This is a genomic window from Marinobacter sp. 1-4A (assembly GCF_016597725.1).
In the GTDB taxonomy this organism is placed as follows: Bacteria; Pseudomonadota; Gammaproteobacteria; order Pseudomonadales; family Oleiphilaceae; genus Marinobacter.
On record NZ_VCGY01000004.1, the window covers coordinates 288,026 to 344,761 of the forward strand.

Genomic DNA, 56,736 nt, shown 5'->3' on the forward strand with positions numbered 1-56,736 from the left:
AAAAGGGCAATATCGAGTTTGCCTGCAACGTGCCAGGGCACTATCAGGCAGGCATGTACGGCGAAGTAAATTTCAACTGAATACTTTCGAACAAGTAACAGTTTATCGCGCCCGCTCAATAGCCGGCGCGTTGGGATCTTTGAATACGACGAAGTATTTCGGGAGCAGTTGATCATGAAGAGGACTCTTGTCGCAGGCACTTTAAGCCTGCTTTTACCCGCTATTGGCTTAGCGGGTGAATACAACCTGACCGTGGACCGAGTGACAATCGATACCGGGGAATTTGTGAAAGAGGGGGTAGGTTACAACGGCAAATCTCCCGGCCCCACTTTACGCTTCAAAGAGGGAGAAGAGGTTTCCATCAACGTTACCAACAACCTTGACGAGATGACCTCTATTCACTGGCACGGTTTGATTCTTCCCTTTGAGCAGGATGGTGTTCCGGGGATCAGCTTTCCTGGCATCAAACCCGGGGAGACGTTCACTTACAAGTTTCCCATTACACAATCGGGAACTTACTGGTTCCACAGCCACTCGGGCTTTCAGGAGCCGGAGGGGGCCTTTGGTTCCATTATCATCGAACCAGAAGGGCGAGAGCCGTTTCGCTACGATCGCGAATACGTGGTTCAGTTGACGGATAAGCACCCGCACGCCAGCGAACGGGTTATGCGCAACCTCAAGATAACGCCGGATTACTACAACCGTAAACAGCAAACCGTGGGTGAGTTCTTTTCAGACGCTTCAGAAAACGGCTTCCTGAACACTGTGAAAGAACGCTTGGCATGGGGCGACATGCGCATGATGCAGGCCGATGTTGAGGATCTGCAGGGTTTTACCGGCATGATTAATGGCAAAGGTCCGGAACAGAACTGGACAGGTCTCTTTGAGCCCGGCGAGCGAGTTCGGCTGCGTTTTATCAACTCATCCGCAATGACCTATTTCGACATCCGGATTCCGGGCCTGGAAATGACCGTCGTGCAGGCCGATGGCAATAACGTACAGCCGGTCAATGTGGATGAATTCCGTATCGGCGTCGCGGAAACCTACGACGTGATCGTTCGGCCCAAGGACGAGCAGGCCTATACGATTTTTGCCGAGTCCATGGGACGCTCCGGCTATGCGCGAGCAACGCTGGCGCCAGAGGAGGGGATGGAAGCGCCTGTTCCCGGATTACGTGAGCCCGCACGATTGACCATGGCGGACATGGGCGGCATGCCGGGAATGGATCACGGGGATATGCCCGGCATGGATCACGGCGACATGGGCGATCACGGTGACATGGTCGGCGAAAACGAGATGGCCGATATGTCTGATATGGATCATTCCCGGATGGAGGGTATGGATCATAGCTCGATGACGATGCCCGAGGGTGGTGCAAGTGATCCCTTTTACGCCAAAGGCAGCGGGCTGGTTCCGACCGCAGCCAATGGCGGCAAATTCCTCTCCTACGCCGACCTCAAAGCACAGAAGCCACTTTACGAAGAACGGGAGCCTGCACGGGAAATCGAGTTGCGCCTCACAGGCAACATGGAACGCTATACCTGGAGCATCAATGGCGTTAAATACGAGGACGCTGAGCCCATACGCCTGAAATATGGCGAACGAGTTCGCTTCAAATTTGTAAACGAAACCATGATGACGCACCCCATGCACCTGCACGGTATGTGGTCGATTCTCGATGTTGGCGCGGGCCAATGGAATCCGATCAAACACACCGTCAGTGTGCAGCCTGGTACCACGGTTTACATGGAAACCGAAGTGGATGCGCCTGGGCAGTGGGCCTTCCATTGCCACCTGACTTACCACATGGCGGCTGGCATGTTCCGAAAAGTGATTGTTGAGGGTGGGCCGGAATCGACACAGGCCGCATCCAGTGAGCAGCTGAGCGAAGTTGGGGGTGACGTATGAAGCTTTGGATACCGGTGATTGCAAGCGCGGTTGTGAGCCTGAGTGTCATACCGGTGTTGGCATCCGCTCAAGAACGGATGCCGGACACCACCCAGCGCAAGCAACCGCTGAAGGTGTGGGGTGCGCAGTTCGAAGAGCTTGAATACCGTTACAGTGACGACGATGAGGAAGCAGGCGTCTGGGACGCGGATTTCTTCTACGGCACTGACAATTTCAAAGCTCGCTGGCTTACTAGTGGCGAGTATTCCTTCGAAGAGCGAGCCTACGAAAAACTCGAAAATCAGTTGGTCGGGCAAATTCCCATATCCAAGTTTTTCGACGCAAAAGCCGGGGTACGATTCGACACACCGGAAGGGCCGGATCGAACCTATGCGGTTCTTGGCGTCGCGGGTCTGGCGCCGCAGTGGTTGGAAATCGATGCGAACCTTTACGTGAGCAAGGACGGCGACACTTCTGCTGATCTGGATGCAGAGTATGAATTGCTGCTCACCAATTACTGGATACTCACAGCTACTTTCGATGCAACGGTGGCATTCAGCGAGGATCGAGAAATTGGAGTCGGCAAGGGCCTGGTATCCACAGAAAGCGGATTACGGTTGAGCTACGACCTGATTGACCGCGCCTTCTCGCCTTACGTGGGTGTTGTTCACGAACGTAAATACGGTGACACGGCGGATTACGCCAGAGCCGGTGTCGGAAGCACAGAGGATTGGTTTGCGGTTATTGGGGCTCGGCTCTCCTTCTGAGGTGACAAACAGGCCAGGGCAGCAGCCCCTGGCCTGTTTCTTCATACATTGATGTAACGCAAATTACGGTATGCGTGGGTCTTTTGCGCTCCGATTTTCAGTTGTAATTCAGTTGGACATGTTCTGATGGAGACTGGGACACGGGTTGAGAGGTGCAACATCATGACTAAAGTCCACAAAGCAACAAATCAGGAGCAGTTTCTGCTTCGGCGCAAACTGACGGTTGAAGGCCTTTCTGAGGTTCAATGGAGCGACTTGATCCAGGAGCTGAACCATCATCCATGTGTGGATTTTGCGGAGGCTAAACCGGAAGGAAAGCTGATTGCTGTGTTTGATGGAACACATTGGTCCACTGACGAGTTGGTTGCTCTTGTTGAAGCTAACGGGGGGCGTTTAAAAAGCGGTTGGTGGCACCGACAAAAGCTCGCGTGGTATCGGTTCACCGATGACAACGTCCGTGCAAACGCAAAGCATGAGCCGTTTTGCTGTTCGAAAATCCCACCCATGAAAAAATAACAGGAGTTTCAATGAGCAGGGAGCAAGACAGAACCACTCGCTACAAGGAAGGTAGCCTGAGCCTATCAGGGACCGTCATGCTGGGCACCGGCGTCATGATTGGCGCCGGTATCTTTGCGCTGACCGGACAAATGGCCCAGATGGCCGGGGCTCTTTTTCCACTGGCCTTTCTCGCGGCAGCAATCGTTGTGTCGTTCAGCGCCTACTCCTATATCAAGATTTCCAATGCCTACCCATCGGCGGGTGGTATTGGCATGTATCTTCATAAGGCTTATGGGGACAAGCTGGCAACGGCATTTAACGCGCTATTGATGTATTTCTCCATGGTGATTGCCCAGAGCTTCCTGGCTCGAACATTCGGGTCATACACCATGCAATTGTTCGGCGGCGATGAAAGCGGGCGCATGGTTTCCATCCTGGGTGTGTCGCTGATTGTTGCGGCATTCCTGATCAACTTGCTTGGTAACCGCTGGATTCAGGGCACAGCGTCGTTGATCGGGATCCTCAAGATTGGCGGTATTCTGGTGTTTGGTTTGGTGGGTGTCTGGCTGGCGGACAGCCTTGCGGTCGATTTTTCCAGAAGTGGTGAGGCTGGCACTGCCGGCAACTTTCTGGGTGCAACGGCACTGGGCATCTTGGCCTTCAAGGGGTTCACCACCATTACCAACAGCGGCTCCGAGGTGAAAAACCCGCATCGCAATGTCGGTCGCGCGATTGTCATCTCCATTGCCGTCTGCGTTGTGCTCTACACACTGGTGGGATTCGCTGTTTCAAGCAATCTCTCCCTCTCTGAAATTATTGAAACTCAGGACTATTCTTTGGCAGCGGCAGCGCGCCCGGCACTGGGTGATTACGGCCTGTGGTTCACAGTTGTGCTCGCCATGATGGCAACGGCCGGAGGCATTCTCGCAAGTATTTTTGCAGTCTCTCGCATGCTGGCCATGCTGACCGAGATGAAGCTGGTGCCCCATAGCCACTTTGGAATGCCTGGCAGCATCCAGAAACACACTCTTGTATACACCGTGGTGCTCGGCCTGGTTCTGACCGCTTTCTTCGATCTATCAAGAATTGCAGCACTGGGCATTGTGTTTTATCTGATCATGGATATATCCATTCATTGGGGCGTGCTGCGCTACCTGCATCAGGATGTGAAGGCTGCGAGATGGGTACCAGCGGTGGCGATCATCCTGGATTTAATGATTCTGGGCGGCTTTGTGTGGGTCAAGCTGAACACCGACCCCTTTGTAATAGGCGTGGCGGTGGCCACAATGGTTGTAATAGCGGTTGCCGAGCAGATATTCCTGAAGTCGTCCGCTAGAAGAAAGTCGCTAAACAGTGATGAATCTCATGAACACCATCACTGACATTCAACACGCAAATCGGAGGGTAACCCCATGATGGAAGGGGATATGTTTGGGAATACAATGTGGGCAGGGCATTGGCTATGGATGCTGGTCATCGCCATTGTTGTGGTCATACCCGCGTGGCGGATCTGTCAGCGTACCGGTTACCCCGGTTGGATGGGAATATTGATCCTTATACCGATGGTAAACCTGGTTCTTCTATATTTCGTTGCGTTTGCGGATTGGCCGGCAGATAAAGCAGGAGCGCGTAATGAGTGAGCATCACGATGAACACGCTGTTAAAGACCCGGTTTGCGGAATGTCTGTAGACCCCCATGCCGCGGAGCATCGCAGCCGGCATGCTGGCAAAAACTGGTATTTCTGTTCTTCCCGATGTCAGACGAAGTTTGATGAAAGCCCGGATAAATACCTCGGGGAGAAACAGGAGCCTGCGGAGCCGGCAGCCCCCGGAACCATGTTTACCTGCCCGATGCACCCGGAGATTCGTCAGCAAGGGCCTGGAGATTGCCCGATTTGCGGCATGGGTCTGGAGCCGGAACAAGTGAGCCTCGACGACGGGCCTTCGGCAGAGCTTACGGATATGACTCGTCGATTCTGGATTGGACTGCTTCTCGCATTTCCGGTGTTTTTGCTTGAAATGGGCGGCCACCTCACAGGCCTCGATCACATCCTGTCGCCGCAAACTTCTAACTGGATTCAGTTGGTGCTGGCAACGCCTGTTGTTGTCTGGAGTGGTTGGCCGTTCTTTGTTCGGGGCTGGAAATCAGTTCTCAGCCGCAACCTGAACATGTTCACGTTGATTGCTATGGGTACTGGCGTTGCGCTGATCTATAGCCTTGTGGCGACCTTGGTTCCACAGATTTTCCCCGATGCTTTCCGTCAGGTGGACGGCTCGGTCGCCGTTTATTTCGAAGCGGCTGCGGTTATTGTGGTGCTTGTGTTGCTTGGGCAAGTGCTGGAACTCCGTGCTAGAGAGAAAACCTCGGGTGCGATAAAAGCGCTTCTGGATCTGGCCCCGGCCACGGCAAGAAAGCTGGATGACGACGGGGGCGAGTCCGACGTTTCTCTTGATCAGGTGAAGGTTGGTGACCGTTTGCGAGTGCGCCCCGGCGATAAAGTGCCCTTGGATGGAGAGATTCTTGAGGGGCGCTCGAATGTCGACGAATCCCTGGTGACGGGTGAACCCCTGGCTGTGAGCAAGCAGGCGGGTGACCAGGTGATTGGTGGCAGCATGAACCAGCAAGGCGGGTTCATCATGCGAGCTGACAAAGTCGGGCGCGACACCATGCTGTCGCAGATTGTGCAGATGGTAGCAAACGCACAGCGCAGCCGTGCGCCGATTCAGGCTCTGGTAGACAAAGTGTCCGGTTGGTTTGTTCCAGTAGTCATCGTGATCGCCGTTATTGCCTTTATTGTCTGGTCCGTCGTCGGGCCGACACCACCAATGGCCTATGGCCTTATTGCAGCGGTGAGCGTGCTGATTATTGCGTGCCCATGCGCTCTTGGCCTGGCTACGCCTATGTCAATCATGGTTGGCGTAGGGCGAGGCGCACAAAATGGCGTGTTGATCCGTGATGCCGAAGCGCTTGAGCGTATGGAGAAGGTCGATACGGTGGTGGTCGATAAAACCGGCACACTCACCGAAGGTAAGCCCAAGGTGACGAAACTGGTTCCGGCTAACGACTTCAGTGAAGAAGATCTGATGCGATATGCCGGTGGCCTGGAGAAGGGCAGTGAGCACCCGCTTGCGCATGCGATTCTTGATAAAGCCAAAGCCATGGAACTTGCCTTGCCGGATGCAGAGGAGTTCGACTCGCCCAATGGTAAAGGTGTAACCGGCAAGATTGATGGGAAAAGCGTTCTGATTGGTAACCGGTTGTTGATGGAGTCACAAGGTGTCGACACCTCTGCCTTTGAAGAAAAGGCGGATCAGCTTCGTGTGGATGGAGCGACGGTGATATTCACCGCAGTGGATGGTCAGGTTTGTGGGTTGATTGCCATTGCAGATCCCATAAAACCAACCACCGAAGCAGCTATAACCTCGTTGCAGAAGGACGGCATCCGCGTGGTTATGCTGACAGGTGATAACCAGACCTCTGCCGAAGCCGTTGCCCGCAAGCTCCATATCGATGAAGTCAAAGCAGAAGTGCTGCCAGAGGACAAAGCGAAGATCGTCCAGCAATTCAAGGATCAGGGCCGTATCGTGGTCATGGCCGGAGACGGTGTGAACGATGCTCCGGCGCTGGCTACGGCCGATGTGGGCGTAGCTATGGGTACCGGCACAGATGTTGCGATTGAAAGCGCGGGCGTAACCCTTTTGCGTGGAGATCTGATGGGTATTGTGGAAGCGCGTCATTTATCAATCGCGACCATGCGCAACATACGGCAAAACCTGTTTTTTGCCTTTATCTATAACGCGGCGGGTATACCGATTGCGGCCGGTGTGCTTTACCCGCTCGCAGGGATTCTCTTATCACCAATTTTTGCAGCTGCAGCGATGTCACTGTCTTCGGTGAGCGTCATTGCCAATGCGCTGCGATTGCGGGTGGTTAAGTTGAAATAAACAAGGTTTGAGGAGTTCTTGAACAGAGGTACAAAGATATGATCGGTAGGTTAAAACTGACCTTGGGCATTCTTACGATCGGAGTGATCAGCGGCTGCAGTGACGGGACGGTAGATGGCCGCTGGTACACCCAAACCCAGGTCGAGCGTGGCGCAACCGTGTTCGACAGCAACTGCGCAAGCTGTCACGGCTCAAACGCACAGGGGGCCTTTAATTGGAGAAAGCGACTTGAGGATGGCTCCTATCCGCCGCCGCCACTTAACGGAACGGGGCACGCCTGGCACCATCCATTCGACATGCTGATGGGTACGATCAATCAAGGTGGTGCTCCCATGGGTGGCCAAATGCCCGCCTTCGGAGATGAGCTCTCCAAGGACGATCAAAAAGCCGCCATCGCGTTCTTCCAAAATAAATGGGACAAACAGATCTATGATGCCTGGGCTAAACGGAGTGGGCTCTGATCATAATGTGCTGTACTACAATGAGGGTTGAAATGCATCCGCTGGAATAGAGGAGAATGGGTATGTCCTCAAACAGTCAAAAACACGCAACCATCTACCGCATGGTGATGAAAAACCATTTATGTCCTTTCGGTCTTAAATCGATAGACCTGCTTGAGCGTAAAGGTTTTGAGGTTGAGGATCATCATCTGGAAACCCGTCAACAAACCGATGCGTTCCAGAAGAAGCACAATGTTGATACTACACCTCAAACTTGGATTAACGGCCAGCTGATTGGTGGGTACGATGAACTACGGGAGTATTTCGGGAAAGAGGTAAAAGGCAGCGACGAAACCAGCTACACACCGGTCATTGCAATATTCGGGTTGTCCTTTCTTATGGCGCTCTCCATGAGCTGGGCGGCCTACGGTAGCATCCTGACGGTGCGCGCGGTTGAATGGTTTATCTCCGTTGCCATGTGTTTACTCGCCGTACAAAAACTGCAGGACATTGAAAGCTTCTCAACAATGTTTCTCAACTACGACCTGCTGGCCCAAAGGTGGGTGCGATACGGCTATCTGTATCCGTTTGGAGAAGCGTTGGCGGGGGTATTGATGATATCAGGCGCGCTCATCTGGCTTTCTGCACCGATCGCACTGTTCATCGGCACCATAGGCGCATTCTCGGTATTCAAAGCGGTCTATGTGGATAAGCGCGAGCTGAAATGTGCATGTGTGGGTGGAAATAGTAACGTGCCTTTGGGGTTCGTATCCTTGACCGAGAATTTGATGATGATCGCCATGGGTTTGTGGATGTGGGTCAGATAATGAATGCCCGTTTTGACGGCCTAGTTTTTCAGTATGAATTCAGATTAACATGGAACGTACGGCGATATGCTTTCAAGGGAGATGCAATGATTTTTTGAATCCTGCCCGTGTTGATGATCTATTCCGCAAGAAGGGCGCTCTCAAGATAAAACCATAAGCCGCGCCTCTCTGAGCGCGACTTATTTTTTTGTACGATATTAATTGCATTTAATAGCGCAGGTTTTAAATGTCTTTAAATCTATTACTTGTGGTGATTCTCTAATTCGGACGTGTTCATTTTCATGTGCATCTGCTTATGCTGATGACTTAACATTCTCGCATCGATTACGTTATCCGCAGTTTTGTTTGGGTAGCTTCGCTCTTCGTTTACCCGATCAGCTAAACCAGAATTGGCATTTGCCATAGTGGAGAACAAAGCTGTGATAGCAGCAGCGATAATGATATTTTTCATGTTGGACTCCTCGCTCTGAATTACCGATAATTGCACTGTAATTCAGCTTGGTTTCAGGTTTGTGTGTTGTACTTCTCGATATTCAAGGTGCCGCTAGCGCGAGATAGTAGTGCCAACGGCTCTTGAACTTTTGCGAGTTGATTTAGCCGCAAGGGTTACCTTGCGGTATTTTTTTGCTGTTGTTCCAACGCTCGATGGTAGGCTCTACCTTTTTCTCCCATCATATCAAGCCGAGCCTCCATACCGCCTTCGGACATTCCATCAAGTGTCATTCTTTTGTGAAGTCGTTGCATGTCCTCATTTTTAAGGACTCCTGATTGCGTCACTTCTTTTTCCATACTGTTATGCATTGATTTCATCTTACTATGCATTGAATTCATATCTCCTTTCATTGTTACGCCACCATTGCTTTCATGTATGTTGCCAGCGAAAATACCGGAAGATAAAGTAATTGCAGCTAAGAATATAATTTGCTTTTTCATAATTCACCTACTGGTTGGTTTATTGATGGAGTCATTTAAACACCCCTTCCTGAACTGAAACTGAAATAAATAATAAAATAAACGCAATTATTTTTTTGATATTCATCAGTAATTAAGAATAATTGACTCAGATCAAAATCACATAATTGGTTGTGAAATTTCAGTCTGAGTTCAGATAACACTTCTATGATTCTTCGCTGCGTACCAATTTAGTGGAGAATGCAACTTGAATAATCTGCTTCATGTTTATAAGACAGCTATAATAGGTGCCCTTTTTTTTACGAGTCTCGGTCTTTCTGCGGAACCGAGACTTGCCCTTGAAGAGGCTATTGATATTGCGGTTCGTGGGGACCCCTGGTCGGCCCAAAGCATCCAACTGCAGAAGGCGCTTCTTGATGAATCTGTTGCGGCAGCAGCGTTACCGGATCCGCGAATTACCCTGAGTGCCGCAAACCTTCCCACCGATACCTTCGATACCCGCCAAGAGGGCATGACACAAGCCACTATTGGTCTCAGTCAGCGATTTCCCCGTGGTGATAGTCGGTATCTCGCCCGCGACAAGAAGAAAGAGCTTGCAGAATCCCAGTCGTTCCAACGGGAGAATCGACAGGAATTAGTGATCAGGTCGGTAACTTACCTGTGGCTTGAGTTATGGAAAACGCAAGAAAGTGTTCGATTGATTGAAAGCAATCGAGGCCTGTTTGAGCAGTTGGCAGATGTTGCGGAGGCTGGGTACACCTCAACGATGAACGGTTCACGGCAGCAGGATATTATCCGAGCGTCTCTGGAGTTAACCCGTCTTGATGACCGCTTAACGGCGCTTCACTCGCGGATGGAAACAGCCCGGGAAGAGTTGGGAGAGTGGGTAGGTAGTGACACCTTCCGTTTGCGGGTAAGCGAGCGTATTCCACCGAATCTGTTAGCCAGGCTTCCGAGCACAGCGTTTGATTTCAGTGATAACACCCTGATCAGCCATTCTTCAATTCGCGCCACAGACCAGTTGATTGATGCCGGGGCTATTGATATTGAGCTGGCTCGTCAGGCTTACAAGCCGGAGTGGACAGTATCCGCAAAGTATGGGTTTCGGGATCGGGCACCGAACGGCCAGGACCGGGCGGATCTGTTTTCAGTCGGGATCGGTTTTGATCTGCCTATCTTCACGGGCAATCGCCAGGATCGTACCGTGAGCGCGGCAGTCGCCCGTGTGGAAGCGGCGAAGTCTGACCGAATGCTGCAGGTTCGGCGAATTAAAGCCGAAGCCCGAGCAGCGGCCGCCCGAATTAAACGGCTCGATGACCGCATCAGGCTTTATGAGCAGGCGCTGCTTCCGCAAACAGCGGAGCAGGCCAATGCTGCGCTCTCAGCTTACAACAACGATGATGGCGATTTTGCCGAAGCTGTGCGTGCGCGTATCGCTGAGCTTAATGCGCAGGTTGAGCTTATTCAGATGACGGCTGAACGAGCCAAAAACCTGACGAGCTTCCGCTATCTCACTGCCGGTGCGTCTGGTAGACCCTCATTCTCACTGAAAAACTCCCAGGAATAACAATCATGGCAAATGTTATACGCCCATTGGGCTTTTTGTTGTTAGGTGGCGTGGCCGGGGCGGCAGCGACCTATTGGCTTACCCCTGAATCTCCAGAGGTTGTTGTGGCTGAGGCGACCAGCAATGCCAGTAAAGAGCCCTTGCATTGGGTGGCACCCATGGATCCCAATTACAAGAGCGACAAACCGGGTAAATCGCCCATGGGGATGGACCTCATACCGATCTATGCAGATAGCGGATCGGGTAAAGATGCCCCTGGTACTGTTCGTATTTCTCCGAATGTCGTTAACAATCTGGGCGTGTTGACGGAGCCGGTCATTCAGGGACGGCTACCGAACAAAATAACAACAGTGGGGTACGTTCAATATAGTGAAGACGACATAGCCCATGTCCATCCACGGGTTGAGGGGTGGATCGAGAAACTCTATGTGAAGGCAGAGGGCGAACCGGTGGCGAAGGGCAAGCCGCTCTACACACTGTATTCGCCCACGCTGGTCAATGCCCAGGATGAACTGATTCTGGCGTTAAACCGGAGCAATGAGCGTTTGGTCAATGCTGCCAAGGAGCGCTTGGCTGCGCTCAATGTGCCAGTAAGTTTGATCCGCCAGATCACGAAAACCCGCGAATTGCAGCGTACCTTAACGGTGTATGCGCCCACCTCTGGTGTTATCGACAACCTTAATGTTCGCGAAGGTATGTTTATCAGGCCAGGGGATCGAGTCCTATCCATTGCTGCGCTGGGTGAGGTGTGGGTCATTGGTGAAGTATTTGAACGTCAGTTGTCCGCAGTGGCATCCGACAATCGCGTGGTGATGACCCTCGACTATTTACCCGGTCGTCAATGGACCGGAAAAGTGGATTATGTGTATCCCGAGGTTAACCCCAAGACCCGTACCGCCCGGGTAAGAATGCGTTTTGACAACGCCGATGGCACCTTGTTGCCCGGCATGTTTGCAGAGCTAAACATTCAGGGCGCCCGCACCAGCCGACAGCTTCTGGTACCTCGTGAATCGGTTATTCGAACCGGCCAGACCGACCGACTGGTGCTGGCTCTGGATGGCGGGGCGTTCAAATCCGTCACGGTGAAGGTCGGACGTGTTGGTGAGAAGTACGCTGAAATCCTTGAGGGTGTCATGCCAGGTGATGAGGTAGTGACATCCGCCCAATTCCTGATTGATTCCGAATCCAGCAAGACCTCGGATTTTCTGCGTATGTCGGCCATGCCCGCTGATTCGATGGATCACGCAGAAATGGATCATGGAAACATGAACCATGAGGGGGCCAACTGATGATTCAGTCGATTATCTATTGGTCCATTCGAAACCGCTTTCTGGTTCTGCTGGCGAGTTTGTTAATAACAGGGCTGGGTCTGTACTCACTCAGTAAAACCCCGGTCGATGCTCTTCCAGATCTGTCTGATGTGCAAGTTATCATTAAAACCAGCTTTCCCGGACAAGCTCCACAAGTGGTAGAAGACCAGGTTACCTATCCCTTAACGACCGCCATGCTGTCGGTTCCCGGTGCGGAAACCGTGCGTGGCTATTCGTTTTTCGGGGACTCCTACGTTTACGTGATTTTCGATGAAGATACCGATATGTATTGGGCTCGCTCCAGAGTTCTGGAGTATCTCTCGCAAGTGGCACCCAACCTGCCTGATTCGGCACGTCCTCAGTTGGGGCCGGACGCTACCGGTGTTGGCTGGGTGTATCTCTACGCGCTGGTTGATCGCACAGGGCAGAACGACCTGAGCCAGTTGCGTAGTCTTCAGGATTGGTTTCTCAAGTACGAACTGCAAACCGTGCCAGGTGTTTCAGAGGTTGCTGCGCTCGGCGGCATGGTGAAGCAATATCAGGTCAAGGTCAGCCCCGAGAAGCTCCGTGCGCTGGGGATTCCACTTTCTCTTATCCAGACAGCGATCAAGCAGGGCAATCAGGAGGTCGGGGCATCGGTTATTGAAATGGCGGAGGCGGAATACATGGTTCGCACCTCAGGTTATATTCAATCCCGCGAGGACCTGATGGCAATTCCGCTAGGCCTGGATGTGAACGGCACACCGGTTCTGCTCCAGGATGTGGCCAGTGTCGAAGTGGGGCCACAGATGAGGCGCGGTATTGCCGAGCTGAACGGGGAAGGGGAGGCCGTTGGTGGCATAGTGGTGATGCGCTTCGGCGAAAATGCTCAGGAAACCATCAATGGCGTTAAGGCTAAGCTGGGCGAACTGCAATCGAGCCTGCCTGATGGCGTTGAAGTGGTCACGGTTTACGATCGCTCGGGCCTGATTGAACGAGCCGTCAACAACCTCTGGTTCAAGCTGCTGGAAGAGTTTTTTGTGGTGGCTCTGGTCTGTATCGTGTTTTTGTTCCACGTGCGGTCTTCGCTGGTGGCGATCCTCAGCTTGCCTGTGGGTATTTTGACGGCGGTTATCATCATGTACTGGCAAGGCATCAACGCCAACATTATGTCCCTCGGCGGTATCGCCATTGCTATCGGCGCCATGATTGATGGGGCCATAGTCATGATAGAGAACATGCATAAGCATATGGAGCGAACGCCGCTCACGCCGGAGAATCGATGGGAGATTGTCGCCAAGTCTGCCTCTGAAGTCGGCCCGGCGCTGTTTTTCTCGCTGCTGATCATTACCGTCAGTTTTGTGCCTGTGTTTGCGCTTGAGGCGCAGGAAGGGCGAATGTTTGCGCCCCTGGCGTTCACCAAAACCTACGCTATGGCAGCCAGTGCCGCGCTTGCGGTGACGCTGGTTCCGGTTCTGATGGGGTATTTTATCCGGGGTAAGGTGTTACCCGAGCATAAGAACCCCGTAAACCGCCTGCTGGTCGGGGGCTATATGCCGGTGTTGAAACTGGTGCTCAGGTTTCCCATGTTGACCGTGCTCGGTGCAGTGCTGGTGTTGGCTGTAGGCCTATGGCCAGCAACAAAAATCGGTAGTGAGTTCATCCCCCCGCTGGACGAAGGGGATTTGATGTACATGCCCACAACGTATCCGGGAATTTCGATCGGCAAAGCCCGTCAGTTGCTTCAGCAAACGGACAAACTGATTGCGACGGTGCCGGAAGTGAAAACCGTGTTTGGCAAAGTAGGGCGCGCCGATACAGCAACAGACCCTGCACCTTTGACCATGATTGAGACTTTTATCCAACTCAAGCCCCGGGATCAGTGGCGCGAGGGCATGACCACAGACAAACTCAAACAGGAACTCAACACACTGATTCGCTTTCCTGGTGTGACCAACGCCTGGGTTATGCCGATCATCACCCGCATCGACATGTTGGCGACGGGTATCAAAACCCCCGTAGGCATCAAAATCGCCGGGCCAGATTTGGCTACTATTCAAAATGTCGGAAAACGTCTGGAAGAAATTCTGGCTGACGTGCCCGGCACCGCTTCGGTTTACTCAGAGCGAGTAGCAGGTGGGCGATACATCAAGGTGGATATCAATCGTGAACGCGCTGCGCGCTATGGCTTGAACATCGCAGATGTACAACAAGTGGTTGCCTCTGCGATTGGCGGGATCAATGTCTCCAGAACCATCGAGGGCCTTGAGCGTTACCCCATTAACCTTCGCTATCCGGAGGACTACCGGGACTCACCCGAAAAACTGGAACAGCTCCCCATCGTCACGGCCTCGGGCCAGAGGATCGCGCTGGCTGATGTCGCGGATATCCGGATAGAAGATGGGCCACCGGCGATCAAAAGCGAAAATGCCCGTCTGAACGGCTGGTCTTTTGTGGATATCGAAGGTGTGGATGTGGGCACCTACGTGGAGCAGGCAATGACGACCGTGCAAGCAGAGCTGGATCTGCCAGCGGGTTACTCCATCGCCTGGTCGGGCCAGTATGAGTACATGCTTCGCGCGAAAGAAAAGCTGTCTTACGTGGTGCCGTTAACTCTGGCCATTATCATCATCCTGCTGTTCCTGAATTTCAGAAACTTTACAGAAGTGGGCATCATAATGGGCACGCTTCCGTTCGCAATGGTTGGAGCTGTGTGGCTGATGTATTTACTAGGCTACAACTTCTCGGTAGCGGTGGGGGTTGGTTTTATTGCGCTGGCCGGTGTCGCCGTAGAGATAGGTGTCATCATGCTGGTGTACCTCAACCAGTCCTACCGGGCAATGCTTGAAACCTGCGAGAAGAAAGGCCTGACGCCGAGGCGGGAAACACTGCGCCATGCGGTACTTCACGGCGCCGGTATGCGGGTGCGACCGGTGATGATGACTGCCGCCGCGATCATCGGTGGGCTGGTTCCCATTATGATTGGCACCGGAACAGGCTCTGAGGTTATGGGCCGTATTGCAGCGCCGATGGTAGGTGGTATGGTGACGGCGGTGATTTTGGCTTTATTGGTAATCCCGGTGTTGTTTTATCTGTGGAGGCGCAGGGCGCTATCCTAACCGACTCTTGAGGAACCCCTATGATCGAAACCCTCGACGATCTTGCAGTGTTGACCAACTATTCGCTGATGGACTCGCTCAACTGCGATCCGGATGCGACGCCAGATGGGCAGGATCACGCACCACGGCAAGTATTCAGTGGCCATTATGTACCGGTTGTTCCTACGCCCATGGAAAACCCCGAGTACGTGGCCCACAGCTACAACCTGTTTCGCGATCTGGGTCTTGCTGACGATTTCGTGCAGTCTGACGACTTCGTGCGCATCTTCTCCGGAGACCTTTCGTTTGCACCCGCGCCTATGCGCAAGGTGGGTTGGGCCTGTGGCTACGCATTGTCCATTATGGGCACCGAATATGTTCAACAATGCCCGTTTCAGACCGGCAACGGATATGGCGACGGCCGTGCGATTTCGGTGCTGGAAGCGGTAATCAACGGTCACCGCTGGGAAATGCAGCTAAAAGGCGGTGGCCGCACACCCTATTGTCGCGGTGGCGATGGCCGAGCGGTTTTACGTTCCAGCGTACGGGAGTTTCTGGCACAGGAGCACATGCATGCGCTGGGTGTGCCCACGTCACGATCACTAAGCCTGTATGTGTCAAAAACCGAGAAAGTCAGGCGCCCCTGGTATTCCGAAGGTTCACGGTCGAGGGATCCGGATATTCTGGTATCCGAGCCTGTGGCCATCACAACTCGAGTGACTTCTTCGTTTATTCGTGTCGGGCAGCTTGAGTTGTTTGGTCGTCGCGCTCGCAAAAATGAGCACCCGCAAGCGCTGGAAGAACTCGAAAAGATTGTGTTGCACCTGATTAACCGCGACTACAGTAACGTGATTGACCCCACCTTGGCCATGCAGGACAAGGTAGTGGCGCTTGCGCAGGAATTTCGCAGCCGGCTCACATCGCTGGTGGCCAACTGGATCCGCGTTGGCTACTGCCAAGGCAACTTCAACAGCGATAACTGCGCCGCAGGCGGCTATACTCTGGACTACGGCCCCTTCGGCTTCTGCGACGTATTCAATCCGCGCTTCCAGCCTTGGACGGGTGGGGGAGATCACTACGCATTTCTAAACCAACCGGTGGCTGCAGAGGCAAACTTCCACATGTTTTGCGTGGCATTGCGACCGTTATTGGCTGAACACCCGCACTGCTTACAAAAACTCAACGAGATTAGCGAAGGCTTTGCAGCAGCAATGCAGGCCGAGATGGAAAAAATTTGGGCAGCGAAACTTGGGCTGGATAAATTTGACCCACCATTGTTTCGTGCTCTGGCAGAGCTGATGATGCAAACGCCGGTGGATTACACTCTTTTTTTCCGTGAGCTTTCAGCGCTTCCGGATGATATAGGCCCGCTGAAAAAGAGCTTCTATAATAACCCAGACGGCCTGAACGAACGCTGGTCCGCCTGGCTAAATCAGTGGCGAGCGCTGGTGGGCATCACCAATTCAGAAAACATGAAGTCGGCACGCTCTGGTGAAGCTCTGTCGCGCCAAATGAAGCAGGTGAACCCGAAATACAGCCTTCGCGAATGGCATTTGGTACCGGCATATCAACAGGCGGCAGCGGGAGATTATGAGGCGCTGCGAGAACTGCAGAATGTTATGACGCTGCCATACGCGGAGCAGTCACAGCACATAGAAGATAAATACTACCGGTTAAAGCCGCCAGAGCTCTTCGGTGTTGGTGGTGCATCCCATTACAGTTGCTCGTCATAATTCAGAACCGTTATTCGGGAATTGCGCGAACACTCATCTTGCCGAGTAGGGCGCGATCTTTACGAGTGATGGAAGTATTTTCCGGTAGCAACTACACTGCGCGCCATAGATTTCTCTCCAGCGCACAATGTCTGCCCACCCCAGTAGGATTCCAATGAAGAAGACGTTTAAATTAGACCACCCAAAAATCAAAGTGCCGCGCCTTGTCGATTCGATGAAGCACGACATCAAGAAATTCCTGAAGAATGAGCGTAAGAAGCCCTTGCCAGCTGGCGCGAAATACTGGGGCTTCGACTGCAAGTTTGGGCAATCGGAAGAGACTGCAGTTGAGATAGAGCTTTCATCCCTGATGCAGCACATTGACGACCTTGTTGAGAACAAGATCATGACGGTTTATGTTGAGATTACACCAAAAGCCATGTCTGCTGGCTAGTTGACCGCAATGCCGCGCTCTATAAGGCGGCTTCTCAACAACTCAACCCTTTCTCTGTTCACACCCATATCGTAAAACCCTAGAAGTGATTGCGACCTGACATCAAGTTGCTGCCTGATAGTATCGACCAGCAGCTCGAAATAATCCGGAAAGCCAACTCCATCGCTGTAGCAGGTGATATCCGCATAGCCGTAGCGGGCACTGTTCAATGAAGCTCCGGACAGCTTCAGAGCTTCGGCCTTGATAAGCTCCCATGAGGAGGAATCCAGTGGCTCTGCTAAGCGAATAGGCTCTACCGAATAGAGACTCTTTGTGGATGTGCTCGATACACAGTTTAAAAACGGTGTACAACCGTCGAGACTGAATTCGAGCCCTGATGGTGGCACATTGCTGGTGGATGCGCATCCTGAAAGCAAGAGTAGTGGTAGGGCGAAATAACGCATAGTTGTGGGTGGTTCCTTAGTTGAAGGCTAAACATGGTGAACATTGCCATGTCGTTAGGTGGCCATTATTATTCCGGTCAAGAATAGGGTAAATTTCATACTAAGAACGAAAATAGAACCATTAACCTCGGCTGCACATTGCCAATGCCCTCTACAGAAAGTGTATACGAGCGTCTTGCACAGAACATGAGTGATCTGGTTGCGCTCCACTCGCCGGATGGGCGCTATCTATGGGTCAGCCCATCGGTAGAGAGAATTCTCGGCTTTACGCCGAATGAACTTGTTGGCACCGATCCCTATGCGCTCTTTCACCCAAACGACAAACAGCTAATCCGAAACAAAACCCATCAGCCAGCGGTAGACGGGGATGGAAATATCCGTATCCGTTACCGCATACGCCGCTCGATGGACGACTATATCTGGTTCGAAACGCTTACCCAGCCAATCACAAATGAGATTGGAAAAGTCGTTGAACTTCAGACGATTTCCAGAGATGTGACTGAACAGGTTAACCTCGAAAACGAGTTGGCCGAAAGTGAAACCCTTTACCGAGTTGCCATGGACAGCCTGCAAGAGGGTGTTGTTGTCCACGATGGCAGTGGCCGTATAATCGCACACAACCCCAGAGCCTGCGACATTCTTGGTTTGACAGGTGATGAGTTAACCGGGAGCGTGCCTAAAGACCCCCACTGGCGCACTGTTTACTCTGATGGCACTCCTTTCCCGGCACAGGCTCATCCGGTAATGGTTACACTGCATTCAGGAGAGCCTTGCAGCAACGTATTAATGGGCGTACACAACCCCCGATGGAACGCATATCGATGGATCTCTATCAACTCCCGATTAATTGAAATTGGAGGTTGTGCTGAGTCTGGGCAGGCTAGGGTGGTAGCCTCATTCAGTGATGTAACTGAGCAAGTAGAACGGGAAAGCCAGTTGAAGCGCTGGTCGACTGTTTATCGTTTTAGTGGCGAAGCCATTGTTATCGCTGACGAAAATGGTGTGATTAGAGACGCCAACGAATCATTTTTACGAATCACTCAGAACACGCGAGCAACCTGGATTGGTCGCAGCCTTGATGACATCTCGCTGGATGGTCGTTCGGCGGGGTTATTTTCATCAACGATCTGGCCAGCTTTGGCCGAAAATGGGAATTGGCGAGGCGAACTTTGGCTGCGCGACGCCGGGGGTGGCATTCAGGCAACTTGGGCCGCGATAACCAAAGTCCAACAAACAACAACTGCGGAAGCTCACTACACGTTGATTTTAAGTGACTTCTCCGAGCGCGGCATAAAGGACGAGACGCTGCGCTTCCGCGCTGGCAACGATCCACTCACCAGTTTGCCAAACCGACTTCTTTTGAGTGATCGATTTGAAGTTGCGTTGAACACATCCATTCGTCAAGGAACTACTTTTGCTTGCCTTTATCTTGATTTGGACAAGTTTAAGCCGATTAACGACCTTTATGGGCACGCTGTTGGCGATACAGTTCTTCAGTCTGTCGCCCTTAAAATATCGAAGCTGGTGCGTTCCGTAGATACTATGGCACGAATCGGTGGCGACGAATTCTTTGGCATTATTGTTGGTTTGGAACACGAAAGCGAATATTGCGCAGTAGCTGAGCGGATAGCCAGAGCTATAAACGAACCCTTAGAGGTTTGCGGCCATAATGTTAGCCTTGGGGTCAGTATTGGTATAGCAATGTATCCCGACCATGGGCAAACCCAAAAAGCTTTAATGGAAGCGAGTGATGTGGCTATGTTCGCGGCCAAGCGGCAAGGGCTTTCTTATGCGTTGGCGGAGAAGCTGGACAGGCAGGGTTGAGCATATGGAACCTAACGTAAAGCTTTTCAAACCACACACCGTACTGCGCATAATGTATATTATGTTAAATCACAAAGTTGCTACACTCAGAGCAAACTCAATGTTGAGCCTGCTCACCTCGTTAATGAAAATGAAAGGCTATACAAAGCGCTTAGGACGCCTCGAGGGATACGTATAGGTCGGTGATTTTGTCCATTTTCTTAAGCATAGATTCAGTTGTCACCTGAATTACGAACGGTACATAGTGTCCACTCTGGCCAAGATCAAACCCCGATCGTGAGAACTCCCATTGGGCGGTTACTTCTTTTAAAGCTTGGCTTATCTCGCTGGTGTTAAATGGCGAGGTACTCAAACGCTGCAGCGCATGATCGAATTCACTGAGCGCTTGTTGAAATGCCTTGTCTAGCGCTTCATCAGTAATTTTCCAGCTCTTTGCAACATATAGCATGCCGATCCGCTGTGACAGCATACGCTGGCGCCCCGAGATATTGATAAGCTCACCCTTGCCCTTGCTCGAATGTGCTTCAAGTAGCTGGACATTTTTTTCACACAACTCCAATAAACGCGAACCACCTGTGATCAAAGAAAGTGCTTGGCTATGCTCTGGACCTCCAATCGCCAACTGACGAAATTTATTCCATTCACGGCGTATGCTCTGCAAAGAGTCCGTAACTGCAGGCGCAGGCGAAAACTCTTCTAGCTCGCCGAGATGCTCCTCAAAAAGAGCCAAACTGGAATCTAGCTGTTTTTGGGCTTTATCAGCGGCGACGTCCTGACCAAAAAGCAAATAAGATTTGGTGATCCGTTGAGTCAACATTCGCTGCATACCAGCCTTGTTGATCGCCGTATCAATAGTCATAACTTCTGCGTGAGCGCTCGTCGAAAGAAGAGATGAGAGTATGACCAAACCCATTGCAATCATTGCCAATAGCGGAGTCACTGCGCTTAAGAGGTGCTGAGAAAACCGATCACTTCTGTACACCCTAAAACTGCATCGCATCAGAGACTCCTCCGCCAATGGCGTAACCTAAAAGCCCAAAGAGGCTCTTAAGTACCAGATTATGAGGAACTAAAATTACTCCCCATAACAGAAAACATCGTTGACCATAGTCAGTTACCCTTCCGGCATCGGGATAAATTCATCTTCGTCCCCGGTCACTTTGGGGAAAGTCTGTGCTTTCCATTCGGATTTGGCTTGCTCAATGCGCTCACGGCGACTGGATACGAAGTTCCATTCCATATAGCGTTTGCCAAGATGTTCCCCGCCTACGATCGCAATGCGAGAGTCCCGCGTTGCTGTCAGCTCAATGTCTGGCTTATCTGATAGGACGGCCATCGCATATTCTGGAATTTTAGTGTCGCCCGCGCTTAATTCGCCCTCGGCCACGTAGACGGCTCGCTCATCCGCAACCGGCACACGGATTGATTGTCCTACCCGTAAGTGTGCCTCCACATAAAGTGTGTCGGCGAATACCTTCACCGGTGAGTTGGCTCCATAAGCGCTGCCCATAATCACTCGGGTCGGCACGCCGTTTACTTCAACTCGTGGAATGTCGTCGTCTGGGTAGTGATAAAAGGCCGGATCAATCTCTTCGTCGGCTTCCGGCAGTGCTAGCCAAAGTTGTAGCCCGTGGAGCCGATGTGCTGCTTTGGTAACTTCCGGGCGCTCACGCTCGGAGTGTGTAATGCCCTTACCTGCAACCATAAGGTTGACGTCACCCGGGCGAATCGGTTGAAGGCTGCCTAGTGAATCTCTGTGTAAGATCTCGCCCTCGAACAGATAGGTAACCGTCGCCAGATTAATATGGGGATGCGGCCGAACATTGATGCCATCACCGGCTGCAAACTCAGCCGGGCCCATATGGTCGAAGAAAATCCACGGCCCGACCATGCGGCGCTGTGTAGTCGGTAAAACGCGCCTAACCGAAAAGCCACCAAGATCTCGATCTCTGGGCTCAATCAACAGCTCGACTGACTTACAGCCAGCCGGCTTCACACAGTCTTGCTTAAAGGCTTCTTCCGGATTACGTGCCTGCGTGCTCATTGTTGCTCTCCCGCTTGTAGCCTTCGAGTCCAGTCACCCAATGCCGACACCAATTTGCCGATGAACTCCCGTGTGGTGTCATCCGTGAGCCTGCCTTCAGCATCGAAGCGCTCATGTGCAGTAGAAATCATGACTTCAGGCTTGTTGATGCAGTGCATGTCCAGAAAAACCATGGCGCGTCGAAGGTCATATTGAGCGCGCACACCGCCAAGCAAACTCATGCTGGCGCTCATAATCGCAGCAGGCTTGCCCGCAAACGGTTGGGGCTGCTCCCGGGAGACCCAATCAATGGCATTTTTCAAAACACCAGACATAGCGATGCTTCCTAGCTTTATCGTAGGAGACGCATTGAAAACCGGGCATTTGCGGCCAATCCTCGTAGACCACCCACCTACAGATATCGCTCTCAGCGTACTCTACCCTCGCCACAGGCACCTCTCAACCAAGGTTCGGCTCTTGGTTGATTTGTTATCCAAGCGATTTGGGGGCAGCCTTACTGGGAAGGGATATCTATGTCATAGATTACTGCCCCTCAATGCTATTAAAGGTTTCGAACACAAAGCATTCCGTATGTTTCGTTTCTAAATGCAACTAATAGGACTATATTACTTTTAGCAGAACGATCAATTCGCTCAGTTTCTCGGTGCGTTTTCAACGCTAGCGCCTTGTCTGGGTTCATCAGCAAGGAGAAAAGATAATGTCGATAACACCCGAAGAACAACTCAGCGATGTGTCAGGATGGCTGGATCCGACTATGGACTCGGTTAAGGGAACCGAGACCCCAAAGGATCCTAACAAAGGCTACATCGCCCTCCTCGGCTGGAGCGTGAACGCCATAAAAGCGGCGCAGAAGTTTGATCGCCGCTACATTGTGGTTGCTCCGGAATGGGCGGCAGACTTTTGTACTGCTAACAAAATACCCTTCATTCCATGGGATTTTCTTCGCTTGAATGACCGTTCCTTCGAGATTGCTCAAAAGCTAAAGTCGGAAGGTGTGGATGTTGCGATACCGCTATTTGAAGAAACGGTAGAGTGGTCCGGCGCAATTAACTCTGTGTTGCTCGATAGCCCTCGCATGTTCGGCCAGTCCATTTTGTTCCGAGACAAATCGTTAATGAAGCGTCGGGCTCAGCTTGGAGGTATTCGCGTAGGCATCTTCGAGGAAGCCCACGAGAAAGATGACATCGTGCGTTTTATGAAGCGTGTTAACCAGACGCTGCTGAAGCTAGATGGCGATCCAGATGATCCCATTCACGTAAAAGCCTTCGACAAAGCCGGTTGCCTTGGCCACCGGATGATCCGAAAGATAGAAGAAATTGACTCCATTCCAGCAGAAGAGTATCCCCTGCTTATGGAAAGTCACTTGGATGGCTGGGAGTTTGCCGTTGAGGCCTGGATTCACGATGGTAAGATTAAGTTCCTGAATATTTCCGAATACGTAACGTTGGGCTACTCGGTGTTCGTGCCCGCAACTGAGCAACTTGAGAGCTGGCGCAACGCGATCACCAAGCAAATTGAGTTGCTGATCAAAACCTTCGAAATAAAATTTGGGTTGATTCACCCTGAGTATTTTGTGACGGCCGACGGCGAAATGTACTTTGGCGAGGTTGCCTTTCGCCCGCCAGGTTTCAAGGCTTTCGAGCTTATTGAAAGAGCCTACGGATTCAGTGCGTATCAAGCGTCTATGTTGGTGTTCGATCCTAAAAGCACCAAAGAGGAGGTGGACGCCTTCTTCCCAAGGGAGGTGGTTGACGCCAAAGGCTATGCAGGGTGCTTCGGCGTATACCCAAGACGCCGCGTAGTGAGTAAGCTGGAAATGCCCAAAGAAACCATTGAGCACCCCTACTTCGAGTCCCACGAGTTAGTCGCCCCGACAGAAGAAACGGTTCCAGACCGGTCTGCCTTCGGAACCCATTGGGGCCTGATTTTCTTCTACGGTGACGACCCCATTAAGATGCGGGACTTACTGAAGGCTCAGGAAGAGCTGGACTTCTACGTTTAAACCAGTGACTCAGCGCCTCTGGCTTCCAAACAGGAAATCAGGGGCGTTGCCTTTCTCTTTTACGGCCATCATTTTCCGTGTCTGAAGTTTTAATAGCATTGGATAACGCCATAATGTCAGATAATGTGTAACGTACTGACAGGAATGGAATACCAATGCATTCGACCTACAAACAAGAACACTTCGTTTCCACCCCTACCGGTGACATCTACGTAAAGAGCTGGGCACCTGCCGCAAGCTCCCAAGCGTCAACGACGGCGCCTGTTGTGATGTTTCATGATTCGCTTGGAAGCGTGGAGCTTTGGCGCGAATTTCCAGAACAGCTTGCTCTGTCTCTTGGCCGCAAAGTGATTGCGTACGACCGGCCCGGTTTCGGGCGCTCGTATATCCGAACGGAAAAACTGGAAACTGATTTCATTCTTAATGAAGCCAGCGGCCCATTTGCAGCAATTCGCTCAGAGCTAGGTATAGAAAAGTTCATTGCCTTGGGGCATAGCGTGGGTGGCGCGATGGCTGCGGTGTGTGCAGCCTCCTTTACGGATCAATGCATTGCGCTTATTACCGAAGCGGCTCAAGCATTTGTTGAGGATCGAACTGTCGAAGGCATCCGAGACGCAAAACAGGTTTTTGCGCAAGATGGCCAGATAGATAGATTAAGAAAGTATCACGGCGAAAAAGCAGAGTGGGTACTGCGCGCATGGACGGACACGTGGCTCTCTGAGGAGTTCCAACACTGGACTCTGAAAGAAATCCTAACAAAGGTGCGCTGCCCTGTTCTTGCCATCCACGGCGAAGATGACGAATTCGGCTCAGGCGCACACCCTGAACTTTACACGTCACTGCCTTCAGGGCCTTGTTTTTTGGAGCTTTTAAAGGACTGCGGCCATGTTCCGCACAGGGAGAAGCCGGACGTTGTGACTGCAGCGATTGAGAGGTTTTGTCGAGAGCATGTGGGCTGAGAAAGTTCTCAACCAGGTTCTATAAATTACAAAGGCCCGCGCACGCGGGCCTTTGCATTAATGCAGCTTATTACTTACTGCGCTTCGCTATAATATTTACGCTTAGCTGCTGTTGTAGCCGGATTGGTTATGGAGTTCAGGCTGAACCCTGAAACGGAGTATCTTTCCCCCTCATCTTCACGCCATTGCTGTACTGGATCAAGACGAACGCTGCCTGCTTCATCCACAACGAGATCTGCAACCGCCCACCATCTTGAAATACTGCCTTGGGCATTTTGCGGAGAGAAAATCTGTGTTTGGCCACCTATTGAAAACTCAACGCGCGCAGGTGAGCTGGCTATCGTGCCACTGCCACTGTACAAGTGCACAAGGTAACGATAGCGACCAGCGTTCGGGAAACTTGGAATTGTTACAACTTCAGGGCCGAAGCTTGTAATGTCATCCACATCTAGTTCTATTGTGGTGTCACCAATAGTTTCACGCTTGTTGTAGAATGCAACATGAAAGTCACTGGTGTCCGACTCGTCTGCTGGTCCAAGCAAATGGGAGTCCAAGTCACTCGGATTTTCTCCCCAAGTGAGCGTGATTGAAACCGCCGAGTCAGACAGAACTAGATCGTTTTCCAAATCTGTATTCCCGGAACCAACCTCCACTTCACGAGTGTTCGATGTGGTATTTCGGTAGGCTGAAATCAGTATCTCCGAGTTTGCCCGGACAGGTAGCGAGAAAGTACCATCAGCCCGCGTAAGCACGGTATTCATTCCAATGTAGTCGTATCCCTGAGCCCGAACCTCAGCGCCAGCCACTGGGTTTCCTGCGCCATCAACGACGCGCCCTGTGACATCCACGGGCGTATACACATCAACCGTATTCCACGTTGTGAAATGCGTTACAGTGCCCTCGTAATAGCTGCCGACCAACGATGCTTCACCTTCTTGAACCCAATCGCCGGTTGTTTCATCAAACCATGCCAGAGGAACAGAGGCTGGCGCGTTACTTGAATTGATGCCGTCGGCCAACGGGATCCTAATCGTTACAGGGGTGCCACTGTTAAGCTGCAGTGGATTTCCATTTTCATCGGTAAAATCAAAGGTAACAGCACCAAACGTGGTCAGAAGGCCTGGTTGGCCATTCTCATCCAAAATGGTGTAAGCCCCCGGGATAATAGACGGGTCACTCGCCGGGTTCAGGATAGTGACTTGACCATTTACGTTGCCGGTGTACGGCGTACCGTTAGTTCCGAATGCATTTGGTGGTAGAACAGCAATATCTGGACGACCTTCTACGTCCAATGAAGCTCCGGTATCACCTGAGAATGTGGTAGTGAGCTGAGCCGGGAGCAATGAGAGCTCTAGGCTGTCATTATCGGCATCCGCCGCAGTGGAGGTAACAAGCGAGCTGGAGCCGAACCCTGTAGCCCGGCCAGATACTGTGGCTCTTCCGGCCTGTTCAGGTGCCTCAAAGCTAAATGCCCCCCCGTCTCCCGAGGTTACACGCAGAGGCTCATCGAGCCCAGAGGCGTTCAGGGTGACCAAAGCCCCCGAAATGGGCTCACCTGTGTAGTAGTTACGTACGACACCTGAAAGGCCAGATTCCTGACCACCGGGGTCGGAAGCTTCGGGGGACGAGCTAGACGAAGACGAACCGCCGCAACCAACTAGAGCTGATGACAGCAGGACAGCAGAAACCATATATAACGTTTTGTATTTTTTCATAATTCCTTTCCTTTGGAATATCTACGCGCCAATGTTATACGTCATGCTAGAAATAACCGTGCACTTGTCAGTATAAATTGGCTTACCGCATTTTCAATAAATCAATTACGTCAGCTTCAAACAGGTATAACTCCGAAGGAAACACGGCCCAGCTATTCAGAGAACCACTAGCTTTTTTTATCCACTTCAACAATCCTGGCTCGCTGTTTGTCCACAAGCTCCTCCAAACTCATATACTCGCACTCTTTATTTGCAATAAAGCTGTCTGCGGAGGCAATTAATATGTTGTCGTCCCGCATAAACCGGCGGCCCAACAGAACCGGATAAGAGAAGTTACCGCGGTCCGTCAGCGAAAATTGGGTTTGGTGATTGGTTCCGGCAATGCAGAAGTCCATCATCACCACGTAACGTCGCTGAGAAGGCGCGCCTTTACGCTTTATGAGTACGGTTCGCTCTACCGGCCGCTCTAGCTCAAGAATAATCTCTTCGTGATTAATGTTGCTTTCGTCGTCCACAGGGTGATCTTTGTGGTCCGCCAAAGGGATTTGAAACTTCACCCATTTCTGGTCGTCTTGCTGAAACTCTTCCACGTTCACCGCATGCAATGACGAGGTTTTGGCGCCGGTATCCAGCCGGGCTTTAAGCCGCAGGCCGGTATCATTCATCACAACCCACTCAACAAACCCTAAGGTTTCGGGAACCGGAGGTTCGTCTTTGGGTGCCGGTTCGGCCAAACCCGCCGCTGGCATAGCAAGCGCCGTTGCGAGTGAGAAGGCTGCGGCGCGCGTAAAAGGGGCCAGAAACTTCATTCAATTCCTCCTGCAAATTCCTGTAAATCAGGGAAAAATGATAAAAAATGCTTTTCCAATTGCGAATGTAAAGGCCGTATTTCCTCAATCATGCCAGCAAACGAATTCTGGAATCGAATGCGTGCCGCCACCCTATCCAAGGCGTAACCGATGTTGTCGAGGTTGCGATACGATCCGAACCAATCGTGGGATACCAAGTGTCGGGTTATTTTGCTCATGCTGGGTGACATCAAGCTCTCATTGCTCTGAAGTTCCGCATACACCGCGCTTATAAAGGCATTCTGATCCGTGTCTGTAAATTTACTCCAATGTCGTAATAGAAAGTGATCGTACAAAACATCCAGAGCAACGCCCGCAAACCGGCGGCGTTGAGCAGAGAACAGCCGCTTGCTGGCGAGCACATCGGGGTGTCTGTCAGTAAAGCTGTCCACGGCCAGATGATGGCGCACGCCAAGTCTTACGGAAGATGGAAGCGCCGCCACGTCTATCCCTCGGGTAAAATCTCCAAGCATGCTCCCCACACGCGCCTCTGGCGAGTAGGGGGCAAGAAAAAGATGGGCGAGGTGGTTCACCGTGATCGTCCTGTTTGGATTCCATGACTGTTTGCTATGCAGGTTGCATGAATCGACGTGGCTTTTCTACATGTACACGCGCATTACCTTGCTTGCTGACAGCATTTTAATGCCCGGTTAATCAAGCCCCAGCCCGCGAGTTTCCTTGCGGATGAGTTCTCTCACAGGTATTCTGGCGCACTCTCTCGGTTCAGCTAGCTCGGGCATCCATTGAGAAACCTCTACCCTGTTATTTTTATTGTAAGCCTCATGTTTGTGCTGCTAAGCATATTCATGACGCTGCCAGTGTTTCTATTGCTCGGTTCAGACGCACCGAATGCGCTGTCGTTTGTAGAGTCAGCAGCTATCGTATTGGGTATCGGGCTGCTTGGCATAGTCTCCACTTATCGCAAGCCGCGAGATTTAAAACCACGGTATATGTTCGTACTTACCGTGTCGTCCTGGTTCATCATTGCCCTACTCTCCGCTCTACCTTTTTATCTCAGTGATGACGGTATTTCTGCTGCAGATGCATTCTTCGAGGGTGCTTCAGGCATTACCACCACAGGTGCCACGGTATTCAGTGGTTTGGATAATATGGATAGAGACCTCCTCCTCTGGCGCTCGATTCTGCAGTGGATAGGCGGAATCGGGATAATCGGCATGTTCGTTGCCGTTCTGCCGTTTCTCCGTGTTGGTGGGATGAGATTGTTTGCTACCGAGTCGTCAGAGTGGACAGACAAAGCTCTACCGAGAATGAAAACACTGAGTCGCGGCCTACTCTTCGTTTACATCATTTTTTCAACCATAGCGGTCGTCACTTACTGGCTCTCAGGCATGACGCTGTTTGATGCATTCAATCACGGCTTAACCAGCATCGCCACGGGCGGCTTTTCAACATCGGATCTGAGCATGGGTAAGTTCAATGATTTGATACTGATGGAAGCGTCTTTCTTTATGATGATTGGTAGCTTGCCGTTCTTCCTTTTCGTGCGGGAGCTTCACGGGCAGCGCGGCGTGCTGTTCAGAGACCAACAAGTCAGGCTGTTTTTGACCATACTTCTGGTGGTGCCAGCGCTACTCACACTGTACCGCTGGTCGGTGTCGCCGGTGCCTTTTGACCCGCTGCACAACTATGTGGCTACCTTGTTTAACGTTACCTCAGTGGTGACAACAACCGGCTATGCGTCAGAGGACTACTCGGCTTGGGGGCCGCTGGCGTTCGTGCTGTTTTTCTTTTTAATGTTTATTGGCGGGTGTTCCGGGTCAACGTCCGGGGGCATGAAGATTTTTCGCTTCCAGCTCTCGCTGATCGTACTTCGGGAACAGATGATTCGCTTGCTGCACCCACGGGCTGTGCTAACCCGTAACTATAACGGACGCGCGGTAAGCGACGATATTATTGCATCGATGATCGCCTACACGTTTATTTTTCTGCTGTGTCTTCTATTGATCACCGTTTCATTGGCGGCCATGCAACTCGATTTTATAACGTCGTTATCGGGTGCGCTCACGGCCCTCACCAACGTAGGCCCGGGACTTGGCGATATCATTGGCCCTGCGGGGAACTTTGGTCCCCTCCCCGACCCCGCCAAGTGGGTTCTGGCGGTTGGCATGCTAATGGGGCGACTGGAAATTCTAAGCGTAGTGATTGTACTTTCACCGGCATTCTGGCGAAGCTAAAAATGCCGGTGAGTTGTTCAATGCCTATCTATAGAGCGTGCTTGCGAATAAAACGCCCGATGTCCTGAACTTCCTCCAAACAAACGCTGTGCTCCATAGGGAAGGTCATATAGGCCGGCTCGTAGCCCATTTCTTTAAGGGTTTCTACACTGCGCACGCCAAGCGCCTCGGGAACCATGGGATCGAATGTTCCGTGGTAGATGTTGATGGGTATACCCGCATTCGCCTCAGAAGGCTGCACGGTTTTTGCCGTGGCAAAGTAGGTAGAAAGCGCCAAGATGCCCGCCAAGCGTTTTGGATAGGCCAGTCCTAACTCATAGGCAACCGCCCCACCTTGCGAAAACCCTGCAATCACAATGTTTTCAGATGGAATACCCCTCTCAATTTCCCGCTCGATGAGCTTGCCCACGGCGCGCGCCGAATCCATCAACTGGTCCGTGTCTACAACCCGGTCAATATCCATGGCTTTGATGTCATACCAAGCGGGCATACTCATACCGCCATTGATAGTGACAGGTAGGTTGGGTGCGTGCGGAAATATAAACCGCACGGCCGCGTCGTCTGGCAGGCCAAGTTCTGGCACTACGGGCTCAAAATCGTGGCCACTGGCGCCGAGGCCGTGCAACCAGATAACGGCGGCTGTCGGGTTGGCTCGAGTTTCCAGCTCAATATACTGAAGATCCTGCACGCAGTACCTCGTTTATCTCAAAGGGGTCTTTGTCCGGATTAGCCCGGTGTGTTTAGCTTAGTGTTTGCATCCAGTGCGGTTTGAACCGGGTTGGCATACATGTCCAATAGATAAGGGCGGATCGCAGGATCACAAGCCGATAATCGCTTATCCATTTCCGCGCGAGCTGCTTCCACCTCTTCTTCAGTCCAATTCCCTGCAGTAACCACTGAGCTGCGAGCGGCATCAAAGCTCGTGGCATTCTCAGAATGCGAGCTTCGTGCCTCATAGGCTACAAGGTTTGATGCGTGCAAGTGATAATTCGCGTGTATTTCGCTATCAACCAGCCCGGCAAGCTCTTTGGCATTCTCCGGAGAATCGGTAATAGGTGCTCCAAAATGAACGTGAACATGGCCTTTAAACTCGGTTAGGCCTTTCATTATTTGCTCTGTGTCTTCACCTTCTGCTTTTTTATAACTGCCGCAGCGGGCCTTGGTTTCCAATTCACGGGCTTTGTCGGCATCGCAAGGGTCATACTCGTAGGAAATAGAAACTGGAACGATGCGAAGTTTGTTCATGGCTTCGGCGAAGCTAAGACCGCTTTTTTTGCAGCTCATGTAAAACATTTTTATGATCGCTGGGTCTGTATAGTCCAGACCATCTTTCGCTCGCCCCTCACGCTGGGCAATCCAGATATTCTCGTTGTTAGCGATGCTGTGATTGATAAAGCCGGAAAGCGTAAGGTATGCGTCGCGCATTTCCCGTGGGCTGGTCATGTCACGGCGCACGATAAAACTCTTATTAAGCCGCATCATTTCAGCGAACACGCGGTTGGCAAGCAAGTTATCGCCAATGGCTATGCGGGTGGTGCGCAGATTGTTGTGGAATAACAGGTAATTAACCACCATGGGATCAAACACAATGTCCCTGTGGTTTGAGATAAACAGGTAGGCACCCTGTTTGCCCAAGTTCTCAATACCGCTCGTTGTGACACGGGTAGTGGTGTTTTCGATCAGCTCGCCAATATACCCCGAGAGGCCCGCCTGCAGGTCATCCACTTGGGTGAAGTGGCCAAAGCGATTACTCAGCCAGCGACGGGTTAGAAAACGCAAGGGGCCGGGAGCCCAACGAGCCAGCAGAGGCGACTTAAAGCGGCCGACCATGTCCAGAAATTCCTGATCGTTGACCAATCGCTTGATTGCCGGCCCGGTTTCTTCGTCCGAATAGGGACGGATGGCGTCAAATTCCTGCATGTATGCCCTGTTTTTATGTGAGTAACGGATATAGTGAGCCGTGAGTCCTTAAATTAAAACCGCAATATTGTATCGGCTTTCCCTTGGTTTTGCCTCCCAAAACACGGCCTCCCCGGCCATTCCTGCCTTCGGATCTGGTATGATCCACTCCCTGATTTCACCCAGCATCGCGATTGACCGGTTATTCTATGTATCCCGACCAGGACTTTGAACAGCTTTCTGCAGAGAGGCCTACCACCTCTGGCAAGAGCCCCGAACAAGTGTTGCACGAGGTGTTCGGTTACGAATCCTTCCGGCCTTTGCAGGGGGAAATCATCCATGAGGTGGTTTCTGGCGGCGATGCTCTCGTACTTATGCCCACAGGCGGTGGTAAATCCCTCTGTTATCAGGTTCCGGCTCTTGTTCGCCCGGGCACCGCAATTGTAGTTTCACCGTTGATTGCTCTCATGCAGGATCAGGTTGCAGCTCTACGAGAGCTAGGTGTGCGTGCTGCGTTCCTGAACTCCACCATGGATTTTGAGCAAGCACGCGCTACGGAGTACGCACTAAGCACCGGCGAACTGGATTTGCTCTATTGCGCCCCCGAGCGATTAATTCAGCCCCGCACACTCGAACTGCTGCACGATGCCTCTATCTCGTTGTTTGCCATTGATGAAGCCCACTGCGTCTCCCAATGGGGGCACGACTTCCGGTCTGACTATCTGCAACTGGCGGTATTGGCTAACGAATTTCCGTCGATTCCTCGGATCGCTCTCACTGCAACTGCCGATGAGCGCACCCGCAAAGAGATCGCTGAACGCCTCTCTCTCACCAACGCACGACACTTTATCAGCGGTTTTGATCGTCCAAATATTCAGTACCGGATTGCACCGAAAACTAACGTAAACAAACAATTACTAGACTTTATTAAAGCAGAACATGAAGCCCATTGCGGCATTGTCTATTGCCTATCCCGAAACAAAGTGGATGCTACGGCAAAGATGCTCGCGCAGAAAGGTTATACCGCTCTGCCCTACCATGCCGGGCTTCCTGCAACTGACCGGGCTCGCAATCAGGAACGTTTTCTACGGGAAGACGGCGTAATTATTGTTGCCACAATAGCCTTCGGTATGGGCATTGATAAGCCCGACGTGCGCTTTGTGGCGCATCTGGATCTACCTAAAAGTCTGGAGGCTTATTATCAGGAAACGGGCCGTGCAGGCCGTGACGGCAAGCCTTCAACTGCATGGATGGTTTATGGCCTTCAAGATGTCATCAAACTAAGGCAGATGCTGGAAGCCTCCCAGGGTAACGATCACTTCAAGCGTATCGAGCGGCAGAAGCTGGATGCCATGCTGGGCCTGTGTGAAGTAACCAAATGCCGACGGCAAGTTTTGCTGAACTACTTCGGAGACGAGTTAGAGGCGCCATGTGGCAACTGCGACACCTGTCTCAACCCACCTGAAACATGGGATGGCACAGTTGCCGTGCAAAAAGCCTTGTCTTGTGTTTTCCGCACTGGCCAGCGTTTTGGCGTTACGCACCTGATTGACGTGTTGCGCGGTTCAGTAAATGAGCGTGTTCAACAGCTGGGACATAATCAAGTATCCACCTATGGCATAGGAACCGAGCTTTCCGCTAACGAATGGAAGTCGGTCTTCCGTCAATTGGTGGCTAACGGCTATCTGCGGGCCGACCCCGAAGGTTATGGGGCTTTGCAGCTCACCGAACAATGCCGGCCACTGTTAAAAGGCGAACACAAGGTTGAACTGCGCAAAGACCCTGTCATTAAGACGTCGTCAAGTCGCTCTTCAAGTAGTAGATCAGGCAACGCAGTGAAAGATCAGGTTACGGACCATGTGGGCTGGGAGGCGTTGCGGGCTTGTCGCAAGCAGCTTGCTGAAAAACAAGGTGTGCCGCCCTACGTGATCTTCCACGACACGACCTTGTTTGACATGCTGGAACGTAAACCCGAAACCCTTGATGAGCTTGCGGGCGTAAGCGGTGTGGGTGCTGCCAAACTTGAAAAATACGGTGAGATTTTCCTCGCCGCCATTGCTGAGCTTGATCAAGCTTGAGGAGTGCCCGAAGCCTCGCTTTAAGCCTCGGGCTTAAAGCCTTTCTTTCGCACACGGTATTGCGCGATGGATGTCGCAACGTGATTGCCGTCCATATCTCTTAACACCCCCTCCAGCGAGAACTTTGCCCGACCGGTAGCGTCTGCATCTGAAAGAATACCAGCAACCTCCTCTGGCGACAGCTCAAATTCAACGGTGACATCCGAATTGGCTGGCTGCAGAAACTGAAGCGTCATTTCCTTCAAAATCGGTGTGTAAGCTGGGCCTAGGTCAAAAAGGGTTAAGACCCCACCCGGGATTTCCGCCACCAAAAAATAGGCGCCAGCATACAAGCTGCCAAAGTGATTTTTATTCCCTTTAAGCTGAATGCGCGCTCGCACATAACCCGGGCGAACTTCTTCTACGCTAAAGCGATTTCTAGGCGCGAAAGGAATTGAAAGCCCGATAAGACGGTTAACAGCCGCATAGCCCCCAGTTTTCTTTAACCACTCCACTGGTTGCGCCAGAGTTGCCTTTGGGTCTGTGGTAGAAATCCATTGTCCGGTTGCCCCGATAATGCTGTCAATAAAGGCCATTATTCCGCTCCTGTAATTTGGTTGAGGCGGATGATTATAAAGTCCGGAGTAGATCGCAACACTCTTTTACAATATTTTTGAGAGATTCACGGTTCCCCCACCACTTTCTGATCTACAGTGTCTATGTTGAATATCGTCATAACAATGATGTGACTAATGAATGGCTGTGAGAACGGATTCGGCAAACCGTCAATCGAAAAGCCGTCAAAAGGACTCAGATGGTGCCATACGTAAACAGTTTAATCGGTGACCGAGAGAGGCCCAATCGGATGGCTACCTTAGGTCTCTCTCTAACACTTCTTGGCGCTCTTCTATGGAGCAGCTTCGCTCACGCCAACTCGTTTCAGAGTGCTGGGGAAGCCGTAGTAGCACCGGAAAAATCCCTAACCTTTGCGAATTCGGTACCCCCTCCTGCTCAGGATTATGTGTTGTGGTACCGAAATTATGACAGCCCTGCGATCTACGCTCTGGTGGAGCTGGCACTGGAGAAAACACCAGAGTATGGGGACTACCGCCTACTCCGTAGCGATGAGCTGAGCCAAGGTCGCGCCTTACGCGAGCTTGGTAGGGGTAATCATCGGTTGGTGGACATTGCCAACGTGGCGACAACTGCCGAGCGGGAACAATTGTTAACCCCGGTTCCTATACCTGTGGACGGAGGCCTGCTTGGGTTTCGCGTGTGCGTCATCATGCCTGAAAGCCTTCCACTGTTTCATGAAATACACTCCCTTGCAGACCTTCGAGAAAGAGGTGTAAGAATCGGTCAAGGCGATCATTGGCCCGATACCTCGATTCTCAAAGAGAACGATATTCCGGTGATCACCCACTCCCGATACGAAATATTGTTTGGAATGCTTAGAAAGCACCGGTTCGACTGCTTTGCCAGAGGTGTGAGCGAGGTTGCCAATGACCTTAAACTTGAAAACGACCCGGAACTAACCATAGAACCCGGGCTTGTGTTGGCCTATCCAATGCCGTCTTATCTGTTCGTTGCTCCAGATGATCAGGTAACCGCCCATCGTTTGCAGCTGGGCTTGGAGCGTGCCATTCGTGATGGTAGCTTTGGCGTGTTCCTTGAACAGTACTACGGAGCTGCAGTTGCCAACCTGAATTTGGATAAGCGTAAAATCATTGTTTTGGAAAACCCTTTGTTGAGCGAGGAGTCAGACAATATTGGGCGCCAAACACTGAATAATCTGCGCTGGCGCATCCAATTACTTAGTCGCTAAACCCGAGTTACACCCGGAACCGAGACACGTTTCCATTCAGTGTCTGACCTATCTGCTCAATATGCCCGCTATAAACATCGTTTTCGCTAGCGGCCGCTGCAGCCTCTTGCCCCTGATCCGCAATGCGGGTAATCGATGAGTTCAGTTCTTCAGTAACCGATGTTTGCTCTTCCGAAGCGGTCGCAATTTGTGAGGTCATCTGGCTAATGGCAGTAATGGCTTCGGCAATTCGATTCAGGGAGTCCATCGCATCTTGTGCTTTTTCCATACTGACGTTGGACACCGCCGTTGAGGCTTTCATAACGTCTACTGCGTCACTGGCGCCTTTCTGCAAGCGCTCAATCATGTTATTGATTTCTTCTGTGCTGGACTGGGTGCGTTGGGCAAGATTTCGAACCTCATCTGCAACCACTGCAAAGCCACGACCGGCATCCCCCGCCCGCGCAGCTTCGATAGCAGCGTTCAGCGCCAGCAGGTTTGTCTGCTCGGCAATACCTTGAATAACTTCAAGAACAGACGTAATAGAAGCAACATCTCTGCCTAGCGCATCTATAACTTCGGTGGCCGCACTGACTTCGTGAGACAGCTTCTGCACGGCATCTCTGGATGCCGACACGGTTTCCAGCGAAGCTCGGCTGTCGCCATCAGCGGTATTTGCTGCGTCAGCTGTTTGTTGGGCATTCTGTGCAATTTCACCTGCAGCAGCGGACATTTCGTTAATTGCAGCAGCAACCATATCCACTTCAGTTTGCTGGCTCTCAACGCTGCTGCGACTGGTTTTCGCGGTATCCCTAAGTGCGACTACGTTAGTGGCTAGCTCATTACTACCCTGCTGTACTTCGCGAACCACCTCGTGGATTTTCTCTACAAACTGGTTAAAGCTCGAGGCCAGTTGCCCAAATTCGTCACGGGCACTGTCGTCCAAACGCTGCGTTAGATCTGCATCGTTCGAGCCAATATCCGCCATCGCCGCATTCAACCGACGAACTGGGGCCATCAGCGTGCGAATACCAATGTGTAGAACAACCAGCGATACCAAAAGGCCGATAACGGCGATAATCGCTCCCGCCATCATAGCGCTGCGAACCGGAGCGTGTATTTTATCTTCATTAACGAAGGTACCCAAATACCAGTCAACACCACGGGCATTACTAATGGAATGAAAGCTTGCACTCCATGGGGTGTCGTCCTGCTCATAGCTTTGTGCGGCGCCTTTCAGGTTTGGAGACTCACCTAGTAGGGAGCTGATATTCTTTCCGATCAGGTCTTCGTTCGGATGGTACAATACTGTGCCTTCATGACTGATAAGCGCGGCATAACCCGTGCCAGCCAGATTAATCACCGACAGCATGTCGTCAATGGCTTTCAACGTAATATCTGCACCGGCAACGCCTTGATAGGATCCCTGTTTTACAGGGGCGAGTGTTGAAATTATGAACTCGCCTGAGGCTGCATCTAAATACGGGTCAGTAAGGGAAGAGCGGCCAAGATCCATAGCCTTCTTGTACCAGGGGCGGGTACGCGGATCGTAATCAGCTGGCAGCGTATCGCTATCAGCCTGAGTTTTCATCAACATATACCCATCTGCACGGCCCACGTACACGTCCTTAAAGCCGCCTCCGGTCGAAATTGCCTGCAGCAGAGTACGTGCCTGCTCATCATTCGCACTTGTTTCAAGGGCTTTAGCCGTTGCTTCCGTCATTACAAGGCGAGTGTTGAGCCATTCGGCAATACTCGACGTATTCTGTTCCGCAGTGTTTTCTATTAATGAATCCACATAGGTTTGGGACGTATTTTGAAGGCGCAGATTGCCCGAAATCGTAAAGGCCGCCATCACCAAGATGAGCAGAATACTGAAGGTGACCAACAGTTTTTGACCGAATGTAAGGTGCACGGCTAACTCCTGACTTAGTTTTATTGGTTTACGGCTACCTGTGCGAACTCTTTAATTCCTTCTGATAAACTTATCCCACAATCTCATTCCACCGCCATACAGGAGTTCAACTGAATGGCTCACGAAGAACTGCACTTAAACCTTAGAAACCTGACACTTGATGATTATAAACAACTTCAGGTTCTCATGGATCGTGTTTACGATGATATTGGCGGATCTTGGCCAAAAGACACCATAAAAGCGCTGGTTGAACAGTTCCCGGATGGACAGATCTGCATTGAGGACAACGGTCAGCTGGTTGCTGTCGCACTGACGGTCTCCGTCAAGTACGAGCGCTTTAGTAATCCGCACACCTACGATGATCTGATTTTGCGCAATGAGCAGATTTGGCACAATCCAAAAGGTGATTCCCTCTACGGGCTGGATGTTTTCATTCATCCGGATTACCGCGGATACCGGCTAGGTCGCCGCCTGTATGAAGCACGCAAAGAACTGTGCCGCTCGATCAACCTGCGGGCTATTCTTGCGGGTGGACGCATTCCCGGCTACTTCAAATATGCAGATCAGTACTCTCCTGCAGAATACATTGACCGGGTTGATCGGAAAGACATCTACGATCCAATCCTGAGCTTTCAGCTGTCCAATGATTTTAAAGTTACGCGTTTGATGCACAAATACCTGCCAGAGGATGAGAAATCTCTGGGGTATGCCACTCTGCTGGAATGGCGGAACATTCTATACACACCGCCATCCTCTGTATTGAACGAGAAAAAGACTCAGGTTCGCATGGGAGCGGTGCAATGGCAAATGCGTGAATTTGCCTCGGTCGAAGAAGTGCTGGAGCAAGTTGAGTACTTTGTGGACGCGCTTTCAGATTACAAAAGCGACTTTGCGCTTTTCCCGGAATTCTTCAATGCGCCGCTAATGGGTCTAACAGATCAAGTCGATCAAACCCGCGCCATTCGCTTTCTTGCCGGCTTTACCCAACAGTTCCGGGACCGCATGTCTGACATGGCGGTAAGCTACAACATCAATATTGTTACCGGCTCTATGCCACTGTTGGAGAATGACAGGGTCTACAACGTATCCTACCTTTGCCATCGCGATGGCCGAGTAGACGAACAACGTAAAATTCACATTACACCCCACGAACGTCGCGATTGGGTTGTAGAAGGTGGTAACAAGTTTGAAGTGTTCGACACAGATTCGGGGCGCGTCGCGATTCTAATCTGCTATGACATCGAATTTCCGGAGTTGGGCCGAATTGCAGCCTCCAAAGAAGTCGACATCATCTGTGTGCCCTTCTGGACAGATACCAAAAACGGCTATCTACGGGTTCGGCATTGCGCTCAGGCCCGGGCAATAGAAAACGAGTGCTATGTTGTGATCACCGGTAGCGTCGGGAACCTGCCCAAAGTGGAGAACCTGGACGTACAATACGCTCAATCGTCAGTGTTCTCACCGTCTGACTTTGCCTTCCCCCACGATGCAGTGATGGCAGAAACAACGCCGAATACAGAGATGATAATGTTTTCAGATATGGATCTGGAAAAACTTACATTGGTTCGCAATGAGGGGTCCGTAACCAACCTAAAAGACCGAAGAGTTGACATGTATGAAATTATCACCCGTTAAGTGTTGAACAAGGGTCTCAAAGGTTTATCGTATAGCACTGATGGCATTGCAAAAGCTTTGCCCAGTGTCTATTGTTTAATCAATATAAAGCCAGCCTCTGTAGAGACTCAGTATTCATGAATGAAGCGTTGCCCGATCTTGTTGTCCGTTTCACAATTCGGCACAGCCTATTCCGCAAAGAACGGGTGGAAGCTGCGTTGTTTGCGTTGGACGCTTATGGTTGCGTTATGAAGACGGATAAAATGTTCAATCCCGGCGATACCATTATGCTCGATCTGGTTATGGATATGCCGTTTGACAAAATCCGCGCAGAGAACATATCAGGGTTGGTTACCGAACGCAGAAAGCACTGCAGTAACTTCTTTTACTCCATTGATTTTTCGGATCTAAAGGCTGACGGTGACACCGCTCTTGAAGAAAAGTTGCGCCGTATCAGAGAGGTGCTTTCCAAAAAGCAGTCGTTGAAATCACGACGTTCCTCAGGTTCCATGCCCAACATGCGGCATATGGCCTGATTATTATCCGTTCTACCTGTCTGCAAGGAGACATACCCATGGCAAAAAATGCCAAATCGAGCGTTGATAAAATCGTTAAGAAGGTCAACAAGGAATTTGAGAAAACGTCCGCTCAGATTGAAGCTTTAATCAGCGATGCAATGAAGCACTTCGATAGCCTGCAACAGCAAGTTCAGGACCCTGTGCGTAAGCTGCTGAAGGAAGTTGATGAACTTCGCGAGCGCGAATTAAGACGTTTCAACGACGAATTTGAACGTCGTTTGGATGAGTTCCACGAGCTGCAATCCAACATTCTTGAGCGGCTGGGGGTTGCCTCCAAAGAAGACATTAAGAAAGCCGAAAAAGAGAGCAAAAAAGAGCTCAAGAAAAAGCCTGCAGCTAGCAAGAAGCCTGCGACTAAGAAGGCTGCTCCCCAAAAAGCCGCCGCTGCAAAGCTTGCCGCAAAAAAACCGGCCACCTCCAAGAAAGAAAAGAAACCGACCGACAAAAGCGACCTTACCTTGGTAAAAGGCATTGGGCCCGCAACAGCTAAAAAAATGAAAGAAGCCGGGATTACATCCATCGATCAAATAGCCAACCCATCCGAAGCGGATCAAGAAAAATTGAGCGCTTTCTCCAGCATCAAAGGCTTTGATCAACTCACAGCTGAAGCCAAGAAAATCAACTGATGCGAACGCCTGACCAGCCTGTTTTACGGGACATAGTCCTGATTGGCGGTGGGCACAGCCACGTCGGTGTACTAAAGCGGTTTGCAATGAAACCAGTACCCGGCGTGCGCCTGACCCTTATCTGCCGTGATACTCACACGCCCTACTCCGGAATGCTGCCAGGTTATGTGGCTGGACATTACAGTTACGACGATGTGCACATTGATCTGAGCCGTCTGGCAGAGTTTGCTGGAGCGCGGTTCTATCGTGCAGAAGCCATAGGCATTGATCGCACTAACAAACGGGTAATCTGTAAAGGTCGGCCGGATGTGCCTTACGACATACTATCCATCAACATCGGCTCATCCCCCAGAGTAAATGAAGTGGAAGGTGCTGCTGAATACGCAGTACCTGTGAAGCCGATTACCGGTTTCAACAACCGATGGCTTGCTCTGCTCTCGCGCATTGAAAGCCACGAAGGGCCGCTTACTATTGGTGTTGTCGGTGCAGGTGCTGGCGGTGTTGAGCTTACTCTGGCTATGCAGTACCGGCTTAAAAACGAGTTGGAGCAGCGAGGTCAAGATTCTGATCAATTGCACTTTCATTTGTTTGATGCTGCAAACGAAATCCTCCCTACCCACAATGGGAAAGTGCGTGAAGTTTTTCGAAAAACACTCTCTGAACGGGGCGTAAAGCTTCACCTCGGCTCCCCAGTCGAAAAAGTCAGCGAAGGTTTGTTACGCACCGCCTCTGGCGAAACCCTTCAAACCGACGAAGTTCTCTGGGTAACCCGCGCTGGCGGGCCGTCTTGGCTGAAAGAAACGGGCCTAGCGCTCGATGACGGCCTCTTTTTAAGGGTCCGCGATACCCTGCAGGTAGAAAACGACGACAACATTTTTGCTGCTGGCGACATTGCAAATGTTGTCAATCATCCCCGGGAAAAGGCCGGTGTATTTGCTGTCCGCCAGGGGCCGCCTTTGGCGGACAATCTCAAACGCTTGGCACTTGGTAAGGCACCGAAGGATTTTCATCCCCAGAAAAAATGGCTTGCGCTTATCAGCACCGGTGATAAGTATGCCGTCGCCTCTCGCGGTGACACTCAGCTTGAAGGTGCGCTGGTGTGGCGTTGGAAAGACTGGATCGATCGTCGGTTTATGAATAAGTTCACCGACCTGCCCCCCATGGAAGAGGCCTCCAGCCTACCCGATACCGCTGCGGCGCAGAACCCGGAGGAAGCCTCTCAGGCTATTTCTGCGGTCGCTATGCGGTGCGGAGGCTGCGGCGCCAAGGTTGGCAGCACAGTCCTATCACGGGCGCTGGGTGAACTTCGGCCCATAGAGCGAGACGACATTCTGATTGGCCTACACGCGCCAGACGATGCAGCTGTTCTACGGGTTCCGCCGGGAATGGCGGTAGTGCACACCGTTGATTTTTTCCGGGCATTTATTGATGACCCTTACACGTTTGGTCGCGTTGCCGCTAACCACGCCTTAGGCGATGTGTTTGCTATGGGCGCCGAAGCTCAAAGTGCGACTGCAGTTGCTACCGTGCCCTATGGTATTGAGTCCAAGGTGGAAGACGTGGTGTTCCAGATGATGTCTGGTGCTGTGGATGTATTAAATGAGGCCGGTTGTGCACTCGTTGGCGGCCATACCGGTGAAGGCCGCGAGCTTGCGTTAGGTTTTGCGGTTAATGGCCTCATCAACCCTGAGGAGGTGATGAGTAAAGGTGGCTTACGAGCCGGTGATGTCCTTATTCTCACCAAGCCAATTGGAACCGGCACCCTGTTCGCAGCTCACGCCCGACTGGCCGCCAAAGGCCGTTGGATCGACTCTGCCCTCGCTTCTATGGTGCAGTCTAACAAGGCCGCTGCCGACTGCCTTCGCGGTTTCGGCTCTAAAGCCTGCACAGACGTAACGGGTTTTGGTCTGTTAGGCCATCTGGTTGAAATGACTCGGCCATCCGGTGTTGATGCGGAATTGAACCTCTCTGCGATTCCTATTTTGCCAGGCGCCGAAGAAACCGCAGCGGCGGGCATTCTAAGCTCCTTGCAACCCGCCAACATACGCCTGCGCCGTGGTATTCGAGATCAGGAGAAGTGGGTGAAACACCCGCGTTACCCGCTAATTTTTGATCCACAAACTGCTGGTGGCTTGCTAGCCAGTGTTGCGGCAGAGAAGGCGGAAGACTGTGTGCAAGCCCTCAAGGCACTCGGTTACCCGCACACTGCCATTATTGGTCGGGTAACACCTCAGGAAGAAAGTGGGCCGATCGAGCCAATTACGTTACGGGATTGAGCTTAAAGGATATTTCTGGGGCTGTGTCGCAGTGCGAGTGAAAGCGCCTGCTCCAGAGATTTCCTCTCTTTTTCCGGTGTGAACCTGACAGCAAGTTGGCTTACCTGATCTCTCAATACCTCCACGAACGTTGGGTCACTCTCTGCACGCTCCAGCACGTCGGCCAAGGCTTGAGTGTCTCCAACCGGGTAGTAGCCCCTGTAATTCCTGCCGAGAAGCCCGACATTCCCCGAAATATTCGACGCAATGATCGGCAAACCAGCCCGACAAGCTTCTGATACGACATTCGCCCCACCTTCCATCACAGAACTCATCACCAGTAACTCGCTATCGACCATCAGCTGGGCGATAGCGCTTTTCTCCAGTTCACCGAGCCACCTAAACCGTGGGTTCTGCTGCAACTCCTGCTTCGCTAGCATGGCCCATCGCTCATTGTGGGGCTTGCCCGCACAGGAGACCCGAATGCGCGAATTGGCGGGTAGTAGCCTGGCCGCCATGGCTGCACGCAGGGTGTCTTTTTCCTCTCTTAGATGGCCGATTACACACACATCAAAATATGCCGATTCCTCAGACGCTCTCAAGGATAGTCCAGCAGGCTTCTCAGCAGACTGAAAAAGGGTTATCAGCTTGCTTCGCAAGCTCTCCGGAATATCATCACCCACTTGATCGTGCAGCCCAATCAATACATCGGCGACCTGCATGGAGTAAAGGGTTTGCTGTGGGAATTCGTGCTGGTGCCGGTAAACATCCGTTCCTGTGAGAGCCACCACCAATGGTTTTTCCGGCCAGATCTCCCGAAACAGGCGCACGGCGGTGTAACTACGCCAAGCATGCAAAGCAAGAAAAAGATCACAGGCTTCTCCGTTATATTCCGTAACAACAGATACCCTGTGCCCCAACTGCTCCAGCAACACCTGCCAGCGCTCCGCGGTTGCCCTGTTGCCAGCCTTCGAGCCCGGGCTAGCGGGCGTGAGAACGATGATATCCATAGACCTCTTCGGTATAAATTGCCCCGTTCAGGGCCGTAATGGAATTTTGTTAGACTTGTAGGCGTTCATAAAGAATAGTGTCCGGACATATGACCTATTTAAACCCGTAATTCGTATAGCTGTTCAGGGTTTCAACGAATCAGAGTATCCTGCATATACGCTCTATCAATCACACAAAACAATCAAGGATTTCAAATGGCTTTGAATTTTATACGGAAGTTGGTGCTTTCTAGTTTCTTGTTTGCCACCGCTGCAGCTGCATCGGCGGAGACATTTGTATTCACAGCAATCCCGGATGAAGACGAAACCAAACTTGTTGAACGTTTTCGTGGTGTCGCCGATTACCTCTCCGAGCAACTCGATGTAGATGTTCGCTACATCCCAGTGAAGTCTTACGCAGCTGCAGTGTCTGCTTTTCGCAATAATCAGGTTCAGTTAGCCTGGTTTGGCGGGCTTTCCGGCGTACAGGCTCGCAGGCTGGTTCCAGGCTCTGAAGCAATCGCTCAAGGTGTTGAAGACAAGGCCTTCGAAACCTATTTTATTGCCAACATCAATACCGGCATAAAGCCAGCGGACAAGCTTACTGAGCTGGAAAGCCAACTCAAGGGCAAAACCTTTACTTTCGGCTCCAAAGGCTCCACCTCTGGTCGCCTGATGCCCGAGTTTTACGTGCGCGATACCTTTGATTCAAAGCCGGAAGACTTTTTCTCCCGGGTAGGCTTCAGCGGTAACCACACACGCACCCTGCGCTTGGTTGAAGCTGGAACCTATGATATAGGCGCCCTCAACTTCCAGGTTTGGGAAAAGGAACTGGGCGATGGCAACATTGATACTGATGCCGTTCAGGTCATTTGGAAAACACCTGCCTATCCGGACTATCAGTGGACCATCCGTGGGGATGTAAACGAGCGTTTTGGTGACGGTTTCAAACAGCGGGTTACGGAAGCCCTGCTTAATCTAGATAATCCAGAGCTTCTGGAAAGCTTCCCGCGTTCAGGTTTCATTCCCGCTTCCAACGATGATTATGAGCCTATTCGTAAAACAGCAGAAGAGATTGGAATCCTCGATTGATGTCAGGCTTCGACCTCTCTGGCCTTACGGCTTCATTCAGCGGCAAGCGGGTTATTGGCCCGCTGTCGCTGCAGGTTAACCCGGGCGACAAAATCGCCTTAGTGGGTAAAAGTGGCGCAGGAAAATCCACTCTTATTCGCTTAATTCACGAACGTGTTAATCGAGACTCATCCCTTGTTCCGCAAGATTTAGGCTTGGTGAACGCCCTGTCCGTATTCCATAACGTATTTATGGGGCAGTTGGACAAGCATACTACTTGGTACAACACGGTGACGCTTGCACGACCATTCGCCAAGGACCGAACCGAAGTAACCGCACTGTTGCAGTCTTTGGGAATGAAAGAAAAACTCTGGACACCCACAGCCTCGCTTTCCGGGGGGCAGCGGCAACGTGTTGCCATTGCTCGGGCGCTATACCGGAACGCAGCGGTGCTTTTGGCGGATGAGCCAGTATCCGCACTCGATGGACCCATGGCTAACTCGGTTATGACACTTCTTCGGGATCGCTTTTCAACCAGTATCATCGCGCTACACGATGTTGAGCTAGCGCTGAGTTATTGCACCAGAATTGTTGGCATACAGGATGGCCAAGTCGCTCTGGATCAACCCAGCGAAGGCCTCACCTCTTCAGACATTATGTCTCTTTACTAGGTAACACAGCCGTTCCATGCTCTCCTCTCCAACGGTTCGTACAAGCCTCATTTTCCTCGCCATCGCCTTGGTCGGGCTGCTGTTTGCAGACATCGCCATCACCGCATCCAACCCCTGGCGGGATTTGGGCAATTTTTTTTTGGGAATCGTAACGCCCAACTTTTTTAGTAGTGAAGGGCTGATGACCGCACTGTTGAGAACAGTCGCCTTCGCGTTCGTTGGGGTCGCGCTTGGGGGTGTTGTCGGGTTCCTATTGGCCTTGGTTTACCGCTCTTTGCCCGTGCGGATGTTTTGCGCATTTGTCCGCGCGATTCACGAGCTATTTTGGGCTCTGATTTTTCTGCAGTTTTTTGGGTTTCATCCGCTTACCGGGGTACTGGCCATCGCAATTCCCTATGCGGGAATCTTTGCCAAAGTGTATTCAGAAATTCTGGAAGAAGCTGACCCGGAACCCGGTCGTGTACTACCACCCGGCACCGGGAATATTACCGCATTTCTCTATACCCGCATCCCCGACTGCTGGGTGAAGATGCGCACTTACACCGCGTATCGGCTTGAATGCGGCTTACGCTCTAGCGCGATTCTCGGGTTCGTTGGTCTGCCAACACTGGGTTTCTACTTGGAGGCGTCCTTCTCTCAGGGGCTTTACTCCGACGCGGGTGCCATGCTGATTCTGTTTTATGTGTTAATCGCCACCATGCCTCTTTGGGTGCGCCCCAAACTTCTTCCTGTTTACATTCTCGGAGCGCCGTTCTTTCTTGGGGAAGGCTTACCCATTGTTTGGGGCAATTTGCAGCGGTTTTTTACTGAAGACATAGTTCCGGCTCCACTGCGCAATGGAGAGGGTCTTGCAGGCTTAACACCGTGGTTGAGCGACTTGATGGTTAATGAAGCCATGCCGGGCATCTGGCACACTATCGTGCTTACCCAAATCGCGCTTGTGGCAACCGGAATCATATCGCTCTTGGCATTCCCGTTGATTTCCAATCACTTTGGCGGGCCAATAAGGCGTAATGCAGGGCATGTCGCATTGGTTATTGCGCGCTCTACGCCGGAATACATTCTGGCGTATATCCTGTTACAGCTCTGGGGGCCATCCATGCTACCGGCTGTTGTAGCTCTGGCATTGCATAATGGCGGTATTATCGGGCACCTGATTGGTCGACAGACCAACTCCATCAAGCTTCGTGCCGACGCCATAACAGGGTTTAATCGCTACAGTTGGGAACTTGTGCCCCGGGTGTACCGCTCGTTTCTCGCGTTTTTATTCTATCGCTGGGAAATCATCATGCGTGAAACCGCGATTTTGGGGATTTTAGGCATCTATACGCTTGGGTTTTATGTAGACAGCGCCATACAGAACATCCGATTTGACCGCGCTATGGTGTTGATCTTGGTAACCGCCCTGCTCAACATTGGTGTTGATGCACTCGGACGATACATTCGCCGCAAGCTCGCACTGCAAACGATGCCAACCTGCTAGTGTCCCACCAGACTAAGCCACTTAACGTTTGCACTCTATGTGGCCAGACACCATATCAGAGCCACCGGAAACATTACTGAGAATATCCGACTTTGCAAAAATACCGGACCGGTGCAACAACGAAATACCCACATAGCAGTTTCGCACGGCCTTGTTTTCGAACATCAGCCGCAGCGGCACATCGAATTGCCCCTCCAAGTAATTGAGAAAGTGCGAGGTGTTTTGCTCACGCTTAGCTTGTTTCACCTGCTCAACGTAAGGCACTTCCGAGGCATAAGAGAATCCAAAACCAATACCAAAACGAAGCCACTCTTCGGATGTCCATGGAGAGCGACCAGTCGTCATGGCCATCACGTAGGCATTGTATTCACCAAAATCACTCTGATTACCATTCTCTAAGCGCCGGTTAAGCGACACCCTCCCCCAGTAGTCTATGTATTCGCCATCAGAAATCAGCTTTCCCAGCGTTAAACCGGTCATGTAAGCGTGAACATCCTCACTGCGCTTCAGGGTGCCAGTGAGTGTGCGAGTGAATGGCCCTTCTGCTTGATAGCCAGCATTCACCCGCCACGACCACTCTCCGAAACGACCCGAGTCAGGCCGTTTGGTTGAATCATCCAGAGCATTTCCAAACAAGTAGGCAAAACCGAATGTAGCGGACGTAAGCTGAGATTCATCCACTAGCGGGCTGTTGAAGATCTCACTATCGACATGTTGCGACGCAATGTTTGAAAACAGCAACAGGTGCGGTGTTGCCCGATAAGAGGTATTAATGCCAGCACGCCAGAAAACAGCAGAATCTGGCTGGTAAAAAGGCCTCTCAGGCAACGCCTCGCTCGGATCGACGCCGTAATAGTAGTCTGTAAGATCACTGTGCTGGTATACGTAACTGATAAAGGGCGACACAGACCAACGCCCTGGCGTCCAATCATAGGAGTAGGTGAAGTCCCACTCATGCCCATTGTGAGCGCCTAAAACGTCATTAACCCAAGTTGTAGAAAGCGAACCCCAGTCGGTAAACACCGTCGCTGAGAGGCCCACATCAACCGTCTGATCCCGATCACGCACACCGTTGAAATAAGGAGCAGCGTCTGATTCAAAGCGGTTGAAACGGTATTTCGCTAATAGATCAACGGATAGCCACTCCTGCTTCAAAAGGTGCGCGCCAGCCGATGTTCCATGGGCAAATAGCCATTTGCCTTCATAGAGATAGAGCGGTATTAGATCTGTTTTATTATCGTTCAACAAACCAGAAATGTTGTCGACGCCAACGTAAGGGCTTGTTCCTCTGCGTAGTGCTGCCCCAAGACCTACCGTGCCTTCCGGCACATCATTTATGGGGGTTCTGGTATCCGGAAGGCTGGCGTAACTGTTACTTGCCGCTAGGCAGCACAAGCCCAGAAGCGCGCCTTGCCCTATCAATCCTATTCGCATCGTGTTTTTCCACCGTGCCGCTAACACCACCTGCTCACAAAACCGGACCGATGGTTGCGATAACGTTGTGCCATATTCGTTCGTGGTAATGCCATGCAAGTACGCTGGGCAAGGTCACTACTTCAGACCGATTGATATAGCTCTGTTGGCGCTCCGCAATGGCTTGAGTTGTGGCCTCATCTTGCAGGAGAATATTATTCTCATAGTTCAGATCAAAACTTCGCAAATCGAGATTGGAAGATCCGATCAAACTGATTTTGCCGTCAATAGTGAGGGTTTTTGCATGCAGAAGCCCTCCTTTGAATTCATGAATGATGCAACCTGCATCGAGCAGCCGGTGATAATAGCTGCGACTGGCAGCAGCCACAATCCAGCTATCGTTTACCTTCGGAAATATCAACGCAACCTTTACACCCCGGTAGGCTGCTGCGCACAGGGCTTCAAGAACAGTCGCGTCGGGAACAAAGTAAGGAGTAGAAAGTGTCAGCTCACTTTGGGCGCAGGCAAATAGATTGGCAAAAAGATGTGGCGTAGCGCCATGGCGTTCTGTTGGCCCAACGCCCATAACTTGAGCCGGAAAACCGCCTTTCCTCCGCCCCGAGGATAGCGGAATGCCATCTAACGATTCGTTGGTTGCCTGCATCCAATCACTGGCAAACAGCAGTTGATTCTGGACCACCACCGGCCCCGTAAACCGAAGCATGATATCCACCCAGGGAGCGTACTTGGCTTTCACCAAAAATTCCGGATCTGCAGAGTTTCGGCTGCCACAATAGGTAATGCGCGCATCGATCACCGTGATCTTGCGATGATTCCGGAGGTCCAGCCGGCTCGTCAGAATGGTGCGAATAGGATGCTTAAGCGAGAGTGCAACAGCCATGCGAACCCCCGCCTCTTTCATCCGCTGCCAAAGAGCGGACTTAATCATCCCGCGAGACCCGAGACCATCAGCCATGGCCCGGCAAGTAACGCCTCTTCGGGCCGCACGAATCAGCGCTTCGGCAATAGCGTGTCCTGTGTTGTCGTTCAACCAGATGTAATACAAAACATGTACGTGATCGGTTGCCGCATCAATATCTGCGACCATCCGGGCAAGTGTTTCGGCACCGTCGCTCATTAACTCTGCCGTGTTGCCCGTCGACGGGTGGAAACCATTGATGGAACCGGCATAGCGGAAGGCGGGTTGGTAAACCGGCTCAATCAGTTTTTCTGTATTGGTCGCATTCCCCATAAACCAAGATGCTTTGGCCCGTATTTCTTCGAACACCTCTTTGTGCCGCTTACTCGCCCGGTTTCCAATATCTGTTTCGCCAAACAGAAAATAAATGACGCTGCCGAAGTAAGGTAAAAGATTGAGCACCACAAACCAGGCAAGCCGCCCCGGAGGCGACAGATCATCGCGGAGCAGAATCCGGATGGTGAAGGTAAGAACCAACAGTGTATGAAGTGCCAGAATAACGGTCATCAGGCTGCCTTTGAAGATGTGGAATCCATCGTTCTTTAATAAACCACTGCCAACTTTGTCACAATTCCCGCATCAAGGCCCCACTTAAAGGCATTTCTGCCCAAGAGTTAGCGGCGGCCAACAGATACAATCCGTTACACTCCTGAAACGTTCTGCAATATTCAAGGTAGCACCACTCATGATCGACGCACTTGTTGCACTTACTCAGGCTGGCTTACTGGTTTTGCTTGTGACTTTAGCGTGGCGAATGCTGATGCTGGCCCGCACCGAGCCGCTCATGGCAGCCAGTGCCGGGCACCCGCCGACACAACTGGCACGTAAAGAGAAGCCCGTGTTGCGAAAGCCGAAACGTCCAGCTTCTACGGATCGTACAGAGTTGTTTACCCACCTGCATATTCTTGCGGGGTTACAGGAACGGGATTGCCGAATAAGTGGGCTGCATCTGAGCGAAGCTCCCGAAACGGTTCGTGCTTACGCAGTTGCTTGGTTATACGGGGCCGGTTGCGCCCTGTGCAGCCAATCCGAGCGCCACAGCGACGCGCTTGCAGCTTTGGTTGCACAAATTGCTCACCGCAAAACCGGTATCCGACAGACGGAAGCCATTCAAGCCATTGCAACACTGACATCCTGCGGAGTATTACTTGCCTGCTTTCGAGCCGGACTGGAAGGCGCCGAATACTGGCAGAGCCACCAGTACGTTCAGCCTGAAAACAGCCTTTACTCGGCCATTACAGCGAACGCACTGATCTAATTGCTTAACTTTTAGTTTGCTGTTCCAGCATCCAGTCTGTCCCCAATGGAACAGGCTCTGTCTGGTTAGGCTTATCTGCGGGTACACCTGCCACAGATGGACGGGTAAATGCACCATCATCGGTGGTTGCCATAGACTCAACATCTACAGAGAGAACCAGATAAGTGGCTCCTCCAGACACGACTCTGGCCCGATGCGTGAGACCAAATACGAAACGGCAGTAGTCCAGCTTTAACTGCATGAGATCCTGTTCTGCCTTGCGAATCTTCCGAAGCAATACTTTTTGTACACTGTCCCCGTATTCCATCACGATTTCTCTAAAGTTAGCCTGAATTTTTGCACGATTTTACACTTTCCTGAATGTTTGTCAGCCGGGATATCTATTGAATCCCACTGTTTAGCTGGCTGAGTGATCTCTGGCCTGAAATACCAGCTTTATCGGCACCACATCTGAAAGAGGCTTCTGCCCTTCCTGTAGATCAATTCGCCAGACCATTTCTCCACCCGTCGTGCACAGAGGTGCCGAAAAACGAGCTGAATACCTATCGCCGCCTTCGTGTCGCATGGGCACCGGGTACTCCCCCATATACATAGATTCACCACGCAACACGGCCAAAAACCGCTTCGGTGCTGTCGGTGTAAGAACAGATAGCTGGTATTCTTCGCCCTGCCTACCATCGCCCAAACGTTGCAGGCCCACCTTCCACACTCCTGCATCTGTTTGCCACTCACAGGGCGCCTCCAGTAGATCACAGACCGGTTGGTCCACCGTCGGGAGGGTTTTATCTGTGGGTTGTAGCCAACGGCCACCGAACACAACCGCTGAAATAAAGGCCAAAATAAAACCCAGAACCACAATTGCTCGTAACATACCGGTACTCAGTTGAGACCCCTCGTGAAAACAATAGCGAAAACCGTATTGAAAACAGCGAACCATTATGGACACTATCCCACTCCAGGCAAAGATTTCTAAACCAGCGCCATACATGAGAAAATGCTGCGCTTTCATCTCTGACCCACTTTCAGGAACAGGACACGCCCGTGCAGCCGGATATTTCCGTTAAGAACCTGAACAAGGTTTATGAGGGCGGCTTTCAGGCCCTAAAGAACATCAATCTGGAAATCAATCGAGGCGAAATTTTTGCCTTGCTCGGCCCCAACGGGGCTGGCAAAACCACGATGATCAGCATTATTTGCGGCATTACCAATATGTCTTCCGGAGAAGTCCGGGCCGCAGGCTTTGACATCGTAAAAGACTACCGCAAAGCCCGCGAAACCATTGGCCTAGTGCCGCAAGAGCTCAATACCGATTCCTTTGAAACCGTCTGGAATGCCGTGTCATTCAGCCGGGGCCTGTTCGGCAAAGCGCCCAACCCAGCCCACATTGAGAAAGTACTAAAGGATTTATCGCTTTGGGATAAGCGCAACAATCGCATCATGACCCTCTCTGGCGGTATGAAACGTCGGCTGATGATTGCCAAAGCGCTCTCCCATGAACCGCGAATACTGTTTCTTGATGAGCCTACGGCGGGCGTAGATGTAGAACTGCGCCGTGATATGTGGGAGATGGTACGAAAGCTTCGGGAAGATGAAGTGACCATTATCCTCACAACCCACTACATCGAAGAAGCCGAGGAAATGGCGGATCGCATCGGGGTCATTCGCCAAGGCGAAATAATTCTGGTGGAAGACAAAACCCAGCTAATGAGCAAACTCGGCAAAAAGGAACTACGCCTGCAACTGCAGAACAAGCTCGAAAAGGTGCCCGGTGAACTCCTACTGGAGCCGGTAGAACTTTCAGACGATGGCTATGAACTGATCTATACCTTCGACTCCCAACAGGAACAAGCCGGTGTGGCTCGACTACTGCGAACACTTGGGGATATTGGAATCGACTACCGAGACCTTCGCACCCGGGAGAGTTCTTTGGAAGAGATTTTTGTCGGCCTTGTGCACGAACCAGCCGAAGGCTAACGGGAGAAAGGCATGAATTTTTACGGTGTTAAAGCCATCTACAACTTTGAAATGTCTCGCATGCGGCGCACTCTGATGCAAAGTGTGCTTTCGCCAGTCATCTCCACGTGTCTATATTTTGTGGTATTTGGCTCGGCCATCGGTTCGCGCATGGGCGATATCGACAACATCGCATACGGTGCCTATATAATTCCCGGCTTGGTCATGCTGTCGCTGCTGATGCAAAGCATCTCCAACGCCTCGTTTGGCATCTACATGCCGAAGTTCTCCGGTACCATCTACGAAGTGCTTTCTGCGCCTGTCTCTTACGTTGAAGTAGTGCTGGGCTATGTGGGTGCCGCAGCCACCAAATCCGTCATATTAGGTTTGATCATTCTCGCCACTGCACGCCTGTTTGTGGACTACAGCATATTGCATCCCTTCTGGATGTTCTCATTTCTGGTGCTTACTGCCGTCACCTTCAGTTTGTTCGGCTTTATCATCGGCATCTGGGCCGATGGTTTCGAAAAGCTGCAAATTGTTCCCATGATGATCGTGACCCCGCTGACGTTTCTTGGCGGCACCTTCTATTCCATCGATATGCTCCCGGAGATCTGGCAAACCATCAGTCTTTTTAACCCGGTGGTTTACCTGATCAGCGGATTTAGATGGGCCTTCTATGGCGTATCTGATGTGCATATAGGCATAAGCGTAGGAATGACTCTTCTCTTCCTCGGCGCTTGTATGGCAGGCATCTGGTGGATCTTCAAAACCGGTTACCGGCTGCGTAGCTGATGCGAAACTCACGCACTGCACTAAGCCTTGCGGCCATGCTAGCAGGCTGCTCCGGCTCCGGGGCGGTTGAACCGTCTGCCAAACTGCCGGTTCATACCGGATGCTTTGTGGCGGACTCGAATACTGTACACGTTCGGCTGGAACTTGCGGTCGCCCCAAAAGAACGCCAAAAAGGACTCATGGGCAGGGAATCTCTGGCTGCCAACTCGGGCATGCTGTTTCAATACCAAAAGCAGCGGGGGCCGGATTACAGCTTCTGGATGTACCAAACACTCATCCCGTTGGATATCGCGTACCTTGATGAGCAAGGCATTATTGGCAACATTCGGCAGATGGAGCCTTGCGAATCTACCAATGGCGCCCGATGCCCCAGCTACCCTGCCGAAGTCGAGTTTGTATCGGCCGTAGAAATGAACATGGGCTTTTTCAAGGCCAACGGCATTGGCATTGGAGACCGTCTAAAGCTAGGAGAAAACAACTGTACTAACCGCTAGCTGTCCTTCCATTCCGGCTTGCGCTTATCCAAAAACGCACAGATGCCTTCCTGCGCATCGTGCGCCCGTAGATTTTCAGCCATAACCTTGGCCGTATAGTCGTAAGCACCTGCCAACGGCATTTCCAGTTGCTTATAGAAAGCGCCCTTACCTATTTTTAAGGTGTGCCCAGACTTCTCCGCAATGGTGCGAGCCATGCCGTACACAGTTTCATCCAACAGCGATTCATCAACAACGCGGTTTACCAACCCAATCTGTTCTGCACGAGCAGCACTGATCATCTCGCCTGTAAGCAGCATCTCCATGGCATGCTTACGGGACACGTTGCGAGACAAAGCGACCATAGGCGTTGAACAGAACAGCCCAATATTCACGCCTGGCGTTGCGAAGCGCGCAGAGTCCGCTGCCACAGCAAGATCACAGCTGGCCACCAACTGACAGCCTGCAGCCGTTGCAACACCCGCCACACGCGCAATCACCGGCTTTGGGAGGTAAACGACCAACTGCATCACTTCACTGCACCGTTTAAATAACGCCAGCTGAAACTCGTTGCTATTCAGTTGATCGCGAATCTCCTTGAGATCATGCCCGGCACAGAACACCTTACCCGCCGAAGCAATGATCACAACCCGACTAGCATCATCTGCCGCACTATCCGATAACGCCTCAGCCAAAGCATCAAGCATTGCCATCGACAGGCTGTTGCGCTTGTTCGGCTGGTTAAGGGTAAGCGTGGTAATGCCGTTGCTATCCGTACTTCGAGTAACTAGATCGGCCATCATTAACTACCTCATAAACCCGGGAACTAGAAATGCATTTAAGCAGTCAGTATCAGGCAGGACGCCTAGACTGTCGAAGCGACTTTTGTAGAACATCACCTTAGCGGTTGTTTTAGCAGCGCGTTGCCCATAGGGTCTGTATATAAGACAGCAAGCCGATTCATAGGAGAAGGGAATGCTCAACTCCAACATACTGAAGGCGATTGTGGCCATAGCGATCATTGCAGGCGGAATTTACGTCATTATTCTTGATGAGCCTGCGACGCCAACCGGTGATATCAACAGCATTCAGCCACTGCCAGAGCAGGATGAGCCTTGATTTTGGGGATGTGATGAGGTTTTGGTTCCTAGCTCTCCCAATTGCTAGCTGGTATCCGCTTTACATGAATATGGCTAACCAGCCGAATGGTGGGTCGTACCAAAAATTGGAAGCTACCAATGATGAAAAGCCAAACAGCCGCTTTTTCGTACTCCGGGTACAGGAATAGGATACTGCCCACTAGAAACCAGATAGCAATAAAGAAGTCATTAGCGATGCTAATCACCTCATAGCGCCGGCGAATGATTAACTCTTCATGCCCAAGCTTCAAAGTCAGCGGTTTGTCTATACGGTCTTGAACCATGGCACCCCCTCATTAAGGTAATTCAGCTCTCCTCAATCACAACGCCGTCAGCATACTGTAAGACAGGCACGGTACCCTTCGGGCTAAAAGAGAGGAGGGAATTACCCGGGCATAATTACAAAGTCACATCGTGCGAAGAAATTTTATGTATTCGCTTTCCTCTCTACCAGTCCAGCCACCGTCAAGGATATCAATAAGTAAGTTCCTCAAGCCTAGATTTTGCCGTAATGCTTGATAGGTAGCGCCCCTTGATTTTTGAACTTTCTTTAAGTAACGAACAGCTACGTCATCTGCATCCGTTGAATATTTATCCCACAGCTGTACGAAAACACTTTTTACCTTAGAGAGTTCAAAACGAGCTTCGGTATAGAGCGCTGCAGCCATTTTTTCTTCATCAACACCGAAAACAGAAGTAAATCTGGGTACAAAACGCTTAGCGAACTCCCCGTCAGGGCCAGCCATCTCCACATACACCTGATCTGCCATTATAGCGCCAAGGATTCCGCCTATAATGACTCCGGCTCCTATACCAATAGGCCCACCAAACCAAACGCCGGCAGCGGCACCACCAGCAGCACCTCCGCCAAAGCCGCCTCCAATGTTGGCAAGCTCACGCCCTGCCTGCTTCGCTTTGTTATCAGAACTTGCAATATTATAGGTTGCAAAGCATGCGGTCAGAACCCACAGACCCCGTGCTGTCTTACCCAGAGAGCGCGCCGCATTATTGACCGCTTTGTTTGGCGCACCGGACTGTTCCACTATCTTTAAATAAACGCTACTGCGCTCGGCCTCGGACAGCTCTTCAAAGGGTCTCGAATGTAGTTGCTTTGCGTATTTTTTGATTAACTCGTCGAGTCCCAGTCCCTGCGCTTTTTTAGCCTTGGCAAAGGCCCTACCGATGTCAGACGAGTTCTGCCTTGAGAACTCAAGAATCTCGTTCCGCATTTGTTGGGCAGCCCTGGCAGCTTGGTTTGCTGACAACTCACCTTTCATGTAGGAACGTCGTATACCGTCGGACATGATCCGAGTCATCTTCAGGTACTCGCCTCGAGTACGAGAATCCCTGATAAATCGATAGGAAAAATTGACCGCCTGAACCTCCAGTTGTCTGATAGCCTCTTCTGCCGCCGGATCGGTCGCATGCTTGGATATATCGGTCATAAAAACTCCCTTTTCTGTTGAACGGCACTCTCAGAAGTAGAGTCTACTTGCAAATAGTGTTTCCCAAATATGCCGTTGCTTGATCGAAAACCCTTCTGTATATACCTTGCTGGATTTCTGGTGCCTTCAGGTATCAGGGTAATTCGAATGGTCTCACCATCGTGTAATGCAATCTTGATGGTGTCACTATTCTCTGCATATACGGCGGTAACAATTCCGGGAGTGTATGGGATAACCCTGTGGGTTGTTTCCAAAAGAGAACCGTCTTCATCAATAAGTGAGACGTGGAATCCTTCCTCGAACGGACAGTCATCTGTTGTAACTACAAGAAATCGGCCGCTGTCGATACAGAACGCCTTTTCTAGAACAATGCCGCGAATCCGGGCAATGCGTTGCCCTTGCTTGTTAATAAGGGACGACTCGGTATCTGATAAGGGGGAAATAGAGAAATGCGCATATTCTTCCATGGGGGCAGCCTGTCTCCTTACAGTAGCACTGGAATTTTTGTCCAACGGACGGCCGAAGTCAACATGGAGGCAACTGCGCGGCCATATCGAACTAATATCGCCTGATCGTGCTACTGCCACCTAAGTAGGAAAAACCACCGCATCACCCCCCCTCTTGCCATGGCGGATACTTAACCATCGCCTTCAGGAAAAGCGGATGCTCCAACCAGAGTTGCAGCCAGCGTTGTAAGTTCGGATAAGGCAAACTATAAAAAGCATCTCGATCCACATGGGCGAATTGGCGGACAAAAGGCATGATGCCTATATCTGCTATGGTTGGCTGATGTCCGAGCAGAAACGGGTTTTCAGTCAGCAATCGCTCCAAAATCTGCAAAAAAGCTTCACCCCGTTGCCGATATTCCATCTGGCTCATGTCGGGGTGACGAT

Annotated in this window: 56 protein-coding genes (2 of these 56 only partly in view); 33 read left to right on the plus strand and 23 right to left on the minus strand. The window is 51.5% G+C overall.

From position 1 onward, the window contains the following. From FE845_RS11090 to FE845_RS11130, 9 genes are all read left to right on the plus strand, one after another. Positions 1–80: the final stretch of a cupredoxin domain-containing protein gene (locus FE845_RS11090; RefSeq protein ID WP_200364507.1), read on the plus strand. The gene continues 454 nt to the left of window position 1, outside the view; the window shows 80 of its 534 coding nt (coding positions 455–534); the start codon falls outside the window, past its left edge; it ends in the stop codon at positions 78–80. Positions 81–174: 94 nt separating this feature from the next. After that, positions 175–1,908 (plus strand): copper resistance system multicopper oxidase, encoded by a 1,734-nt coding sequence (locus tag FE845_RS11095; RefSeq protein ID WP_200364510.1) that lies wholly within the window; start codon positions 175–177, stop codon positions 1,906–1,908. Beyond that, positions 1,905–2,654: a copper resistance protein B gene (locus FE845_RS11100; RefSeq protein WP_200364512.1), complete on the plus strand. Its 750-nt coding sequence runs from the start codon at positions 1,905–1,907 to the stop codon at positions 2,652–2,654. The genes FE845_RS11095 and FE845_RS11100 overlap by 4 nt, the downstream gene beginning before the upstream one ends. Positions 2,655–2,816: 162 nt before the next feature. Next, complete coding sequence (locus FE845_RS11105; RefSeq protein ID WP_200364514.1) at positions 2,817–3,170, plus strand: hypothetical protein; 354 nt, start codon at positions 2,817–2,819, stop codon at positions 3,168–3,170. Positions 3,171–3,181: 11 nt separating this feature from the next. Beyond that, entirely contained in the window at positions 3,182–4,534 is a 1,353-nt protein-coding gene (locus FE845_RS11110) for an APC family permease (protein ID WP_200364516.1), read from the plus strand. A 30-nt stretch (positions 4,535–4,564) separates the two neighbouring features. Beyond that, complete coding sequence (locus FE845_RS11115; protein ID WP_200204630.1) at positions 4,565–4,792, plus strand: hypothetical protein; 228 nt, start codon at positions 4,565–4,567, stop codon at positions 4,790–4,792. Next, positions 4,785–7,097 (plus strand): heavy metal translocating P-type ATPase, encoded by a 2,313-nt coding sequence (locus FE845_RS11120; protein ID WP_200364518.1) that lies wholly within the window; start codon positions 4,785–4,787, stop codon positions 7,095–7,097. Before FE845_RS11115 ends, FE845_RS11120 begins: the two co-directional genes overlap by 8 nt. A gap of 38 nt (positions 7,098–7,135) precedes the next feature. Next, positions 7,136–7,558, plus strand: a complete 423-nt coding sequence (locus tag FE845_RS11125; protein WP_200364520.1) for a c-type cytochrome — start codon at positions 7,136–7,138, stop codon at positions 7,556–7,558. A 62-nt stretch (positions 7,559–7,620) separates the two neighbouring features. Continuing rightward, entirely contained in the window at positions 7,621–8,364 is a 744-nt protein-coding gene (locus FE845_RS11130; RefSeq protein WP_200364522.1) for a MauE/DoxX family redox-associated membrane protein, read from the plus strand. A gap of 241 nt (positions 8,365–8,605) precedes the next feature. Here the strand turns inward: FE845_RS11130 and FE845_RS11135 are convergent, their stop codons facing one another. Beyond that, positions 8,606–8,815, minus strand: a complete 210-nt coding sequence (locus tag FE845_RS11135) for a hypothetical protein (protein WP_200364524.1) — start codon at positions 8,813–8,815, stop codon at positions 8,606–8,608. Between the two features lie 155 nt (positions 8,816–8,970). Beyond that, the gene (locus tag FE845_RS11140; protein ID WP_200364526.1) at positions 8,971–9,297 is read right to left on the minus strand and encodes a hypothetical protein; all 327 of its coding nucleotides are present in this window, start codon (positions 9,295–9,297) and stop codon (positions 8,971–8,973) included. 226 nt (positions 9,298–9,523) lie between these two features. On the opposite strand from FE845_RS11140, the gene FE845_RS11145 reads away from it, so the two are divergent. From FE845_RS11145 to FE845_RS11165, 5 genes are all read left to right on the plus strand, one after another. Continuing rightward, a complete protein-coding gene (locus FE845_RS11145) occupies positions 9,524–10,843 on the plus strand; it encodes a TolC family protein (RefSeq protein ID WP_200364528.1) in 1,320 nt (439 codons plus the stop codon). A gap of 5 nt (positions 10,844–10,848) precedes the next feature. Next, on the plus strand, positions 10,849–12,132 hold the full coding sequence (locus FE845_RS11150; RefSeq protein ID WP_200364531.1) for an efflux RND transporter periplasmic adaptor subunit: 1,284 nt from the start codon (positions 10,849–10,851) through the stop codon (positions 12,130–12,132). Then, positions 12,132–15,251 carry an efflux RND transporter permease subunit gene (locus FE845_RS11155; protein WP_200364533.1) on the plus strand — a complete coding sequence of 1,040 codons (3,120 nt, stop codon included), beginning with the start codon at positions 12,132–12,134 and terminating at the stop codon, positions 15,249–15,251. The genes FE845_RS11150 and FE845_RS11155 overlap by 1 nt, the downstream gene beginning before the upstream one ends. A gap of 20 nt (positions 15,252–15,271) precedes the next feature. Further along, entirely contained in the window at positions 15,272–16,963 is a 1,692-nt protein-coding gene (locus FE845_RS11160; protein ID WP_200364535.1) for a protein adenylyltransferase SelO, read from the plus strand. A 154-nt stretch (positions 16,964–17,117) separates the two neighbouring features. After that, positions 17,118–17,396, plus strand: coding sequence for a DUF6172 family protein (locus FE845_RS11165; RefSeq protein ID WP_200364537.1), 279 nt, complete (start codon positions 17,118–17,120; stop codon positions 17,394–17,396). On the opposite strand, the gene FE845_RS11170 is transcribed toward FE845_RS11165, so the two are convergent. Beyond that, positions 17,393–17,839 carry a DUF1499 domain-containing protein gene (locus FE845_RS11170; protein WP_200364539.1) on the minus strand — a complete coding sequence of 149 codons (447 nt, stop codon included), beginning with the start codon at positions 17,837–17,839 and terminating at the stop codon, positions 17,393–17,395. The genes FE845_RS11165 and FE845_RS11170 overlap by 4 nt on opposite strands. Positions 17,840–17,983: 144 nt before the next feature. Between FE845_RS11170 and FE845_RS11175 the strand changes: the two genes are divergently transcribed. Further along, positions 17,984–19,663 carry a bifunctional diguanylate cyclase/phosphodiesterase gene (locus FE845_RS11175; protein WP_200364541.1) on the plus strand — a complete coding sequence of 560 codons (1,680 nt, stop codon included), beginning with the start codon at positions 17,984–17,986 and terminating at the stop codon, positions 19,661–19,663. A 151-nt stretch (positions 19,664–19,814) separates the two neighbouring features. Here the strand turns inward: FE845_RS11175 and FE845_RS11180 are convergent, their stop codons facing one another. From FE845_RS11180 to FE845_RS11190, 3 genes are all read right to left on the minus strand, one after another. Next, positions 19,815–20,522, minus strand: a complete 708-nt coding sequence (locus tag FE845_RS11180) for a type IV pili methyl-accepting chemotaxis transducer N-terminal domain-containing protein (protein WP_200364543.1) — start codon at positions 20,520–20,522, stop codon at positions 19,815–19,817. A 255-nt stretch (positions 20,523–20,777) separates the two neighbouring features. Further along, complete coding sequence (locus FE845_RS11185) at positions 20,778–21,707, minus strand: pirin family protein (protein ID WP_200364546.1); 930 nt, start codon at positions 21,705–21,707, stop codon at positions 20,778–20,780. Beyond that, positions 21,704–22,021: an NADPH-dependent FMN reductase gene (locus FE845_RS11190; RefSeq protein ID WP_200364548.1), complete on the minus strand. Its 318-nt coding sequence runs from the start codon at positions 22,019–22,021 to the stop codon at positions 21,704–21,706. Before FE845_RS11190 ends, FE845_RS11185 begins: the two co-directional genes overlap by 4 nt. Before the next feature lie 4 nt (positions 22,022–22,025). Between FE845_RS11190 and FE845_RS18985 the strand changes: the two genes are divergently transcribed. The 3 genes from FE845_RS18985 (at position 22,026) to FE845_RS11205 (ending at position 24,668) form a co-directional block, all read left to right on the plus strand. After that, a complete protein-coding gene (locus FE845_RS18985) occupies positions 22,026–22,292 on the plus strand; it encodes a LysR substrate-binding domain-containing protein (protein WP_227714297.1) in 267 nt (88 codons plus the stop codon). A 112-nt stretch (positions 22,293–22,404) separates the two neighbouring features. Beyond that, positions 22,405–23,709, plus strand: a complete 1,305-nt coding sequence (locus tag FE845_RS11200) for an ATP-grasp domain-containing protein (RefSeq protein WP_200364552.1) — start codon at positions 22,405–22,407, stop codon at positions 23,707–23,709. Between the two features lie 155 nt (positions 23,710–23,864). Then, positions 23,865–24,668 carry an alpha/beta fold hydrolase gene (locus FE845_RS11205; protein ID WP_200364554.1) on the plus strand — a complete coding sequence of 268 codons (804 nt, stop codon included), beginning with the start codon at positions 23,865–23,867 and terminating at the stop codon, positions 24,666–24,668. Positions 24,669–24,742: 74 nt separating this feature from the next. On the opposite strand, the gene FE845_RS11210 is transcribed toward FE845_RS11205, so the two are convergent. From FE845_RS11210 to FE845_RS11220, 3 genes are all read right to left on the minus strand, one after another. Beyond that, on the minus strand, positions 24,743–26,383 hold the full coding sequence (locus FE845_RS11210; RefSeq protein WP_200364556.1) for a carboxypeptidase regulatory-like domain-containing protein: 1,641 nt from the start codon (positions 26,381–26,383) through the stop codon (positions 24,743–24,745). Between the two features lie 167 nt (positions 26,384–26,550). After that, positions 26,551–27,192, minus strand: coding sequence for an ATP-dependent zinc protease (locus FE845_RS11215; RefSeq protein WP_200364558.1), 642 nt, complete (start codon positions 27,190–27,192; stop codon positions 26,551–26,553). Further along, entirely contained in the window at positions 27,189–27,764 is a 576-nt protein-coding gene (locus FE845_RS11220) for an ACP phosphodiesterase (RefSeq protein ID WP_200364560.1), read from the minus strand. The genes FE845_RS11215 and FE845_RS11220 overlap by 4 nt, the downstream gene beginning before the upstream one ends. Positions 27,765–28,013: 249 nt before the next feature. Between FE845_RS11220 and FE845_RS11225 the strand changes: the two genes are divergently transcribed. Continuing rightward, positions 28,014–29,426 (plus strand): TrkH family potassium uptake protein, encoded by a 1,413-nt coding sequence (locus tag FE845_RS11225; protein WP_200364753.1) that lies wholly within the window; start codon positions 28,014–28,016, stop codon positions 29,424–29,426. Between the two features lie 28 nt (positions 29,427–29,454). On the opposite strand, the gene FE845_RS11230 is transcribed toward FE845_RS11225, so the two are convergent. Continuing rightward, entirely contained in the window at positions 29,455–30,114 is a 660-nt protein-coding gene (locus tag FE845_RS11230; RefSeq protein ID WP_200364562.1) for an alpha/beta hydrolase, read from the minus strand. A 38-nt stretch (positions 30,115–30,152) separates the two neighbouring features. Next, positions 30,153–31,346, minus strand: coding sequence for a 1-acyl-sn-glycerol-3-phosphate acyltransferase (locus FE845_RS11235; RefSeq protein ID WP_200364564.1), 1,194 nt, complete (start codon positions 31,344–31,346; stop codon positions 30,153–30,155). 188 nt (positions 31,347–31,534) lie between these two features. Between FE845_RS11235 and recQ the strand changes: the two genes are divergently transcribed. Next, entirely contained in the window at positions 31,535–33,403 is a 1,869-nt protein-coding gene (gene recQ / locus FE845_RS11240) for a DNA helicase RecQ (RefSeq protein WP_200364567.1), read from the plus strand. A 20-nt stretch (positions 33,404–33,423) separates the two neighbouring features. Here the strand turns inward: recQ and FE845_RS11245 are convergent, their stop codons facing one another. Beyond that, the gene (locus FE845_RS11245; RefSeq protein WP_200364569.1) at positions 33,424–33,978 is read right to left on the minus strand and encodes a DUF4442 domain-containing protein; all 555 of its coding nucleotides are present in this window, start codon (positions 33,976–33,978) and stop codon (positions 33,424–33,426) included. A gap of 269 nt (positions 33,979–34,247) precedes the next feature. On the opposite strand from FE845_RS11245, the gene FE845_RS11250 reads away from it, so the two are divergent. Next, entirely contained in the window at positions 34,248–35,207 is a 960-nt protein-coding gene (locus FE845_RS11250; protein ID WP_200364571.1) for an ABC transporter substrate-binding protein, read from the plus strand. Between the two features lie 7 nt (positions 35,208–35,214). Here FE845_RS11250 and FE845_RS11255 read toward each other — a convergent pair whose 3' ends face one another. Further along, on the minus strand, positions 35,215–37,101 hold the full coding sequence (locus FE845_RS11255; RefSeq protein WP_200364573.1) for a methyl-accepting chemotaxis protein: 1,887 nt from the start codon (positions 37,099–37,101) through the stop codon (positions 35,215–35,217). A 114-nt stretch (positions 37,102–37,215) separates the two neighbouring features. Here FE845_RS11255 and FE845_RS11260 point away from each other — a divergent pair, with 114 nt between their 5' ends. From FE845_RS11260 to selD, 4 genes are all read left to right on the plus strand, one after another. Then, a complete protein-coding gene (locus FE845_RS11260) occupies positions 37,216–38,736 on the plus strand; it encodes a bifunctional GNAT family N-acetyltransferase/carbon-nitrogen hydrolase family protein (protein ID WP_200364575.1) in 1,521 nt (506 codons plus the stop codon). A gap of 116 nt (positions 38,737–38,852) precedes the next feature. Next, entirely contained in the window at positions 38,853–39,251 is a 399-nt protein-coding gene (locus FE845_RS11265) for a hypothetical protein (protein ID WP_200364578.1), read from the plus strand. A 38-nt stretch (positions 39,252–39,289) separates the two neighbouring features. After that, positions 39,290–39,919, plus strand: coding sequence for a helix-hairpin-helix domain-containing protein (locus FE845_RS11270; RefSeq protein WP_200364580.1), 630 nt, complete (start codon positions 39,290–39,292; stop codon positions 39,917–39,919). After that, complete coding sequence (selD, locus tag FE845_RS11275; RefSeq protein WP_200364582.1) at positions 39,919–42,195, plus strand: selenide, water dikinase SelD; 2,277 nt, start codon at positions 39,919–39,921, stop codon at positions 42,193–42,195. Before FE845_RS11270 ends, selD begins: the two co-directional genes overlap by 1 nt. Positions 42,196–42,197: 2 nt before the next feature. Here the strand turns inward: selD and senB are convergent, their stop codons facing one another. Further along, a complete protein-coding gene (gene senB, locus FE845_RS11280; protein ID WP_200364584.1) occupies positions 42,198–43,184 on the minus strand; it encodes a selenoneine biosynthesis selenosugar synthase SenB in 987 nt (328 codons plus the stop codon). A gap of 195 nt (positions 43,185–43,379) precedes the next feature. On the opposite strand from senB, the gene FE845_RS11285 reads away from it, so the two are divergent. From FE845_RS11285 to FE845_RS11295, 3 genes are read left to right on the plus strand one after another with little or no spacing between them, the layout of a single operon-like run. Beyond that, positions 43,380–44,255, plus strand: coding sequence for a putative selenate ABC transporter substrate-binding protein (locus FE845_RS11285; RefSeq protein WP_200364586.1), 876 nt, complete (start codon positions 43,380–43,382; stop codon positions 44,253–44,255). Next, on the plus strand, positions 44,255–44,905 hold the full coding sequence (locus FE845_RS11290) for a phosphonate ABC transporter ATP-binding protein (protein ID WP_200364589.1): 651 nt from the start codon (positions 44,255–44,257) through the stop codon (positions 44,903–44,905). The genes FE845_RS11285 and FE845_RS11290 overlap by 1 nt, the downstream gene beginning before the upstream one ends. Before the next feature lie 16 nt (positions 44,906–44,921). Next, positions 44,922–46,388: a PhnE/PtxC family ABC transporter permease gene (locus tag FE845_RS11295; RefSeq protein ID WP_200364591.1), complete on the plus strand. Its 1,467-nt coding sequence runs from the start codon at positions 44,922–44,924 to the stop codon at positions 46,386–46,388. 21 nt (positions 46,389–46,409) lie between these two features. On the opposite strand, the gene FE845_RS11300 is transcribed toward FE845_RS11295, so the two are convergent. Both FE845_RS11300 and cls read right to left on the minus strand, forming a co-directional pair. Further along, the gene (locus FE845_RS11300) at positions 46,410–47,822 is read right to left on the minus strand and encodes a MipA/OmpV family protein (RefSeq protein WP_200364593.1); all 1,413 of its coding nucleotides are present in this window, start codon (positions 47,820–47,822) and stop codon (positions 46,410–46,412) included. 34 nt (positions 47,823–47,856) lie between these two features. Next, on the minus strand, positions 47,857–49,287 hold the full coding sequence (gene cls / locus FE845_RS11305) for a cardiolipin synthase (RefSeq protein WP_200364595.1): 1,431 nt from the start codon (positions 49,285–49,287) through the stop codon (positions 47,857–47,859). A 178-nt stretch (positions 49,288–49,465) separates the two neighbouring features. Between cls and FE845_RS11310 the strand changes: the two genes are divergently transcribed. Further along, positions 49,466–50,038, plus strand: a complete 573-nt coding sequence (locus FE845_RS11310; RefSeq protein WP_200364597.1) for a hypothetical protein — start codon at positions 49,466–49,468, stop codon at positions 50,036–50,038. Between the two features lie 4 nt (positions 50,039–50,042). Here the strand turns inward: FE845_RS11310 and FE845_RS11315 are convergent, their stop codons facing one another. Both FE845_RS11315 and FE845_RS11320 read right to left on the minus strand, forming a co-directional pair. Next, on the minus strand, positions 50,043–50,345 hold the full coding sequence (locus tag FE845_RS11315; protein ID WP_200364599.1) for a hypothetical protein: 303 nt from the start codon (positions 50,343–50,345) through the stop codon (positions 50,043–50,045). Positions 50,346–50,435: 90 nt separating this feature from the next. Then, a complete protein-coding gene (locus FE845_RS11320) occupies positions 50,436–50,909 on the minus strand; it encodes a hypothetical protein (RefSeq protein ID WP_200364601.1) in 474 nt (157 codons plus the stop codon). A gap of 170 nt (positions 50,910–51,079) precedes the next feature. Between FE845_RS11320 and FE845_RS11325 the strand changes: the two genes are divergently transcribed. From FE845_RS11325 to FE845_RS11335, 3 genes are read left to right on the plus strand one after another with little or no spacing between them, the layout of a single operon-like run. Further along, entirely contained in the window at positions 51,080–52,012 is a 933-nt protein-coding gene (locus tag FE845_RS11325) for an ABC transporter ATP-binding protein (RefSeq protein WP_200364603.1), read from the plus strand. A 12-nt stretch (positions 52,013–52,024) separates the two neighbouring features. Further along, the gene (locus FE845_RS11330) at positions 52,025–52,786 is read left to right on the plus strand and encodes an ABC transporter permease (protein ID WP_200364605.1); all 762 of its coding nucleotides are present in this window, start codon (positions 52,025–52,027) and stop codon (positions 52,784–52,786) included. Continuing rightward, positions 52,786–53,280: a DUF192 domain-containing protein gene (locus FE845_RS11335; RefSeq protein WP_227714266.1), complete on the plus strand. Its 495-nt coding sequence runs from the start codon at positions 52,786–52,788 to the stop codon at positions 53,278–53,280. Before FE845_RS11330 ends, FE845_RS11335 begins: the two co-directional genes overlap by 1 nt. On the opposite strand, the gene FE845_RS11340 is transcribed toward FE845_RS11335, so the two are convergent. Then, on the minus strand, positions 53,277–54,062 hold the full coding sequence (locus tag FE845_RS11340) for an enoyl-CoA hydratase (protein WP_200364607.1): 786 nt from the start codon (positions 54,060–54,062) through the stop codon (positions 53,277–53,279). The two genes, FE845_RS11335 and FE845_RS11340, sit on opposite strands and share 4 nt — an antisense overlap. Positions 54,063–54,234: 172 nt before the next feature. Between FE845_RS11340 and FE845_RS11345 the strand changes: the two genes are divergently transcribed. After that, positions 54,235–54,378 (plus strand): hypothetical protein, encoded by a 144-nt coding sequence (locus tag FE845_RS11345; RefSeq protein WP_200364609.1) that lies wholly within the window; start codon positions 54,235–54,237, stop codon positions 54,376–54,378. 28 nt (positions 54,379–54,406) lie between these two features. Here the strand turns inward: FE845_RS11345 and FE845_RS11350 are convergent, their stop codons facing one another. The 4 genes from FE845_RS11350 to FE845_RS11365 form a co-directional block, all read right to left on the minus strand. After that, positions 54,407–54,682 (minus strand): YrhK family protein, encoded by a 276-nt coding sequence (locus FE845_RS11350; protein ID WP_200364611.1) that lies wholly within the window; start codon positions 54,680–54,682, stop codon positions 54,407–54,409. Positions 54,683–54,805: 123 nt separating this feature from the next. Beyond that, positions 54,806–55,843, minus strand: a complete 1,038-nt coding sequence (locus FE845_RS11355; protein WP_200364613.1) for a hypothetical protein — start codon at positions 55,841–55,843, stop codon at positions 54,806–54,808. Beyond that, positions 55,840–56,310 (minus strand): hypothetical protein, encoded by a 471-nt coding sequence (locus FE845_RS11360; RefSeq protein ID WP_200364615.1) that lies wholly within the window; start codon positions 56,308–56,310, stop codon positions 55,840–55,842. The genes FE845_RS11355 and FE845_RS11360 overlap by 4 nt, the downstream gene beginning before the upstream one ends. Positions 56,311–56,452: 142 nt before the next feature. Beyond that, positions 56,453–56,736, minus strand: the 3' portion of a protein-coding gene (locus FE845_RS11365; protein WP_200364617.1) for a glutathione S-transferase. The gene runs 343 nt beyond the window's last position; only the last 284 of its 627 coding nucleotides appear in the window; its start codon lies off the right edge, out of view; it ends in the stop codon at positions 56,453–56,455.

What these genes read in the sequence shown, in the direction of transcription:
- FE845_RS11125 (WP_200364520.1), top strand. Translation starts at nt 7,136, where the DNA reads ATGATCGGTAGGTTAAAACTGACCTTGGGCATTCTTACGATCGGAGTG.
- FE845_RS11290 (WP_200364589.1), top strand. Translation starts at nt 44,255, where the DNA reads ATGTCAGGCTTCGACCTCTCTGGCCTTACGGCTTCATTCAGCGGCAAG.
- FE845_RS11215 (WP_200364558.1), bottom strand. Translation starts at nt 27,192, where the DNA reads ATGAAGTTTCTGGCCCCTTTTACGCGCGCCGCAGCCTTCTCACTCGCA.
- FE845_RS11245 (WP_200364569.1), bottom strand. Translation starts at nt 33,978, where the DNA reads ATGGCCTTTATTGACAGCATTATCGGGGCAACCGGACAATGGATTTCT.
- FE845_RS11310 (WP_200364597.1), top strand. Translation starts at nt 49,466, where the DNA reads ATGATCGACGCACTTGTTGCACTTACTCAGGCTGGCTTACTGGTTTTG.
- FE845_RS11135 (WP_200364524.1), bottom strand. Translation starts at nt 8,815, where the DNA reads ATGAAAAATATCATTATCGCTGCTGCTATCACAGCTTTGTTCTCCACT.
- FE845_RS11360 (WP_200364615.1), bottom strand. Translation starts at nt 56,310, where the DNA reads ATGGAAGAATATGCGCATTTCTCTATTTCCCCCTTATCAGATACCGAG.
- FE845_RS11160 (WP_200364535.1), top strand. Translation starts at nt 15,272, where the DNA reads ATGATCGAAACCCTCGACGATCTTGCAGTGTTGACCAACTATTCGCTG.
- FE845_RS11185 (WP_200364546.1), bottom strand. Translation starts at nt 21,707, where the DNA reads ATGAGCACGCAGGCACGTAATCCGGAAGAAGCCTTTAAGCAAGACTGT.
- FE845_RS11250 (WP_200364571.1), top strand. Translation starts at nt 34,248, where the DNA reads ATGGCTACCTTAGGTCTCTCTCTAACACTTCTTGGCGCTCTTCTATGG.
- FE845_RS11345 (WP_200364609.1), top strand. Translation starts at nt 54,235, where the DNA reads ATGCTCAACTCCAACATACTGAAGGCGATTGTGGCCATAGCGATCATT.
- FE845_RS11130 (WP_200364522.1), top strand. Translation starts at nt 7,621, where the DNA reads ATGTCCTCAAACAGTCAAAAACACGCAACCATCTACCGCATGGTGATG.
- senB (WP_200364584.1), bottom strand. Translation starts at nt 43,184, where the DNA reads ATGGATATCATCGTTCTCACGCCCGCTAGCCCGGGCTCGAAGGCTGGC.
- FE845_RS11120 (WP_200364518.1), top strand. Translation starts at nt 4,785, where the DNA reads ATGAGTGAGCATCACGATGAACACGCTGTTAAAGACCCGGTTTGCGGA.
- FE845_RS11330 (WP_200364605.1), top strand. Translation starts at nt 52,025, where the DNA reads ATGAATTTTTACGGTGTTAAAGCCATCTACAACTTTGAAATGTCTCGC.
- FE845_RS18985 (WP_227714297.1), top strand. Translation starts at nt 22,026, where the DNA reads ATGCTTCCTAGCTTTATCGTAGGAGACGCATTGAAAACCGGGCATTTG.
- FE845_RS11100 (WP_200364512.1), top strand. Translation starts at nt 1,905, where the DNA reads ATGAAGCTTTGGATACCGGTGATTGCAAGCGCGGTTGTGAGCCTGAGT.
- FE845_RS11260 (WP_200364575.1), top strand. Translation starts at nt 37,216, where the DNA reads ATGGCTCACGAAGAACTGCACTTAAACCTTAGAAACCTGACACTTGAT.
- FE845_RS11295 (WP_200364591.1), top strand. Translation starts at nt 44,922, where the DNA reads ATGCTCTCCTCTCCAACGGTTCGTACAAGCCTCATTTTCCTCGCCATC.
- FE845_RS11235 (WP_200364564.1), bottom strand. Translation starts at nt 31,346, where the DNA reads ATGCAGGAATTTGACGCCATCCGTCCCTATTCGGACGAAGAAACCGGG.
- recQ (WP_200364567.1), top strand. Translation starts at nt 31,535, where the DNA reads ATGTATCCCGACCAGGACTTTGAACAGCTTTCTGCAGAGAGGCCTACC.
- FE845_RS11340 (WP_200364607.1), bottom strand. Translation starts at nt 54,062, where the DNA reads ATGATGGCCGATCTAGTTACTCGAAGTACGGATAGCAACGGCATTACC.
- FE845_RS11155 (WP_200364533.1), top strand. Translation starts at nt 12,132, where the DNA reads ATGATTCAGTCGATTATCTATTGGTCCATTCGAAACCGCTTTCTGGTT.
- FE845_RS11355 (WP_200364613.1), bottom strand. Translation starts at nt 55,843, where the DNA reads ATGACCGATATATCCAAGCATGCGACCGATCCGGCGGCAGAAGAGGCT.
- FE845_RS11170 (WP_200364539.1), bottom strand. Translation starts at nt 17,839, where the DNA reads ATGCGTTATTTCGCCCTACCACTACTCTTGCTTTCAGGATGCGCATCC.
- FE845_RS11350 (WP_200364611.1), bottom strand. Translation starts at nt 54,682, where the DNA reads ATGGTTCAAGACCGTATAGACAAACCGCTGACTTTGAAGCTTGGGCAT.
- FE845_RS11110 (WP_200364516.1), top strand. Translation starts at nt 3,182, where the DNA reads ATGAGCAGGGAGCAAGACAGAACCACTCGCTACAAGGAAGGTAGCCTG.
- FE845_RS11335 (WP_227714266.1), top strand. Translation starts at nt 52,786, where the DNA reads ATGCGAAACTCACGCACTGCACTAAGCCTTGCGGCCATGCTAGCAGGC.
- FE845_RS11200 (WP_200364552.1), top strand. Translation starts at nt 22,405, where the DNA reads ATGTCGATAACACCCGAAGAACAACTCAGCGATGTGTCAGGATGGCTG.
- FE845_RS11205 (WP_200364554.1), top strand. Translation starts at nt 23,865, where the DNA reads ATGCATTCGACCTACAAACAAGAACACTTCGTTTCCACCCCTACCGGT.
- FE845_RS11180 (WP_200364543.1), bottom strand. Translation starts at nt 20,522, where the DNA reads ATGACTATTGATACGGCGATCAACAAGGCTGGTATGCAGCGAATGTTG.
- selD (WP_200364582.1), top strand. Translation starts at nt 39,919, where the DNA reads ATGCGAACGCCTGACCAGCCTGTTTTACGGGACATAGTCCTGATTGGC.
- cls (WP_200364595.1), bottom strand. Translation starts at nt 49,287, where the DNA reads ATGACCGTTATTCTGGCACTTCATACACTGTTGGTTCTTACCTTCACC.
- FE845_RS11105 (WP_200364514.1), top strand. Translation starts at nt 2,817, where the DNA reads ATGACTAAAGTCCACAAAGCAACAAATCAGGAGCAGTTTCTGCTTCGG.
- FE845_RS11150 (WP_200364531.1), top strand. Translation starts at nt 10,849, where the DNA reads ATGGCAAATGTTATACGCCCATTGGGCTTTTTGTTGTTAGGTGGCGTG.
- FE845_RS11320 (WP_200364601.1), bottom strand. Translation starts at nt 50,909, where the DNA reads ATGTTACGAGCAATTGTGGTTCTGGGTTTTATTTTGGCCTTTATTTCA.
- FE845_RS11270 (WP_200364580.1), top strand. Translation starts at nt 39,290, where the DNA reads ATGGCAAAAAATGCCAAATCGAGCGTTGATAAAATCGTTAAGAAGGTC.
- FE845_RS11265 (WP_200364578.1), top strand. Translation starts at nt 38,853, where the DNA reads ATGAATGAAGCGTTGCCCGATCTTGTTGTCCGTTTCACAATTCGGCAC.
- FE845_RS11140 (WP_200364526.1), bottom strand. Translation starts at nt 9,297, where the DNA reads ATGAAAAAGCAAATTATATTCTTAGCTGCAATTACTTTATCTTCCGGT.
- FE845_RS11285 (WP_200364586.1), top strand. Translation starts at nt 43,380, where the DNA reads ATGGCTTTGAATTTTATACGGAAGTTGGTGCTTTCTAGTTTCTTGTTT.
- FE845_RS11210 (WP_200364556.1), bottom strand. Translation starts at nt 26,383, where the DNA reads ATGAAAAAATACAAAACGTTATATATGGTTTCTGCTGTCCTGCTGTCA.
- FE845_RS11190 (WP_200364548.1), bottom strand. Translation starts at nt 22,021, where the DNA reads ATGTCTGGTGTTTTGAAAAATGCCATTGATTGGGTCTCCCGGGAGCAG.
- FE845_RS11300 (WP_200364593.1), bottom strand. Translation starts at nt 47,822, where the DNA reads ATGCGAATAGGATTGATAGGGCAAGGCGCGCTTCTGGGCTTGTGCTGC.
- FE845_RS11095 (WP_200364510.1), top strand. Translation starts at nt 175, where the DNA reads ATGAAGAGGACTCTTGTCGCAGGCACTTTAAGCCTGCTTTTACCCGCT.
- FE845_RS11315 (WP_200364599.1), bottom strand. Translation starts at nt 50,345, where the DNA reads ATGGAATACGGGGACAGTGTACAAAAAGTATTGCTTCGGAAGATTCGC.
- FE845_RS11225 (WP_200364753.1), top strand. Translation starts at nt 28,014, where the DNA reads ATGTTTGTGCTGCTAAGCATATTCATGACGCTGCCAGTGTTTCTATTG.
- FE845_RS11175 (WP_200364541.1), top strand. Translation starts at nt 17,984, where the DNA reads ATGCCCTCTACAGAAAGTGTATACGAGCGTCTTGCACAGAACATGAGT.
- FE845_RS11165 (WP_200364537.1), top strand. Translation starts at nt 17,118, where the DNA reads ATGAAGAAGACGTTTAAATTAGACCACCCAAAAATCAAAGTGCCGCGC.
- FE845_RS11115 (WP_200204630.1), top strand. Translation starts at nt 4,565, where the DNA reads ATGATGGAAGGGGATATGTTTGGGAATACAATGTGGGCAGGGCATTGG.